Consider the following 56737-nt stretch of genomic DNA (forward strand, 5'->3'; position numbering starts at 1 on the left):
CGATGATCACCGCCGGAAACTGGATGAGGTTGTCCTTGCTCAGATCTTCCGGCTTCAAGGGCATGTCGCTGTTGGCAAAGGCCACCGTCCTGGCCTTGATCTGGGCGATCCCGCCACCCGAGCCGATGGCCTGATAATTGACGGCGGTGCCCGTTTTCTCCTTGTAAGTCTGTGCCCATTTGCTCATGACCGGGTAGATGGCGGTTCCGCCGGCAGCGGACAGGGCGTCCGCCTGGGCGAGGGCCGCCACGCCCAGGCCGGCGAGTCCTATTCCCAAGGTGATGGTTTTCAGCATCATGATGCACGCTCTCCATGTGAGGTAAATTATTGTTACTGCGGTTACTAGCATAGCGGATCAATGTGACACTTTGATGACAGCGCCGAGCCTCCTTTGTCTTCCCCCACGGCTCACCCGGCATCGGGCGTCGCCCCTGCCAGGGCCAGGGGGCGGGCCATTTGCAGTGGAAAGCGTGCCGTAAAACGCGAACCACGGCCCAATTCGCTCTCCACTTCGAGATACCCCTGGTAGCGCTCCACGGCATGCTTGACGATGGCGAGGCCGAGTCCGGTCCCGCCAAGTTGGCGGGACCGGCCCTTGTCCACCCGGTAAAAACGCTCGGTAACGCGATGAAGATGCTCCGGGGCGATGCCATCACCGGAGTCGCTGACCGCAAAGCACAGGCCGTTGTCCCGCCTTTCCCAGACAATCTCGATCCGGCGGCCGCTGGGGGTATATTTCACTGCGTTTTCCAGCAAGTTGCGAACAATGCTGCCGAGGTCGATGGTTAAAGCGAAGATACCCAGCCCATGATCCATACGTAGCGTGAGGATCAATGCCTTGGCGCTGATCCGGTCTTGCAGGGCACACAGGTAATCATCCACCAGGCCCGCCACGGAAACCGTTTCACACTCGTGCGGATTGACTCCTGCCGTTTCCATGCGCGCCAGGGTCAGCAGGTCCTCCACCAGGGATTGCATGCGCAGGGTCTGCTGCTCCATGAGCTTCAGTTGCGGGCTCACCTCTGCATCGCCCCCCAGGGGGCCGTCCAGGAGCGTTTCCACAAAACCACGGATTACCGTCAACGGACTGCGCAGTTCGTGGGACACATTGGCCACGAAGTCCTGACGCACCATTTCCAGGTGGCGGATGCGGGTAATGTCGCGGAAAATGATGAGGGCTCCGGCATCGGCCAGCGGGTAGCGCAAACCTTCCAGGAGGTGCTGAGGATTGGCCGGGGCGGGCATCTGAATGCTGCTGGTCGCCTCCCCGGCCACAAAACGCTGCATCTGCGGCGTGCGCAACCAGTAGCGGAGCGGCTTGCCCATGTCCTCCGGCCATTGCAACTGCAGGAGTTGGGTGCTGGACTGATTCACCCAGCGCAACTGGCCGCGGCCATCCAGGAGCAGCACCGCGTCCGGCATGGCCTCCAGGGCGTCCCGCAACTGTACGATCTGGGCAGTGAGCTGACGATGGACCGTTTCCTGATCCCGTCGCCAATGGTATCCGGCGGCAAAGGTTTCTTCCCAGATGCCCGCCGCCAGGGGCGGCAGTACCGCGCGGGGCTGCTGAAACCATGCCGTGAGATGGAGCAGTTGCTGGCGGTGCCAGCCCACCCACAAGGCAAGCAGGAGCCCGAGGACCGCAGGCCAGATGATGGCGCCCCAGGAGAGGGGCGAGAGGAGCAGCGACAACAGGAGCGGGAGCCACAGGAAGAGGGGGAGAGCCCAGGCACGAATGCTTTTCACGGCGCTCCCCGATCATCACCGCCCGTCACCTGACCGCGACAGCGATACCCCTCCCCGCGCACCGTTTCAATGATATGGGCATAGCCGTATTTCTCCAGGCCGCGGCGAAGACGGCGGATATGCACATCCACGGTGCGCTCTTCCACATAGATCTGCCGGCCCCAAATCTGATCCAGCAGCAGTTCCCGGGAAAAGACCCGCTCGAGGTTGGCCAGAAAGAGCCGCAACAGCCGGAACTCCGTCGGCCCGAGGTGGACCTCGGTTTCTCCGGCATAAACGCGATGGGCGCGCAGATCCAGATGGAGCTCACCCAGCCGCAGCCGACTCGTTGTCATTTCACCATAGGCACGGCGCAGCAGGGCGTTGACGCGCGCCACCAACTCCCGCGGCGAAAAAGGTTTGGCCAGATAATCATCCGCCCCGGATTCGAGCCCGTGAATCCGGTCCGCCTCCTCTCCCCGCGCGGTCAGCAGGATGATGGGCAATTTCTTGTAGGCCTCGCGGCGGCGCAGGCTTCGGCACCAGCCCAAGCCGCTCTCGCCGGGCAGCATCCAGTCCAGGATCAGGATCTGCGGTTCCCACTCGCCCAGGATCGCCTCGGCCGCCTCCACACAGTCGGCGCAACGCACCTCAAAACCCTGACGCTGCAAACTCATGCGCAGCAACTCCTGGATACCCTCCTCATCCTCGATCACCAGAATGCGCGACGGAATCTTCTCTTCGTCCATGGGGTCCTCACTGCCGGTATGCGGGCATGCCTTGGCATTCTTGCGAATGCGCCTAATAATGCCAATGAATGGCCAATAAGGGAAAGGGTTTGATGAACCGGGAGGATGCCTGGAAGGAACGCTTGGTCACGCCGGAGCAACGCTCCTCCTGGTGGCGACCGCTGCGCTGGCCAAAACCGGAGGCGAGCGCGGATATCTCCACCCTGAACGCCGTCATTGCGGCCCTTGCCGACATCAATCTGCGCGCCATGGAGCCCGGACGCCGCCTGGGCGGGGCGACGGCATATCTGGCCATGGCGCGCAGCCTGCTGGCCAAACAGGGCCAGCATCTCTGCAACCCTGACGACGATGCCTTCTGGCATGCGGTGATACGCCTGCTGAAAACATTGCGCCTATCCTTTTATGTATCCATAAAGGATGGCGCTGATAAATCAATGATGAACAATGCGATAGGATCATCATTGGAAGTGATTTATTATTTGTTCAGGCTCCATGCGGAGCGCCGCCAGGAACTTCCCTCCGGCATTATCTGGGGAGAAGGCGGAGCCCTGATGCAGGGAGCGGCCGAGCTGGGCCTGATTTCCGCCGATGGCAACGGCCAGGATGGCTTGGGCTACGCCATTCGCCGTTTTTTCACCCTGCTGACGTTGTCCTTCATTTGCGACCCCGCGCACCTGCCGCGCCAGCAGATCCGCTGGCTGGATCCCTGGCTGGGCGACTACGTCGATGCCGTCCCCTTTCGTCTGGAAGCCGGGCTGATCCCCGACGCCGAACGGGAAAGCAGGCATCCTTACCGTTTTGCGGTGGCCCTGGAAGCCGAACAGGGGCCGATGCATCTGGGTGCCCTGGGGCCGGATCACCCCTGGTGGCAGAAAGTGCGCCCTCCCCAACCCTGCGCGGTCTTTGACACCCAGGCACTGGCAGCGGCCCTGGGCGAATCCGTACGGCAATTGCGCGACCCCAACGGTCTGCACCGCACCCATCCCGCCCTCGCGGCCCTCCCCGAAAAACACCGCCTCGCTTTCTTCATGAACGTGCGCGCCGCATTACTGCCTTGGCGGCGCAGCCAGGATCGCCTTTTGGCCAATCATCTGCCCATCCGCCTCCATTCCGACTTCGCCCATAGCTATCGCCATTTTGCCAGCACCTGGACCCAGCGCGGCGACTGGCAAGTCCACGATCTCATGGAACCTGCTCCAGGGGATATTCACTGGTATATCGTCGACTGGAACGGGGACGGTCTCCTCTTGCGCGGTCCCGGATCGATGGCGTCCCTGTTGCAGCCCGGGGCTTTTCTGGGCCTTGAACAACTGCTCCGCGGAGAGATCAGCCACCCGGATATCGCTCTGACGGTGCGCAATTTGTTGGTTGAGGTCCGCTGGCTGCGGATCAGCCGGCAAAGCGAGTTGTTGATGGGGGTGAGGCGCCTGGGGGATAACCCGGTATCGGTCCAGGTGACGCCGGATGGTCGGAATGGCCCATCCTGTCCAGCCTTGCTGGCGCGCCTGGGGCATCGAGAGGTATTGATTCTGGCGGCGCGCATCGGGTCGCCGGAAGGCATCATCGAAATCCGGCTGGGAGATCGGCAATGGATCAGAAAGCTTGGGGTGGTATTGCGCGAAGCCCCCGACTTTTGTCAGTATTTCCTGCAGCGCTCCGCTGACGGATTGAGCATTCTTGCGGAATGACCACTGGTTGACGCTGCGCAAAGCCGCGTCGCTCCCAATCCCTCTGCGACGCATTTGGTCATGCCGTGCGCTGCTTTTCACCGCAACTGGCGGCCATTTCACCACCAAACAAAACGCTGGCCCAGGCGACATAAATCCACAACAGAAAAACCGGGAAAACGCCCAGCGCGCCATAAATCGCCTGAAAGGTGGAAAACTCCAGATACCAGGCAAAGCCAATCTTGCTCAGTTCGAAAAGCGCCGCAGCCGACAATCCGCCCGCCATGGCATCCCGCCAGCGCACCCGGGTTGCCGGCAACCCATGATAAACGGCGGTGAGGACCATGGTTTCCACCAGGAAGGCGAGGACGATGGTAGCCAAAGGCGGCAGCGTCGGGATGGGTACTATTTGCGCCAGCATGGGCTGCAGAGGGAGCAGCAAGGAGGCCACAAAGGCGAGACCGGTGGGGCCGAGGACCAGTATTCCGACATAGCGCAAAAAGCGGCACCACCAGCAGCGCGGATGCACCCGCCAGATGGCATTGAGGTGCCGCTCCACCGCATGCAGCAATAAAATGGCCGTTGCTGCCAGGCCCAATACGCCGAAAATCCCCAGTTGCGCCCCGCGTGCGGCCAGGGTATCGATATGGCCCAGGATGGCATTGCCGGTTTGCGGCAGGAAGTTCTCAAAGATATACCGGGCCAGTTGCGCGCGATCCAGAGGCCCAAAGCCGACCCGATTCCACAACCAGAGCACTACCGCCGCCAGCGGAATGATCGCCAGCAGGGTGGTATAGGCAAGCAGGGCGGCGCGGTCGATGCAGTCATCCTGCCAAAAGCGGCGCCAGGCGCGGAGAAAACAAGCGGGGGGGCGGACGAGCAGCCAGCGCCGCAGCGTTTTGCCCCTTGCCCTGCGATCCTGCATCTGGCGGTCCTCTCGCACCCGCCCCTCTTCTCCCCCCCCCGCCGTCCCGCATTTCGGCAAAAACCGGGCTTGCTTGCTTCGGGGCAGTAGCCTTCACCTTGATGTCCCCTCCGCCAGATGTGCGCCCTGTCCGGCGGCCGTCAGGCAGGAACGGATGAAGGGGATGCTCAGTTCCCGTTGCCGGGCCCAGGACCGATTGTCCAGTTGATCGATGATCTGCTCCAGTTGACCGAGATCGCGTGTCCAGTGGCGCAAGAGATACTGAGCGGCGTCTTCGCGCAAAAAAAGACCACGTTGCCGGACCATTTGCTGGAGGATGCGCAAGCGCTGGTCCTCATTGGGCAGATGCAGGGCGTAATGGAGGCAGGCACTGCAGCGGCTGCCCCAGTCCGCCAGTTGCCAGGGGGCGCTGCGGGGACCCAGCCGCCCGGCGATGAGCAGGGGACGCTGGCTCCGCAGCCGCTCGTTATAGAGTGCGAAGAGCAACTCCTCCCAGGGCCTCTGTCCGGCAACGGCATCGACGCCATCCAGGCACAGCAGGACGGCGGAACCGAGGCTGTGCAACCCGTCCTGGACCGAGGGCGCGGGGCCGTGCCGGGCCCATTCGGCCAGGTCCAGATAAGGCGACCACGGATCTGCCGCCAGCGCCGCGCCCTGGAGCAGATGGCTCTTGCCGCTTCCGCCCGGCCCCGAAAGGTAGAGACAGCGGGGCCCCGGATTGCCCAGCATCTGCCGCACCGCAGCGACGGCCTCCTCGTTGCCCAGGGTGGAAAAGTGCTGCAGCAAGGGTTGTGGCCGCAGACCCAGGGGCAAGACCAGTTGCCCGTCGGTGCTCATGGGCCGGTCGTGCCTTTTTCCTGGGCGATGGCCTTGCGGCTCCATACCCAGACATACTGCAAACCCGACGAGAGGGTGCTTGCGGCCGACGCGACAAAGAAAATCATCAATAAACCTGGATATTGCCAGCCGCTCGCCGCATGGAGCAGCACCAGCACGATCAAGAGGAATTGCACGACCGTATTCACTTTGGAAAGGCGGGTCGGCGCAATCTCGATGGCCCCGATGAGCAACTGATAAGCCATGCTGCCGCCGATGATGAGCAGATCCCGGGAAATGATCAGCACCGTCAGCCAGAGGGGCAGGAAACCCAGCCAGGTCAGAGTGATCACCGCCGTCACCACCAGCAATTTGTCGGCAATGGGGTCGAGGATGGCGCCCAGGCGCGTTTGCTGGTGGAAGCGCCTGGCGATCCAGCCGTCCAGGCCGTCACTGAGCGCAGCGATGAGGAAGATTGCCAAGGCCCAGCCGTAACGCCCCTCCACCAGTGCATAAAAAAGCACCGGCACCAGGAAGAGCCGCAGCATGGTCAGCATATTGGGGACGTTCATGGACGTGACGCTAGGGGAGCAGGGCGAACCTGTCAAGAATGAAACGGCATGGATGCCGCCTCACCCGGCGCCGTCCGCGCTGGAGACCGTTTGCAGCTTCCCTGGGCAGCGACTATAATTCATAAATGTTTTGCATTGTTCTAGTTTTGAACACAAGGAGAGTGAAGGATGACCGACTACAGCGTACGCGAGGAATTGAAGCCCGGCGATCTTGATGGCATATCCGTTGCCCAGATCAACGATCATTGGGGTCTTTATGTTGGTTATGTAAATCAAAGCAATGCGTTGCGCAAAGAACTCGCGGAATTGCGCGCACAGGGCAAAACCGCCTCCCTGGCCTATGCCGATCGTCGCCGCCGCTTTGGCTTCGAGTATAACGGGATGGTTCTGCATGAGTATTACTTTGCGCAACTCAAAGCGGGCGTGACCGTCGAGCAGGCGCCGGGATTCAAGGCGGCCATTGTGGAGCAGTTCGGCACTTTCGAGGCCTGGCACGAGGACCTCATGTCGGCGGCCAAGAGCCGCGGCATCGGCTGGGCCATCTGTTATTATGATGGCACGACGGGGCAGATCAACAACCACTTCATCCAGTTGCACGAAGACGGCAATGTCGGCGGCTTTGTGCCCCTGGTCATCGTCGATGTCTTCGAGCATGCCTATATGGTGGACTGGAAGGCCCTGGGGCGCGCCGACTATCTGGCGGCCATCCACAAGAACATGAACTGGAGCATCGTGGAGGCGCGCTATCAGGCCGCCAAAAGCGGGCAGATCTTCAAGCGCTTCTGAATACGGATGGATGACCTGCGCTGGCAGGTACATCCCGGCATCGGTACCGGGGCGGCCTTGCCGCTCCTTTTTTGTGGCTGATGGACACTCCGCGCACACTGCCCCAAGGCCCGCGCCCAAAGCACCCCGCGTTCACCCTTTTGACAGGGGCTGGGCCTGTCCATAACATGCAGGCATTGGATCCCCGTTGGAGCACGCATGAGTTCTCGACCTCCCCTTAGCTACCACGCCGCCGGCGTGGATATTGATGCCGGCAATGCCCTCATCGAGCGCATCAAACCGCTGGCGCAAAGCACCCGGCGCCCTGGAGTCCTGGGCGGATTGGGCGGATTTGGCGGCCTTTTTGAAGTGCCCAAGGGCTTTCGGGAGCCAGTCATGGTATCCGGCACGGACGGCGTCGGCACCAAGCTGCTCCTGGCCCTGGAGGCCGGCCGGCACGACGGGATCGGCATCGATCTGGTGGGGATGTGTGTCAACGACATCCTGGTGGCCGGGGCCGAGCCCCTCTGGTTCCTGGATTACTATGCCTGCGGCCGCCTGGAGGTGGATGTGGCCGAACAGGTCATCGCCGGCATCGCCGAGGGCTGCCGCCAGGCCCATTGCGCCCTGCTGGGCGGCGAAACGGCGGAAATGCCGGGCATGTACAGCGGGGATCACTATGATCTGGCAGGCTTTGCCGTGGGTATCGTGGAGAAATCCGAGATCCTTACGGGGGCGCGCTGCCAGGAAGGGGATGCGGTGATCGGCATTGCGTCTTCGGGGCCCCACAGCAATGGCTATTCCCTGATCCGCAAGATCCTCGCGCGCAGCAATGCCGATCTGCAAGACCGCGTCAACGGGCAACCCCTCGTGGAGACCCTGCTGGCCCCCACGCGGATTTACGTGCGGGCCATCAACGCCCTGCGCGCCGCCCTTCCCGTTCACGCCCTGGCGCATATCACCGGCGGTGGCCTGGTGGAGAACCTGCCCCGCTCCCTGCCCGCCCATCTGGCCGCCGAGATCGATGCCGGGAGTTGGGAACGGCCGGCCATCTTTCATTGGCTGCAGGAGCAGGGAGCGGTGAGCGACGCGGAAATGTGGCGGGTCTTCAATGGCGGAGTGGGCATGGTTGCCATGGTCCCCTGGGAATCCCGCGAAGATGCCCGAAAGATCCTCGAGGACGCGGGAGAAAGGGCGTACCGCATCGGCCGCCTCCTGCCCCGTGGTAAAGGCCCGGGAGTACGTTTTCTTGCCTAAGCGCCTGGTAGTGCTCGTTTCCGGGCGGGGCAGCAATCTGCAGGCGATCCTGGGCGCCTGCGCCAGCGGGCAAATCCCCGCCACCGAGGTCGTGGCCGTGATCAGCAACCGTCCGCAGGCGCCGGCCTTGGCGCTGGCCGCGGCGGCAGGGATTCCCGGCCGTTGCGTAGACCATCGCCGCTTCGCCGATCGCAGCGGCTTCGACGCCGCGCTGCGTGCCCAGATTGACGAGTTTGCGCCTGACCATGTTGCCCTGGCCGGCTTCATGCGTCGGCTCACACCGGAGTTCGCCCAGCATTACGGGGGCCGCATGGTGAATATTCATCCCTCCCTCCTCCCCGCCTTCCCCGGTCTGCATACCCATGCCCAGGCCCTGGCCGAAGGGGTAAAGCTCCATGGCGCCACGGTACACTTCGTGACGGCCGATCTGGATGCGGGCCCCATCATCGTCCAAGGCGCCGTTCCGGTCCTGGCGCAAGACGACGTGGATAGCCTGGCGGCGCGGGTCCTGGCGATGGAACATCGCATCTACCCCCGGGCCATCGCCTGGCTGGTGAGCGACCGCCTGCGCCTGGAGCAGGGAAAGGTCACCATCGACGGCGAACAGGCTGGTGAACTCCCATCTTGCATCTGGCCCGGCACGGAGGATCAGTGATGACGGCGGCCCTCGGCATCGTCGTGATCGGCACCGAGATCCTGCGCGGTAAACGCCAGGATGCCCACTTCGCCCGCACGCGCCGCCAGCTCGCCGCCCGCGGTTACGAAGTGGCTTGGTGCCTGGTCGTGCCCGATACGGCGGATATTCTGGTGGATCAGCTTCGTTGGGCCATGGCGCGGGCGGAGCCCGTCTTCTCTTTCGGCGGCCTCGGCGCCACGCCCGATGACCTCACCCGCGCCTGTGCCGCTACCGCCGCCGGCCTTCCCCTGCGGCGGCACCCGGAAGCGGAACAACTCATCCGCGCCCAGTTTGGTGCCGCCGCCGAACCCGTGCGGGTCAGGATGGCCGACCTGCCCGATGGCGGCACGCTGATCCCCAACCCCATCAACAAGGTACCGGGATTTTCTCTGGGGAAACAGCACTTCTTCCCCGGTTTTCCGCAAATGGCGGAACCCATGAGCGAATGGGTGTTGGCGCAATACTATCCGCCCCGCGCAGGGAACGTGGAGCAGCGGATTCTCTTGCCGGGTGCCAGGGAAGGAGAACTCGTTCCGCTCATGGAATCCTTCTGCGCCACCCATCCCCGCATCGCCTTTTCGAGTCTGCCCAGCCTGCGCCAACATGGCATGCAGCTTGAGCTCGGCGTGGCGGGCCTCCCGGCGGATGTCGCAAGGGCCATGGCGGATCTCCAGCAACGCCTGCGGGCGGAAGGGCTGACCATTGTCCCCCTCGACGATGCAAGCTCCCATGAGGAAGCGCCGGAAAGCGCAAGTTAACCATCCTGGTCATAAGGGCTCCACTCCCCTTCCCGCCCCCGCACCTTGGTCCAGATCGTCTCTCCGCCCAGCCAGCGGAAGCCGACATAACCGTAAACCTGGAGCCGATCGGGGCTCAGCAAGGTCAGAATGCCCTGAAAATGCGTTTTGTTGTCCGGATCGTAGATGGTGCCATTGGCCCAGACACCGGGACGTTGCGGCAGGAAGTGCGCCAGTATTTGCGGCTGACCCGCGGCTTCGGCCTGCTGCACGGAATCCGCCGGCTGGGCGACGCTCTGCCCGAAGTATGCGCCACCCTTGCCATAAATCCGGATATAGGCATGCCCATGGGCCGTTTGCCAGACACCCAGGAGTTCCCGATCCAGACCGCTCGCCTGGGCCCCTCCCATTCCCGGAAGAAGGCAGGCCAGAACGACGCCCAAAAGACTGCGCAAGATACATTGCGTCACCGGTCCAACCCTCTCGGCAAACTCTCCCCCTTTTCCGACCCCATTTCCTCCCTTATTCGTTTTTTTTAACCGCAATCCATCGGTATTGCAAGTCATGGCCCCGCCCCGCCTTGCGTCGTCGTCCCTTCCTACTATACTTTCAACGAGCAAAGGGGTGGCTGTATTGCCGTATATCACAGTGGCGGTTTGCCGGCCGTTACGGAGGTAGTAACGCATGACGATGCAAAGGGAAACCGTGGATGTCCTGACCATTGGCGCAGGCGGCGGGGCCTATCCCGCCGCCTTTCGCTTGGCCAGGGCCGGATTATCCGTGGTGATGACGGACCCCAAGGGGGTAATGAGCGGCAACTGCCTCTATGAAGGCTGCGTACCGTCCAAGGCCATTCGCGAGACGGGAGAGATCCTGGAGAGCCAACGCCGTTTTGCCGATTTGGGCCTCTCCGGGCAGGTGCAGGTCGATTACCCGCGCATGGTGGCCCATAAGGACGCCATTCAGGCCCGCCGCTATGCCCAGCATGCCCAGGAACTGGCGACCTGCCCCAATCTGCAGTTGATTCCCGGCAGCGCCCGTTTTATTGACCCGCATACCGTCGCCGTGGCCACCGGGGAGGGCGAACGCCGCTTTCATTGCCGGCATGTCATTATCGCCAGCGGCGCCGACGTCTTTGTCCCTCCCATCCCCGGCGCCGAGCACTGTCTCACCAGCCACGACCTCTACAAGCCCGACCCTGTCCTCAAAATCCTGCCCAAGCGCATGGTGGTGATCGGTGGCGGCTATATCGGCCTGGAGACCGCCTCTTTTTTTGCCGCCTTCGGTACCCGGGTGGTGCTGCTGCAAAAAGGTCCGCAAATCCTGTCCGGTATGGACCCGAACATGGTCGCAACGCTGCTGCCCCTCCTCAGCCCCAACATCGAGATGATCCTGAATGCCGATGTGGAGCGGGTTGAGGCACGGGGCTCCCAACGGCGGGTCTATTATCGGCAGGGGGGGGCCGAACAGCAGGCGGAAGGCGATGTGGCGCTCATGGCTGTGGGCCGCCATCCGGTGATTCCGGCGGGGACGGCGGAGATCGGCATTGAAGTCGGAAAGCACGGCATCGTCGTCGGCCCATCCCTGCAGACGCGATTTCCCCACATTTACGCGGCCGGCGACGTCAACGGCCAGGTACCGCTTTTCCACGCCGCCGTGCGCCAATCCCTGGTTGCCGCCCACAATATTCTGGGCGGGGATCGGGCGCTGGATTACGCCGATTTCCACCATGTCCCGACGACGATCTTCACCCTCCCGGGAGCGGCCTATATCGGCCTGACCGCCACCCAGGCGGCGGCCCAAGGAATGGAGGTGATTGCCGGCGCTTACGATTTCAGCGAAGACTCCCGGGCGCAAATTCTCGAAGCCATGGGTGGCGGCATCCGGCTGTTCTTCGCCCCCGGCAGTTTACGCCTGCTGGGCGGCTGGATTGTCGGCATCGACGCCGGCCAACTCATCGGCGAAATCGGTTTGGCGGTAGCCAAGGGCTTGACCGCCCATGACCTGGCGGCCTTCGCCGATCAGCATCCCATGAGTGCGGAAGGGATTGGCAAGGCGGCACGAAGCATCTTCTGAGAAAGGAAACGCCATGACAGACGAGCAACATCCGGAGCAGGGAAAATCGCTCTACAAAAAGGAACTGCGCGCCTTGCAGATCGAGCTGGTCAAACTTCAGCGCCACCTCATCCGCCGCAATGACAAAATATTGGTTCTCTTTGAAGGCCGCGATGGCGCGGGCAAGGATGGTACCATAAAGCGCATCACCGCCCATCTCAGCCCGCGGGAAACCCGTGTGGTGGCGCTGAGCAAACCTTCGGACCGGGAAGAAAGCCAATGGTATTTTCAGCGTTATGTGCCGCATTTGCCGGCAGCTCAGGAATTCGTCCTGTTTAATCGCAGTTGGTACAACCGCGCCGGCGTTGAACGGGTCATGGGTTTTTGCAGCGATGAGCAGTATGAGGAATTCATGGCCGAAGTGGTGGATTTTGAAGGCATGCTTCTGCGTTCGGGACTGCATTTTTTCAAGGTTTACCTGGATATCTCAAAAAAAGAACAAAAAAAGCGGCTGGCGGATCGGGAGAAAGATCCTTTGAAACAATGGAAAGAGAGCCCCATCGACCAAAAAGCCATCAAACATTGGGACGATTACAGCCAGGCCCGCAACGCCATGTTCGCCCGCACCCATACCGCCCTGACCCCGTGGACCATAGTCCATGCCGATGACAAGAAAATAGCCCGCATCAATGTCATCAAGGGATTATTGAGCAGGCTCACCTACGCCGATAAAGACGAAAACCTGGTATTGCCCGACAATGATATCATCTTCGACTACGATGCCGCCTATCTGGACAATGGCATGATCGCGCCCTAAGCATAATATTATTCGGCTGGATAAGATTACCGGATTTCGTTTTCTTTATATCGAAAGGGGGATGGTTCTATTTCGCGTTACAAATAGAGTCTCGTCCCACAACAACCCGTGAATCTTGGCTAGACCTGGGGAGGCATGAATCAATGGGATCTGTGCGGGCGTATTGGCGCGATGGCATCGCCGCTTCTCTCTCTAATGATTCTGGGAACCATTCTATGTTTTCGGCGTGATGCGCAATAGGGCGATTTTTTCGTGATCATAGATCTCATATCGGGTCATGACGGTCTGAAAGCGATACGATGCCGGTATGTTGACGCTGACCCGAGAGACATCTGTTGCCGGGCAAACCAGATAAACCGTTCCATTCCTGAGGATTTGAGGCAGTTCTGCCAGGTGTTGCAAATGATGGATTGGCATGGCCTCCCGCCCGGCATAGAAAAGAAAATTGGGCTGAAACCATTGCCAGGAAGCAAGTGTGTAGGGTTGATCACCTTGCACCAGGGCGATCCTTTCCCCCATACGCCGGGACGGTTTTACCTTATTGGCCATCGGTGTAATGGCTAGGACCAGCAAGGCTGCCAAGGTAATAGCGCCAGCGCCCAAGGTGATCAGGACTCCGGTCCAGCGCCCGCGCCGAGCAAAAACCATGGCGATCACGGCCACCAGCATGAAAGGCAGGCCCACCATCGCCATGGAAGGGAGATGAGGCTCCAGGCGGGGGACGATCCACCCAGCAAATATCGTCAGTGCCAGTCCTAAGAAGAACAGCGTCCCCAATGAAATCATTGCACCTCGTTGGCCGGGTATCAACTGGGCAGAAACTATTTTTTGAAAATGGGCTGCCAGCAGTACGAAGAGCGGTGGGTAAACCTCCCAGACATAGCTTGGCAGTTTGGTCGCCGAGAGGCTGAAAAAAGCAACCCAAGTGATCGCCCAAATGAGCATGAACGTATCGGCTGGGCACTCCATGGACAACCGGCGGCGGCGTGCCCACAAGGCCGTGAAGGTTTGTGGCAAAAAGACGGACCAGGGAAGCATTCCCGCAAATATGCTGATTAGGTAATAAAACCAAGGCCCATGATGCCCCTGCATGCTCTTGTTAAAACGCCCGATGTTTTGTTGAATGAGAAAAGCACGATCCCACCGCCAATGGGTTTCTACTCCCACGGCCACATACCAAGGGAGCATGACCAAGAAAAATATGGGAAGCCCCGACGCCAGCCTGCCCTCCCGCCAGAGGAACGCCAGGTCGCGTCGCGCAAGGAGGAAGGCACAATGATCAACCCGGGCAAAAGAAAACCGATGGGCCCCTTGTCTAGAGTGGCCAATGCCATCGCTGCATAGGTGATGAGGAGATCGCGTGTGCGCTCTTCGGGCAGAAGATACCCGCGCAGGTAGGCCAGCAAGGCGATGGTCACGCTAAGGATAAGCAGCGGATCCGGGGTCGCGCCGCGAAAGATGACCGTGCTGTGCAGCGCCGTCGCTGTACAGAACCCGGCTATCAGCGCACTACTCTCACCATGGCCAATGGCGCGACGCGCGCACAAACCATCACGTCCTATGCGCAGGGTTCCTTACAGCATGAGGGAGAGGTCGCTGCCTACCAAAAGGCGCCTCCTGCCCAAGCGCCTCGACCAGCGAACGTGACCGACGTGCGCGGCGCCATGATCGGTCATCAGAGTTTTTTCCAGGGGTTGGCTGCGGGCCCGGATCACACCTTCTATGCCGCTGGGGGCGATAGCAATGACGTGGCGGCCTTCACCATGAAAGAAGGCACACCCATGTTGTTGCGGCGTTACCCACTCACTTGGCAGTCTTTTCCCAAGAATCAGTATCCATACCAATATCAGGGCCATCACGTCGGCAAACCCCGCCTCTTTTACCCCGATGCGGTCGTCGTCGGTCCGCTGGATAAGCACTTGTATGTGACCGGCATGCTGGCCAACAGCCTGGCGCGCATCGATATTCAAACGGGGCACACCGACTATCTCAACGTCGGCCCCTACCCCTTTGCCGTCACCTTTGCCGATGGCGGCAAGCGCCTTGTCGTCAGCCTCTGGGGCGGTAATGCCGTAGCCATCGTCGATCCGCACGGCAAGAAGCTCCTGGGCACGGTGCGCGTCGGGCCTCCTACAGGTCCCGATAACACTCAGGCCGGCGTGCATCCCACTGCACTGGCGGCGGTGCCGCACTCGCCTAACGTGTTTGTGGCCCTCGCTAACATTGATCGCATTGCCGAGGTGGATACTGCCGATCTACGGGTCAAAGGCTTCATCAATGACGGCCCTTATCCTGATGCGCCTCCGGGCAGTTATCCGGATGGCCTGACCATTGCCAATGGCAAACTCTTTGTCGCCAATGCCGGCAATAATGACGTTGCGGTCTATAACGATCAGACCGGTAAGGGCTTGGGGCTCATTCCCACAGGTTGGTACCCCACCGCGATCACCCATACCCAAAAAGCGTTATACATTGTTGCGGCCAAAGGACTGGGATCCGGGCCAAACGTGGAGCACCAATGGGTAGGCAACATGATGGATGGTCTGGTGCAGAAGGTGAATCTCCGAGATTTGACATTTCATCTGCCGGCCTGGACCCAGGAGAGTCTGTACAATGACGGATTTACGCCCGCGCAGCGGGCCACGCGCCACGCGGAGGATGTCAAGACCAGCGCATTTCTCCGCAAGCACATCCATTATGTGGTCTTCATTCTGCGCGAGAACAAAACTTTTGATGAGGACTTTGGCGATTATAAAGCGGCAGGAGCCTGGGCGGATCCACAGTTGGATCTCTACGGGCCCAAGGAACTGCCTAACCTGTATAATTTGGCCCATGACTATACGCTCTTTGTGAATTTCATGGCCGACGGTGAGGTGACCGCCCAGGGCCATCAGTGGACTACCGGCGCTTCGGACTCGGACTTCGTGCAGCGCACCTGGCCGGAGTACTACTCAGGGCGCGGCCTGGTGGCCAATCCGGGCTGGACGCAGTCCCTCATTCCCGGCGGAGCTGCGGGTACCGGGGGAGTCCCCCTCGGCGTGGACGACCCCTACGCCATTTACAAAAACCTTTCGGCCCTTGGCAAATGGTCCAATCCCTGGATCAGCTATCCAGCGCGCCTCTTTCTCTTCAACGACCTGCTGGGGCACAAGGTCCCCTTTGAGGACTTCGGGGAATTTGTCTCGCGTTCCGAGGCGGGCAATATCTCCAAGGCCATGAAAAGCCACCTGGCCACCGGTTTCCCCGGCTGGGACCGCATGATCCTCGACACCTATCGGGAGAAAATGGCCGAAAACTGGCTCAAGGCCCATCCCGGCGCCCGCTTCCCCCATTTCATCTACATTTGGCTGCCTGACGACCATACCGCCGGGCGCTCGGCGTGCTACTACAATCCCGACTATTACGTCGCCAACAACGACCATGCCACGGCCAAGTTCATCCACTACCTCTCCACCACCCCGGAATGGCGGCACATGGTGGTTTTCCTCACCGAGGACGATGCCCAGTCCGGCGCCGATCACATCAACGCCCATCGCACCTTCGCCCTGGCCATGGGTCCCTGGGTGAAAAAAGGCTTCCTCGAAAGCAATCTCTATTCACAGGTCAATATCCTCAAGACCACCGAAGCCATCTTCGGCCTGCCGCCCCTGTCCCAGTGGGATCAGAATGCCAGCGTGTTCTCGGGGATGTGGACCGACCATCCGGACTTCACGCCCACCAAGGTCCTTCCCATGCAGGTGCCCGTCACCTTCAATGCGGGAAAATGCACCCACTACACCCTGCTGCGCCGCGAGGCGGGAGTCACTGGGCATGCCCTGTCTCCAGACTGGTATCAGGCCCATCAAAGCAGCCATGGAGCCAGTTTGCCCGCTCCCCGCAAGACCCAGGCATACGCACCCACCACCCTGCTCAAGGTCCCCGGACCAGAGCAGATGAAACAGGAATGGATTGCGGCCAAAGGAACCAAGGCCTATGCGCGGGAGATGCGCTACCTGAAGGCCTATGCGCAGGCCCGACACGCCCCCATGGCCGCCTATCAGGCAGGGGAAGCGGAGTGATGCTGCCATGCCCTTTAACTGAAAAGCGGGGTTATATCGCAACAGGCTGCATGGAATGAACGGCAATGGCGGAAGATCATTCCCTACCAGCCTTCATTCGCTGCAAACATAGTGCGTTGTCAATGCGGCTTTCGCCGCGAATACCTGAGAGACAGACAACACTGGGCAATGGCAGGCGCCTTTCACTTGCTCTTACGGCTACGCCTCTTTTTCGGGCTCTCCGCGGTATCCGTCACCCGCTCGAAATCGATCTTGCGCTCATCCAGATTGACGTTCGCCACCCGGACGATGATGTCATCGCCCAACTGGAAAGTCTCCCGGGTGCGCTCACCAAGGAGGCGGTAGTGCTGGGCGTCGAAATGGAAATAATCCTCGCCCAGGGTGGATATATGCACCAGCCCTTCCACATAGACCTCGCGCAGCGCCACGAACAGACCAAAGCCGGTCACACCGGTAATGATGCCCGTATAGACCTCGCCAACCTTGTCCAGCATGAACTCGCATTTGAGCCAGTTCACCGCCTCCCGGCTGGCCTCGTCCGCCCGCCTTTCCGTCATGGAACAATGCTGGCCCAGGTCCTGTAGGGCCTTTTTGGGTATCCACCGGGATTGCTCCGTGCCCCCCTCCTCCAGCAAGGTCTGGATGCCGCGATGGACCAGGAGGTCCGGATAGCGGCGGATAGGCGAGGTAAAATGGGTATAAGCCGGAAAGGCCAGACCAAAATGCATCCCCGTATCCACCGTATAATAGGCTTGGGAAAGACTGCGCAGGACCACCGTCTGGATCAGGCTGGCATCGCTGCGCTCCCGGGTCTGCTCCAGGATCTGGGCGAGATCCGCGCTGCGCGGGCGCTCGGGCAGACGCACCGGCACCCCCAGCTCACTCAGGAAGCGGCGCAGGTCTTCCAATTTGTCCACGGAGGGCTCGGGATGCACCCGGTAGAGCATGGGCATCTCATGGATGCGGAAAAACTGCGCCGCGCAGACATTGGCCGCCAGCATGCACTCTTCAATGATGCGGTGCGCCACATTGCGGGTCAGGGCCGCAATTCGCTCGATGCGCCCCTCCTCGTTGTAGATGATTTTGGTTTCCTGGGTATCGAATTCAATGGTACCCCGCCGCTCCCGCGCACGGGATAGGCTTCCATACAGGGCCCGCAAGGCCTCTATGTGGGGCACCATCTCCCGATCCTGCTCGCGCAATTGGGCATCGCCATCGAGAATGGCGGCCACTTCATCATAGGTGAAGCGCCGCCGCGAGCGCATGACTCCCCGTGCAAAGCGGAAGCGGAGCACCTCGCCATCCCTGCCCACGTCCATCTCGCAGACCATGCATAGGCGGTCCACATGGGGGTTGAGGGAACACAGGCCATTGGAGAGCACCTCCGGCAGCATCGGTATCACCCGCCGGGGAAAATAGACGGAATTCCCCCGCGCCTGGGCCTCCAGATCCAGCGCGCTCCCGGGGCGCACATAGGTCGCCACATCGGCAATGGCCACCGTCAGCCGGAAACCCTCGGAACTTTCCTCGGCATAGACGGCATCGTCAAAGTCCTTGGCATCGGCACCATCGATGGTGACCAGCGGCAGATGGCGAAAATCCCGACGGCCCTCTTTCATGGCCTCGGGAACCTCCGCGGAAAATTTCGCGCTTTCCGCCAGCACGGCCTCGGGCCATTGATGGGGCAAGCCGTAGTTGCGTACCGCGATCTCCACCTCCATGCCCGGCGCCATGTGTTCGCCCAGGACCTCCACCACCCTTCCCTGGGGCACATTGCGCCCTTCGGGGTAGTGGGTAATCTCCAGGATCACGATTTGCCCGTGGACCGCCCCGCCGCAGCCGCCTTCCACCACGGCAAATTCCTGGGCAATGCGCCGATCTTCGGGGATGACATGGTGCACCCCCTCCTCGCTGTAGAGGCGTCCCACCACCTGTTTCACCGCCCGTTCCAGGACTCGCACCACGGCACCTTCGGTGCGGCCGCGGCGGTCCTCGCCAATGGCCCGCCCGAGAATGATGTCCCCATGGAGGACCTTGCGCATTTCCCGCGGCGAAAGGAAGAGATCCTTGCCGCGCTCGTCGGGAATGAGAAAGCCGAAGCCGTCGGGATGGGCGCTGACCGTCCCGCGGATGAGTTCCATGGCTGCGACGATGCCATAGGCCCCGCGCCGATTACGGACAATCTGCCCGTCCCGCTCCATGGCGCGCAAGCGGCGGCGAAGCGCCTCCAGGTCATCTTCCACAACATCGAGATCGCCGGCGATGCTCTCCAGGGTCGCCGGTTTTCCGGCCTCCGCGAGATAGCTCAGGATGTATTCGCGGCTGACGATGGGGCGTTCGTATTTTTCTTTTTCCCGGCCGTACATCGGATCGCGTTCGCTGAGCGACGCGTCCTTGGGGTTCTGTGTTTCCGGCATTGACAAATGCTCCTCAATTGATGAAAATCCGTTCCACGCCGAGGTGGCGGAATTGGTAGACGCGCTAGGTTCAGGTCCTAGTGGGCGAAAGCTTGTGCTGGTTCGAGTCCAGTCCTCGGTACCAAAAAGTAAAGGGTAGGCGTAACGCCTGCCCTTTTTTATGGGCGCTGCCGGAATGCGCGGTACAAGTCGCACACACTGCGCAACCCTCCATGATCAAAGCAATTCAGCGCGCAAAATGGTGTCTTCCCGGTCCGGACCCGTGGAAATAATGGCCAGGGGACGCCCCACCAGTGCGGCGACGCGCTCCAGATAATGGCGGGCATTGACCGGGAGATCCTCCCAACGCCGTGCGCCCGCGGTGGATTCCTTCCAGCCGGGCAGCGTTTCATAAATCGGTTCGCAGGCGGCCAGGGCCTCCGCCCCGCAGGGCAGATCTTCCCGGGCCACGCCATTGACACGATAGCCCACGGCCACCTGGATCTCGCTCAGGCCGTCCAGCACATCGAGCTTGGTGATGCACAATCCGGACACCCCGTTGACCCGGCAGGCCGCGCGCAGGGCCACCACATCGAACCAGCCGCAGCGCCGCGCCCTGCCGGTGGTGGAGCCGATTTCCGCTCCCCGTTCGGCAAGATAAATGCCGGTCTCGTCAAAAAGCTCCGTCGGGAATGGCCCGGAACCGACCCGGGTCGTATAGGCCTTGGTGATCCCCAATACATAGCCCAACGCCTCAGGCCCGACACCGCTGCCCACGGCCGCCGCCGCCGCCACGGTGTTGGAGGAAGTGACGAAGGGATAGGTACCGTGATCGACGTCCAGCAAGGTGCCCTGGGCGCCCTCGAAGAGGATGCGGGCACCGCGCTCCTGGAGATGGGCCAGACGCAGGGAGACATCGGTCACCATGGGCGCCAGGCGTTCCGCCAGACTCAGATAGCGTTCCAGGATGGCATGGAAATCTTCGGGTTCCTGGCGGAAGTAGTGCTGCAGGACGAAGTTGTGATAATCCAGCGCCTCGCCCAGTTTGGCGGCAAAGCGTTCCCGATGGAAGAGATCCGCCACGCGCAAGGCCCGGCGGGCCACCTTGTCTTCATAGGCCGGACCGATGCCGCGGCCGGTGGTGCCGATCTTGCCCGCCCCCTTGGCCAGTTCCCGGGCCAGATCGAGGCTCTTGTGATAGGGCAGGATCAGCGGACAGGCGGCGGAGATGAAGAGGCGCTGGGCCGCGTCTGGGACCACCTCCCGCAGGGTATCCAGTTCTTCAAAAAGCGCCAGGGGATCCAGCACCACGCCATTGCCGATATAGCACTCCACGCCGGCATGGAGGATGCCCGAGGGAATGAGGTGCAGGACCGTCTTGCGTGATCCGATCACCAGTGTATGCCCGGCATTATGGCCGCCCTGAAAGCGCACCACCGCCTGGCAAAGCTCCGTCAGCCAGTCGACAATCTTGCCCTTGCCTTCATCACCCCATTGGGTGCCCACGATTACGAGATTCTTTGCCATAACACGGACTACTCCGCATCCTCCTCGATGGTGATGTCTGGGCCGGTCAACGGCCTTACATGCCAGTTCCCGCCGCTTTTCTCTAACACGGATCCATATCCTTCCTCGACCAGATACGGATCGGTCGCTGCCAACTCTGCGCTAAAATCCTGAATGACCCGCTGCCCCTGCTGGCGCAAGGCCGCGATGGCCTGCCAAAGATCGACCGCCTGCCCTCCTGGTGCCCAGATCGTTCGCGTTCCACCCCCCTCCCGCACGGACGGGAGAATGGGCTTGAGATCAAGGCTGAAGCCCGTCGCCGGTCGACTCACGCCAAAGGCCAGTCCGATACCGTCATACCGCCCGCCGCTCGCCAGCGCTGCACCCTGCTGCGGCCCATAGGCGGAGAAGAGGAGCCCGGTGTGATACTGGTGGCCATGCACCTCGGCCAGGTCGCATTGCAACTGCAATTGGGGATAACGTTGTTGCAACTGGGTCCAGATGAAGAGCAACTGGTCCAGGGCAGCGCGAACGGCGCCATGGTGTCCCAGTTGCCCTTGGGTCCGTTCCAGCACTTCCAGCCCCCCATGGGCACGCAGAAGGATGCCGAAGTCATCCATCAGCTCCGTACCGCAACCCTTGCTGTCCAGCCAGAGCCGGATGTCCGGCCACGCTTTCCGCTCCAGCAGCCGCAGCAGTTCCGCCCGCAAGTCCTGGTGAAAGCCGGCGGCGTCGGCCAAGGCATGGGCGATCCCTACATGCCCCAAATCCAAGAGCAAATCGCCCACCCGACAGTGCAACAGGCTTTCCACCATCAGGGAAAGCACCTCAAGATCCGCTTCGGGCCCGGCGACCCCAAAGAGTTCAGCCCCCACCTGAAAGGGCGCCCGACTGCCGCCCAGGTGGTCAGGGCGCGCCCGCAACACGGTGCCGGCATAGCAGAGGCGCCGGGTCTCGCCATCAGCCGAGATTTGCGCATCGATGCGCGCCATCTGCGGCGTCATGTCGGAGCGCAAGCCCACCAGCCGTCCGCTGGCCTGATCCACCAGCTTCCAGGTCTGCAGATCCAGGTCGGCGGCACTGCCGGTTAGCAGGCTTTCCAGGTGTTCCACCAGGGGTGGGATGACCTGACGGTACCCCCATCCGGCATAGAGATCCAGCAGGCCGCGGCGACAGGTTTCCAACATCTCGGCACGCTCCGGCAGCGTATCCTCGAAGCCGCTGGGCAACAGCCAGGCGGGATAGGCGGAAGGGGCCTGCGCCTTCATTTCCCCGCCGCCCCCAGGGTATGCCGGAAGTATTTGAAGAACGGCGAGTCGGGGTTGAGCACCAGGACATCTTTTCCGCCCAGACTCTGCCGATAGGCCTCCAGACTACGATAGAAGGAAAAGAAGGCCGGATTTTTACCGTAGGCCTGGCCGTAGATATTGCCCGCTTCCGCGTCGCCCTGACCTTTCAACTCCTCCACCTGACGATAGGCATCGGCCAGGATCTGGGTCTTCTCCTTGTCCGCCTGGGCACGAATCTCCGCTGCCGCTTCGGCGCCGCGGGAGCGATACTCATTGGCTTCCTGGGTACGTTCCGCCTCCATCCGCTTGTACACGGCCTGGAGGACTTCCGGCGGCAGACCTACCTGCAGGATGCGCACGTCCACCAGTTGGATGCCCAAGGCCTGGAGGCGCTGATTGGCGCTGGCGAGGACGGGGTCGATCATTTGCTTGCGATTGCCGGTAATGACCGCCTCCAGCGGCATCTTGCCCACCTCCCCGCGCAGGAAGGAGCGGACAATATCACCGATGCGGGCCTGGGCAGTGGCGGCGTTACGCACGCTGGTATAAAAAACCAAAGGCTTGGTGATCCGCCATTCGGCATAAAAATCCACCAGGACCGGCTTCTTCTCCACGGTCAGATAAGACTCTGGCTGGGTGCTATAGCTGGCCAGGCGCTTATCCAGGAAGATCACGTCCTGAACCAGGGGCCACTTGAAATACAAACCGGGTTGTTCCACCACGCGCACGGGCTTGCCAAACTCCAGCACCACCGCGCTCTGGGTCATGCGGACGGTATAAAAACTGGCGGACACCAGGAGCAGTATGCCCAGGAGGACCAGCATGCCTACGCTCCAGCCGGCATTTTTCATGATGCACCCCCAGGCAATACCACGGGCGCGACGGCGCTCTGCGCCGGGGCGATGGGCAGGGGTTTTGCGGAAACGGTGGGCGCCGCGGCGCCGGCGGTACTGCTGGCTTCGTGCATCTGATTGCCGGCCATCGGCATATAAATCACAGGCTGCCCCTTGCCTTCAATAATGACCTTTTGCGTATGGCTGAGGATGTCCTGCATGGTCTGCAGGTACATGCGTTCACTCACGACCTTTGGATTCTTTTCATAAGCGCCCAGTATATCGAGGAAACGGGCGCTATCCCCTTTGGCGCGATCGACCACCTGCTGCTTGTAGGCTTCGGCGCCCGTCACCATGGCCGACGCCTCACCCCGGGCGCGGGGGACGATATTATTGGCATAGGCCTGCGCCTCGTTGCGCGCCCGCTCCAGGTCCTCCCGCGCGGCCGTCACATCCAGGAAGGCCGGCTGCACCGCCTTGGGGGGGCCCACCTCCAGCAACTGCACGGCATCCACCGTGATGCCCGCATGGTAACGGTTGAGCAGGTCCTGCATGATGGTCATGGCCTGCTGCTCCACAGGCCCGCGCCCGGCGGTGAGGAGGCCGTCGATCTTGCTCCGCCCCACCACTTCGCGCATGGCCGATTCGGCCACGTAACGCACCAGTTGTTCCGGACTGGTGGTGGCGAAGAGATACTGGCTCGGGTTGCTGATCCGGTATTGCACGGCAAAACGGACATCGACCACATTTTCGTCCGCCGTCAGCATCATGCCCGGGTTGAGGGCGTCACCACTGCCCGTATAGCCCAGGACCAGGCGCAGGCTCTGGGTGACCTTGGGCGTGTAGACCTCCTCGATGGGATAGGGAAGATGATAATGCAGCCCCGGTTCGACAATGTTGACTTCCTTGCCGAAGCGCAGCACCACGCCCTGCTCGTCGGGCCCTACGACGTAGATGCCCGAGGCAAGCCACGTCAGCGCCACGACCCCGGCCACGATCATCGGCAATTTGTTCATCCATTCCCGCGACGCCCCGGGACCGCCCTTCCCCCCCAGAGCGCCGCCGAGACGGCGCAGTTCCGCGGTGATTTTTTTGATGTCGAAGGGTGGCTTTTGTTGATTGGGGCGCCGTCCCCAGGGATTATCATTCTTGTTCCCGCCCGGATCACTCCACGGCATGCCGCTCTCCTTCCTCAGTCCTGAACACGCATTGTAGGGGGCGTCTCTATGGCATGACAACCACTCAGGCGCCCGGCATGGCGGGCGCACAGCCGATGCCACGCCAGTTCATCCATATCCACCAAAAGATGGGAAGCACCCGCATCCGTGAAGGTTTCCTCCAGGACGGTCCCGAGCCGTTGCAAGCGCGCCCGCAGGGCACCCTCTTCGGGACCCAGGATAACTTCGGCGCGAACGCGCTTGCCCGCCAGTTGCTGGGCGATGACCGCCAGCAAAGCCGGCAAGCCCTCTCCCGTTAGCGCGCTGACACGAACCGCCGCCACTTCTCCCGAGGCCTGATATTCGATACCCGCCGCAGCGCCGGCGATATCCATCTTGTTGCGGACCAAAAGCCGCGGAATGGCCGCCGCCCCGATCTCTTCCAGCACCCCTTCCACTGCCGCAGCCTGTTGCTCCCAGCACGGATCGCTGGCATCCACGACATGGAGCAGCAATTGCGCCTGGTTGACCTCTTCCAAAGTGGCCCGGAAGGCGGCAATGAGCTCATGGGGGAGTTCGCGCAGGAAACCGACGGTATCCGCCAGGAGCACGGTGCCACGGCCAGGCAGGGCCAAGCGGCGAATGGCCGGATCCAGGGTGGCGAAAAGCTGATCGGCCGTATAGCTTGAGCCATGGCTGAGGGCATTGAACAAGGAGGACTTGCCGGCATTGGTGTAACCCACCAGGGCCACGGTGGGCAGCGGCGCGCGCAGGCGGGCGCGCCGCTGGGTATCGCGGTTGCCCGCCACCTTGAGCAGTCGGGAACGCAACATGCGAATCCGATCGCCGATGAGTCTTCGGTCGGTTTCCAATTGGGTTTCGCCGGGTCCGCGCAGGCCGATACCACCCCGTTGGCGTTCCAGATGGGTCCACCCCCGCACCAGCCGGGTACGCAGATGGGAGAGCTGTGCCAGCTCAACCTGCAGTTTGCCTTCGTGGGTGCGTGCCCGGCGGGCGAAGATATCCAGGATCAAACCCACCCGATCGACTACCCGGCATCCCAGAGCCCGTTCCAGGTTGCGCTCCTGAACGGGACTCAGGATCCGATCGAAAAGCACCAGTTCCGCCCCCGAACCGGCCACGGCGGCCGCAAGCTCCGCCACCTTCCCGCTACCGATGAAGGTGGCGGGGTCGCGCCGATCGCGGCGCACCGTAAACATGGCCTCCACGATGGCGCCACTGCCTTCCGCCAGATGACGGAATTCCTCGCCTTCATCCCCATCCGCCTCCCCACGCAGGAGTATGTGGACCAGAATGACCTTCTCCCGTCCCCGCTGCTCCGGGACGGCCGGTTCGGTAATCAGGATTCCGCCTCCACCTCGGTGCTTTCTTCGGGGCCGCGATCCGGCAGGGGCAGGCGTACATCCTTGCCCGGTACCACCGTGGAGATCGCATGCTTGTAGATCATCTGGCTGACATTGTTGCGCAGCAACACGACGAACTGATCGAAAGATTCAATGAACCCCTGCAGCTTGATGCCATTCACCAAATAAATGGCGACAGGGACATGCTCCTTGCGGAGAAGGTTGAGAAATGGATCCTGAAGGATCTGTCCCTTTTGTTGTCCGGCCATTTTTATCTCCTTAGCTCAATTTATGGCGCTTCTTGGCGTAGCACTTCCGGACTTAGACTAGCTCAACGGGAGGGAAAACACCATGACCCGTCAAAGCTGTCCGCCGAGCCCCGCGAGACTTGGGCGCCAGGATCTCCCGCGCCTTCCACCAGACCCTCTCCGCGGCTGCCGCACCGCCTTTCTCAATGGCCCCATGGCCGGAAATGCGGGTATCCGGCCATCGCCAGCCAGTCGCCCACGGCAACGCAGAGACTGTTTGCCGCCGTTTCCTCGCTGGGGTCGAGGGTGAGATCGCGGCTTTCCTGACGCAACCAGGTTTCCTGGCGCTTGGCCAATTGCCTGGTGGCCGCCGCCGCTGCGGCGAGGGCCTCGGGTAAGGGGCACAGCCCTTCCAGATAGGGCATTAGCTGGCGATAACCCACGGCCCGCATGGCGGGGAGTTCTGGCGCATAGCGTTGCGCCTGCAAATGGCGCAGCTCGTCCAGCAAGCCCGCTGCGAGCATGGCCTCTAAGCGTTGCTCGATGCGCCGGTGCAGCCACCCGCGCGGTCCTTGCAGAATGATCTTGCGCAGGGCTCCGGGAAACTCTCCTTGCCACTGGCGTTGACCGGCCAGGGGCTTGCCGGTGAGGTGGATCAGCTCAAGAGCCCGCTGGATCCGTTGGCGGTCGTGGCTGGCTATCTGCGCGGCGGTAACCGGATCCAGGACCGCCAGGCGTTGATGCAAGGCTGGCCAGCCGAGGGCGGCACCCTCCTCGCTCAGACATTGGCGGAGCCGGTGGTCCGCCGCCGGCAGCGCCCCGATCCCCCGCTCCAGGGCGCGAAAATAGAGGCCACTCCCCCCTACCAGCAGGGGGATCCGGCCGCGCTGCCGCGCCGCGGCGATCTCGGCCAGGGCATCCTGCCGAAAGCTGCCCGCCGAATACGGCTGATCGGGCTCCCGAATATCCACCAGGGCATGGGGATAGCGGGCGCGCAGCGCCGGATCCGGTTTGGCCGTGCCAATGTCGAAATGGCGGTACACCAGCACCGAGTCGACGCTGATGATGTCCACCGGAAAGGCATCGGCAAGGAGCAGGGCCAGGGCGGTCTTGCCACTGGCGGTAGGACCCATGAGGGCGATGGCGGGGATCATCGGCCGCGCAAAAAGAGCCGATCCAGCTCGCCAAGGCTCAGCTCGATGACCGTCGGCCGGCCGTGGTTGCACTGGCCGGCACGGGGTGTTGCTTCCAGTTGGCGCAGCAACGCATTCATCTCACCCAAGGAAAGCTTGCGGTTCACCTTGATGGCCGCACGACAGGCGAGACTGGCCAGCACTTCGTCCTCATCCCCCCTTGCCCATGCCCCCTCTTCCGTCAACAGCCGGGCAATGGTCTGCCCATAAGACTCGGCATTCATCCCCACGGGGGCGGCGTGAACCGCAAGGGTACCCGGGCCGGCCACGGAGATCTCCAGCCCAGCCTTGCGCAGCATCATTTCGGCATGCTCGAAGTGGGCCATCTGCGCAGGGCTCACATGCACATATTCAGGAATGATGAATTCTTGTATATCATTCTGTTGTCTTGATTTCTTCATCTTCTCGTAGAGGATGCGCTCATGGGCGGCGTGCTGATCGACCAGGACGATGCCCGCTGCATTTTGCGCGAGGATGAAGCGCTCGTGGATCTGCGCAAGGGCGTAACCCAGGGGCTGGTCGGCCTGCGCATCATCAGGCGGTGAAGGTGCCATTGGGCCCAGCCTTTCGGCCGGTGCCACCAATCGCTCCCAATAATCCCCCCGCCCTTCCTCCACCGCCGGCGCCCGCAATGACAGGGGGAGATTGGCGGGGCTTGGTGGTGCCGGCTGGCTGGATGGCGGCGGCGTGGTGGAGACGACCGTACCGGGACGCTGTTCGGCGATCACCCGCTGCAGGCTGTGGAACAGGAAGTCGTGGACCAGGCGGGCGTCGCGAAAACGCACTTCGGCCTTGGCCGGGTGGACATTGACGTCCACCAGTTCCGGGGCCAGATTCAGGTACAGTACAAAGAGCGGATGGCGTTCCTTGTACAGGACATCGGCATAGGCGGCCCGTACCGCGTGGGTGATGACCGGGTCCCGCACCGGCCTTTGATTGACAAAGAAATACTGCTCATCGCCGCGGGCCCGGTTATGGGTGGGCAGGCCCAGCCAGCCGCTCAGGCGCAAGCCCTGATCTTCCAGCTCGAAATAGACCGCATGGCGCAAGAATTCCTCCCCCAGCACACCGCCCACGCGCTCCGCACGCCCTTGGGCATCCGTTGCGGCCGGGAACTGCAGCAGCGCCCGCGGGCCCTGGTACAGTTGGAAGGCGACGGGGAAATGGGCCAGGGCCGCCTGCCGCAGGACCTTTTGATTGCGGGCCAGTTCTGCCGGCGCGGCACGGAGGAATTTGCGCCGTGCCGGGACATTGAAAAAGAGCTCCGTGATCCGCACCGTGGTACCCGGGGCCCGGGCCGCCGCTTCGTGGATGATGGCTGTACCGCCGGCCACTTGTAGGCGGGCGGCCTGATTGCAGCCCGTGGCCCGGGACAGGATGTCCAGGCGCGCCACCGAGGCGATGGCGGGCAGGGCCTCGCCGCGGAAGCCCAGGGTGGCGATGGCATGGAGGTCCTGGACGCTGTGCAGTTTGCTGGTGGCGTGGCGCTCCAGGGCCAGGGGCAGGTCATCGGGAAGGATGCCTATCCCGTCATCCTCCACCTGCAGCAGATCCAGGCCGCCTCCCTCCAGACGCACGGTAATCCGCCGCGCACCCGCGTCCAGGCTGTTCTCCAGGAGCTCCTTGAGAATGGACGCAGGCCTTTCCACCACCTCGCCGGCGGCGATCTGATTGGCCAGGGTGGCCGCCAGGCGGTGAATCCGGGGAGGCGCCTCAGCCGTCGTCATGATTTTCTCCTGCGGGCGGAAGCCAGCTCGCCCCCCTGGCGGTGGCCAGGAGCACCTCCAGGCGATGCTGCCCGGGGCTGGCGATGGAGAGGCGCAAACGCAGGTCGGGCTCCGGCAGGAAGCCGCTGCCGCGCTCCGGCCACTCGATGAGCCAGAGGGCCGCTTCATCCAAATAATCGCGGATACCGAGAAACTCCAACTCCTCCCCATCACGCAAGCGATACAGATCCAGATGCAATGCTGGGCCGCGGGCGGTGGCATAGCTTTCGATCAGGGTATAGCTGGGGCTCTTGACCCGACCGGGAACGCCAAAACCCTGGAGCACCCCTTGCGCCAGAGTCGTTTTCCCCACCCCCAGATCGCCTTCCAGATAAATCACGGCGGGGATCGCGAGGGTCTCTCCCAAGCCCTTGCCCCAGGCATGGCAGGCTTCGGGATTCGGGAAGGACCAGCCCATGGCCTCAGGGATTGAGGAGATTGCGCAGGACATCCGAGCGGGTGATGATGCCGACCACGCGCTTTTCGCCGTCCACCACCGGCACTGCATGGATATCCTTGCGCAGGAGCTTTTCGGCCACGGCATCCGCATCTTCATCGGGCGCCGCCGTAACGACCTGGGTGCTGGCCAGTTGCGCGGCAGTGACCGCCGTCACCTTGCGCAATTCCTCCTTGTATTCATGCATTCCGCCAAGGGGAATAAGGGCATCCAGGATGGTGACGAGGGTGGGCAGGTGCACGCGGCGATGGGCGTCGATGAGGTCGCGTTCGCCGATCATGCCCACCAGGCGGCCGTCCTTGTCCAGCACGGGCAGACTATGATGGCCCGACTCCAGCAGGACGCTGCCCACCTTCTCGACGGGGTCATCGGCCTGAACGGCCACGAATGCAGTGGTCATCAACTCTCTGGCGCTTTTCATGGATGGCTCCCTTGGGACATGGCGGTATGAAGGACCGTCAGAATAGTGTCTATTTCCTCCTCTGTCACCGACAGAGGCGGGACGATGATGATGGCGTCGCCCAGAGGGCGCGTATAGACTCCCATTTCCCGGGCCCGCCGGCATACCTGGTATTCCACCCGCTCGCCATAGGAATAAGGCTGAGCGGTAACGGGATTCCGCAGTTCGATGGCGGCCATCAGGCCGAACTGCCGCACCGCCCCCGCCCAGGGCCGATCCCGGAAGGCGGTCAGGCCGTCCCGCAGCCGTGCAACCTTGGCGGCGAGCCGGGCCAGCACCTCCCCCTCACGGAAAATGGCCAGATTTTCCAGGGCGACGGCGCAGGCCAAGGGATTACCCGTGTAGGTATGGCCATGATAAAATTGCCGCGCTTCCCCAAAGGGGGCGAGGAAGGACCGGTAGACCGCCGCGGTCGCCAGGGTGGCGGCCAAGGGCAGGTAGCCGCCGGACAAGCCCTTGCCCAAGGCCATGAGGTCCGGCTCCACGTCTTCCCACTCGCAGGCAAAGAGTTTGCCGCTACGCCCAAAGCCGGTGGCCACCTCGTCGACGATGAGCAGGCAGTCGAAGCGCCGGCAGAGGGCCTGGGCACCCGCCAGGACACCGCGGGGGAAGGGCAGCAGGCCCGCCGCGCCCTGTATGCCGGCCTCCAGGATCAAGGCCGCGATTTCATGGCCACGCGCGGCCAGCAGGGCCTCCAGCTCCGCCAGCCAGGCGGCCGCCGCAGCGCTGCTGTCGCCGCTGGGGGCGGCAAAGCGTTCCCGCGCCAGGCCGTAGGGGCTGGGCAGGCGCAGGGTGGGAAAGAGCAGATGGCCGTAGACCTCGTGAAAGAGGGGAATTCCCCCCACGGAAACGGCCCCCACCGTATCGCCATGATAGGCATTTTCCAGGGTGACGAAGGTCCGCTTTTCGGGCCGGCCCACATTGCGCCAATAATGGACCGCCATCTTGACCGCGATTTCCACGGCCTCGGCGCCATCCTCGGAGAAAAAACAGTGTTCCAGACCGCTAGGAGTGATCTCCACCAGGGCTTTGGCCAGGAGGATGGCAGGCGGATTGGAGGCGCCCAGGGTGGTGCTGTGGGCGACCTTGCCCAGTTGCGCGGCCAGGGCCGCATCGAGGCGCGGATGACGATGACCGTGGATGTTGCACCACAGGCTGGCGATGGCATCCAGACAGCGGCGGCCATCCAGGTCATAGACATAGTTGCCCTCGGCGTGGTCGATGATCCAGGGATCATCATCGCCAAAACATTGCATCTGGGTGAAGGGATGCCAGAAGTAGCGGCGATCCCATTCCTGCAACTGCTGCCGTTCATCCATGGCGGGGCAACTCCTGCAGGACGTCGGGAAGGGCACGCAGGATGTCCCCGGCCAGCATGCTTTCTTCCCCGAGCCGTGCCGCGGCGAGATCCCCGGCACGGGCATGGAGACAGACCCCGAGTTGGGCCGCTTCCCAGGGCGCCATGCCAATGGCCAGGAGTCCGGCCAGCAGGCCGGTCAGCACATCGCCGCTGCCCCCCGTGGCCATCCCCGGGTTGCCGAGATCACAACGCCGCCGCCGAGCCGCATCGCCGACCAGGGTTCCCTGCCCCTTGAGCACCCAGATGCCCCCATAGCGGGCCAGCAATTGCTCCAGGGCACTCTCCCGGTCCGCCTGCACGGCGGCGGCGGAAATGCCCAGCAAACGCCCGGCCTCGCCGGGATGGGGAGTGAAGATGCGTGGGGCATCACTGCGCAGCAGCGCCGGGCCCAGGCGGGCGAGGATGTTGAGGGCATCGGCATCCCAGACCTGAGGTTGAGCCATGCTCCCGATCTCCTGGAGGAGATTGTGGGGCGCCAAGCCCTGGCCCAGACCCGGGCCCACCGCAAGTATCGCCGTCGCGGAGAGACAATCGGCAAAGCTGGCGGGCCAGTCGCGCCAGGTGGCCTCGGGCAACTGCGTCGCCAAGTAGATGGCGGCGCCGGGATGGCCGATGGCCGTCACCAGCCCGGCACCGGCGCGGTAGGCGGCACTGCAGGCCAAGGCCAGGGCTCCCCCCATCCCCGGCCCGCCTCCTAGCACGAAGACGTGACCAAAGTCGCCCTTGTGCGCCTCCCGCACCCGGAGGGGCGGGCCGCGCAGGCTATCCCAGTGGAGGAGCATCGCGGGCATCATCATCCCGCCCGCTGGATATCTTCTTCGGGATAAGCGCTGACATGGTGCAGGCTGAGATCCGCTCCGGCGAATTCCGCTTCGGGATCGAGACGGATACCGATGAGGCGCTTCAGGGCGCCGTAGACCAGCCATCCCCCCAAGCTGGCCAGGGCAACGCCCATCACGGTCCCCAGCAGTTGCGACCAGATGCTGACGCCGCCGGCGCCGCCCAGAAAACGATGGCCGAAAATGCCCACGGCGATGCCGCCCCAGACCCCGCAGACCCCATGCAAAGGCCACACGCCCAGGACATCGTCGATGCGCAGGCGATGCTGCACGAAGGTGAAGAGATACACAAAAAGGACGCCCGCCAGGGCCCCGATGAGCAGGGCGCCCATGGGCTGCACCACGTCGGACCCGGCACAGATGGCCACCAGCCCCGCCAGGGCGCCGTTATGCACGAAGCCGGGATCCCCCCGCCCGGCGGCCAGGGCAGCGAGCATGCCGCCCACCATGGCCATGAGGGAATTCAGGGCCACCAAACCCTGCACCGCCTCCAGGCGTTGGGCGCTCATGACGTTGAAGCCGAACCAGCCAATGATCAATATCCACGAACCCAGGGCAAGGAAGGGAATGTTGGAGGGGGGCATGGGGTGGATCGTCCCATCCCGCCCGTAGCGGCCCTGCCGCGGCCCCAGTTGCCATACCGCCATGAGGGCAATCCAGCCGCCCATGGCATGGACCACGACGGAACCGGCAAAATCGTGGAAGGGTGCGCCAAAGTTCTGGGTAAACCAGTTTTGCACGCCGTAGTGGTTATCCCAGACGATACCCTCGTAAAAGGGGTACACAAAACCCACCAACAATGCAGTGGCCAGCAATTGCGGATAAAAGCGGGCGCGTTCGGCTATCCCGCCGGAGATGATGGCCGGCACCGCGGCGGCAAAGGTCAGCAGGAAGAAAAAACGGACCATGGCAAAGCCGTGATCCTGGCTGGTCAGGGTGTTCACTCCGGTAAAAAAACTGATGCCGTAGGCGATATGGTAACCCACAAAAAAATAGGCCAGGGTGGAAACGCCAAAGTCGCTGAGGATCTTGACCAGGGCGTTGACCTGGCTCTTGCGGCGCACCGTGCCCAACTCCAGAAAGGCGAATCCGCCATGCATGGACAAGACCAAAATGGCACCCATGAGGAGAAAAAACACATTTCCCCCATGCAGATGCGATGCAGGTTCGAGCATTCTCTGATTCCTTCTAATCTTCCAGGGCGCGCCGGCCACTCAAGGCCCGGCCGAGCGTGCCGCGATCCACATATTCCAGTTCACCGCCCACGGGTACCCCACGGGCGATGCGGCTCACCACCACTCCTTCCCGGTGCATCATTCCACCCAGGAAGTGGGCCGTAGCCTCCCCTTCCACGGTCGGATTGGTCGCCAGGATGACTTCGCGCAGGTCCGCCAGGGCGATGCGCTCGGCAAAGCGCTCCAGATGCAGCGCCTCGGGCCCGATGCCATCCAGGGGCGAGAGGTGTCCCATCAGGACGAAATAGTCGCCGTTATAAACCCCGGTAGCCTCAATGGCCAGGACATCCGCCGGCGACTCCACCACGCAGAGCACCCCATGATCGCGCCGCTCCGAGCGGCAAATGGCGCAAAGATCGGCATCGGCCAGATTGTTGCAGCGCTGGCAATGGCGGATCTCTCCATGCGCCCTCAGGAGAGCGGCCGCCAGCAGCGGCATCAGTTCGCGCTTGCGCACCAGCAGTTCAAAGCTGATCCGCTGCGCGGAGCGGGGCCCGATGCCGGGCAAGCGCCGCAGCAGGGATACCAAGTCGTCAACCGCCGCAATCCCGAACATTGCCTAGAACGGCAGATTCATGCCCGGTATCTGCAATCCACCGGTCACCGCAGAAAGCCGCTCGGAGCTGGTTTTCTCCGCCTGCCGCACCGCGTCGTTGAAGGCCGCAGCCACCAGGTCTTCCAGCATCTCCCGATCCCCTTCGGCCAGCAGGGAGGGATCTATGTGAACCCGGCGCACATCATGACGGCAGGTCATGGTGACCTGCACCAGATTGCCGCCGGCGTTGCCCTGGACTTCCACTTGCGCCAGCTCTTCCTGGGCCTTTTGCAAGCGCTCCTGCAACTGTTGCGCTTGCTTCATGATATTGCCTAACCCGCCTTTCATGGTCTCTCTTCTCCCCATCTCCGTAAAACTGCGCATTGTAACAGACGCCACTGGAACCGCTATGCCGTAGCGGGTCCCTGGCGCTCGCCATCCGCGTTGTCGCCGACGCTCTCGATACGGGCCGCGAAATGGTCCATGATGGCGCGCACGGTGGGATCAGCGGCCGCCTGCGCCTCCGCCTGCAACTGCCATGCGGCACGGGCGTTGGCTTCCTCCCGGACCAGGCTAACGCCCCCCGTTTCCGCCTCCAGGGTCCGAAAAGACAACGCCGGGGCATTGCCAAAGTGGCGGGTCAAGGCCCTTTGCAGGGCCTCCCGTCCCGCTTCGGCCATGGCCAGATAGGCGGGTTCCAGGGCGAGGATCACGGCCTCCCCGTCGCAGCGCTCGGCCCGACCATGGGCGAGGAAGGCGCGCAGAGATGCGGAAATGTCCAAGCCCCGCAGCACGCTTCCCCAGTCGCCCGAAGGGGGAGGGACAGGCGCTGCCGGTCGGGCCGGAACCGGGGCCGCGATAACGGGCCCCGCCGCGGGCGGGGGCCGGCGCTGGTCCGGCGGCGTCGCGGCATCGCCCCGGCGAAAGCTCAACAGCCGCAAAAAGGCCATTTCCAGGGCCATGCGGGCATTGGGGTAGAGGGGAAAATCACGGCGCGCCGAAAGCAGCAGATAATACAAGGCCTGCATCTCCAGCGGCGGGATGCTTTGCGCCAGCGCCGCCATCCTTTCCCCGTCCACATCACCTGCCGCAACCGGCAGGAATTGCGCCAGACTGGCCCGGTGCACCCATTCGATCACCCCATCGAGGAGACCGGCGGCATCCATCCCCGCCGCTTGGGTGTCTTCCAGCAGGGCGAAAAGGCGTGGCGCGTCATCCGCCGCCAGAGCGGCAAGGAGATGGAAAAGGATTTCTCCGTTCGCCTGACCGAGCATTTCCACCACCGCGTCCAGGCGAACGCTGCCACCGCCATGGACGATGGCCTGATCGAGCAGGCTCAAGGCGTCGCGCAGGCTGCCGTCGGCAGCCCGAGCCAGATGCCGGAGGGCGGGGCCTTCGGCGGCGATGCCTTCGGCGCCCAGGATCTGCTCCAGCCGCCCCTGGATCTGCTCTAGGGAGAGACGCCGCAAGGTAAACTGGAGGCAGCGGGACAGGATGGTGATGGGTAATTTTTGCGGGTCCGTGGTGGCCAACAGGAACTTGACATGCTCCGGCGGCTCTTCCAGGGTTTTCAATAGGGCGTTGAAACTATGGGTGGAAAGCATGTGTACCTCGTCGATGAGGTACACCTTGTAGCGGCCGATGCTGGGCGCATACTGCACATTGTCCAGCAACTCCCGGGTTTCATCGACACGGGTGCGGCTGGCGGCATCCACCTCGATGAGATCCACGAAGTTCCCGGCGGCGATGCTGCGGCAGGCGCTGCATTCCCCGCAGGGGGTACTGCTCACGCCCTTCTCGCAATTGAGGCATTTGGCCAGCAATCGCGCCACGGTGGTTTTCCCCACGCCGCGCGTGCCGGTGAATAAAAAGGCGTGATGGATGCGCCCGGAATCGAGGGCATGGCGCAGGGCCGAAACCACCGGCTCCTGGCCGACAAAGTCGGCGAACTGCTGGGGGCGCCAGCGACGCGCCAAAGCCAGATAGGCGTTCATCGCTGGCGCAAAAGGGTGGCGACGCCAATCAGCCACACCCCGGCACCTGGATCGGTGGCTGCCGCTGCTCCCTTCCGGGCCTGACGGGGTTCACCACTTACCACTGCGAGGGGACCGATTATTGTCGCCATAGAGTTTTTCAAAGCGTGGAGCCCCATAATTTTTGCGGGCCATTTCCGACGGAGCGGGAAGGAATCACCAACCGAGAACAAAAGTTATGGATAATCAACCTGGTATCTTTATGATTCGCCCCAACCCCAGTCACTTGGGGCATGGCCTGTCCATGCATTGGAGCCGCTACGATAACACAACAGAAAATTCGCGCAATCATGCATGATCTGGCGCTTCGGCCTCGGACCGAATGACCGAATACCCACCACAATCCCAAGCGCGGGATTGCATGGAGAATGGCGGAGAGGGTGGGATTCGAACCCACGTGGCGTTGCCGCCCATCCGATTTCGAGTCGGCGCCGTTATGGCCACTTCGGTACCTCTCCGGGAGTGCATAAGGTAATCTTTCACCGGCCTGCCGGCAAGTGCCGGATAGGTCTTGCGTATCCGACGGGCTGCGGTCGTATGGGTAACCGGCAAATTTCACCCCGCCACTACATACCCCTGCAGCGTTTCCCGAACCTGCACCAAGGACCTAAAGCCGCGCCCCGTCATTACGGTCGCGCGCACCCAGGAATTGCCTTTTGAGGACATGCTCGCGCTTCAGACCCAGCCATAGGGCCACGGGGCTGGCGACGAAGATGGACGAGTAGGTGCCGACGACCACGCCGATCACCAGGGCCGTCGCAAAACCGTGGATGACCGGCCCGCCGAAGAGGAACAGGGCCAGGGCCACCATGAAGGTGATAAAGCTGGTGATCACCGTTCGCGACAAGGTCTCGTTGATAGCGATGTTGAAGACCTGCATCACGTTGGCGTTGCGCTCCGCGCGCAGGTCTTCGCGCATACGGTCGAAGACCACCACGGTGTCGTTGAGGGAATAACCCATGATCACCAGGAGGGCGGCGATGACGGTCAGGGAGAATTCCATGTGCGTGACGGCGAAAAAGCCCACCACGAGGATGGGATCATGGAGCATGGCCACGACGCCGCCCACGGCGAAGCGCCACTCGAAGCGCAACCCCACATAAATGAGGATGCCCACCGTCACCAGCAGGAGAGCCATCATCCCCTTGTTGCGCAACTCCTTGCCCACCTCGGGCCCGACATACTCGGTGCGCCGCAACTGCACGCCGGGATAATCGGCACTGGCCTGCTGAAAGACATTGAGGATCTTCTGGCCCACGGCGCTGGTCTCCCCCGGCACCGTCCGCAGGCGGATGAGGAGGTCCCGGTCACCGCCGAAGGTCTGTACGACGCCGTCGGAGAATCCGGCCTGCGCCAGAGTATTGCGCACGTCGCCCAGGGCCGGCGTTTTGCTGAAGGCCAGTTCCACCAGGGTGCCGCCGGTAAAGTCGATGCTGTAATTGAGGCCGCGCACGAGAAAAACGGCGATGGAGGCAAGGATCAGGAGACCCGAAACGCCCATGAAGATCCAGCGGCGTGACATGAAATCCACATGGGTACGACGTTTAAAGAGTTCCATGGCTTCCTCAGAGATACAGTTTCTGGACGCGCCGCTTGCCCAGCATGAGTTCGATGATGCCGTGGCTCATCATCGTGGCGGTAAACATGGAGGTGAGCACGCCAATGGTCAGGACCAGGGCAAAGCCCTTGATGGCGCCGGTGCCGAACTGAAAGAGCACCAGGGAGGCGATGAGCACGGTGACGTTGGAATCGACGATGGTGGCGAAGGCCTTTTTGAAGCCGGCATCAATGGCCGCCCGGGGGCTCATGCCCAGACGCAGCTCCTCCCGGATCCGTTCAAAGACCAGTACGTTGGCATCCACCGCCAGGCCGATCTTGAGCACGATACCGGCGATGCCCGGCAGGGTCAGGGTACCGCCCATGATGGACAGAACCGCCAGGATCGCCAGGATGTTGACGAAAATGGCGAGGTCGGCGATGAGGCCGAAGGCCCGGTAATAGAAGGTCATGAACAGGACCACAAAGGCCATGCCGAAGATCACCGCCATCACCCCGTCATGGATGGAGTCCTGGCCCAGGGTGGGCCCCACCGTGCGTTCCTCGGAGACATTGACCGGCGCGGGCAAGGCCCCGGCGCGCAGCTCGATGGCGACATTGCTGGCCTCTTTGAGGTTGGCAAAGCCGTCGATCTGGGCGCGCCCGCCGGTGATGGCCTCACGGATCACCGGCGCCGTGACCACCTTGTTGTCCAGGAGGATGGCCATGCGCTGGCCCACATGCTGGCTGGTGAGTTCACCGAAGATCCGTGTCCCCTCGCTGTCGAAGCTCACATCGACCACCGACTGACCAGTGTTGTTGTCGATGCCGCCGCTGGCGTTGCTCAGGTAACGGCCCGTCAGCACCGTCTGCTTTTCCAGGAGATAGGGCGTGCCGTTGCTCCCGTAGTAAATGGCGTCTCCCGGCGGCACATCCCCTTTCAGGGCCGCTGCCAGGTTATGTTGCTCGTCCACCATCTTGAACTCCAGTTGGGCGGTGGAGCCGATGATGGATTTGGCACGCTGGGTATCCTGCACGCCGGGCAGTTGGACGGCGATGTGATCCTGTCCCTGGCGCTGGATGACGGGTTCGGACACGCCCAACTGGTCGATCCGATTGCGGATGACCACAATGGCCTGCTGCAGGGCTTCGTCGGTCATGCGTGTGATGGCCTCGGGTTGCAGTCCCACATCCAGGACGGCGCCATGGTCCACCTTGACCGCCAGATCGGGAAAGTGCTGGGTAATGGCCGCCTGGGCCTGGGTAGCTACGCCGGCATTCTCCATTTCCACCGTCAAGGCCTGGGGCCCGGTCTGATTGATGGCCAGGTATTGAAGGTTCTCATGGCGCAGGAAGGTGCGCAGGTCATTGCTGTCGCGTTCCACGGCGTGCTTGATCACCGCCCCGGTATCGACGCGCAAGAGCAGATAAACGCCACCGCGCAAGTCCAGGCCCAAATTGACGGGTTTGCCGCCGATGGCCGCCAGCCAGTCGGGCTGCGCCGAGACCTGCGACAGGATCACCTGCGCATTGGCGGGCAGTTTGCCCTGCAGCAGGGTTTCCGCCTGGCCCTGGGCGTTTTCATTGGGAAAGAAAAAAGTGCTGCCTTGGGCATCGCTCTTGACCCGCGTCACGCCGATTCCGGCGCCCTGCAGCCATTGCTCCATGGTCGCAACGGGCGGCAGGATGGTGCCCACCGGCGCCCGCACCTGCACTGCAGCGTGCCAGCCATAGAGATTGGGCAGCGCATAAAGCAGGGATGGCAGGACGACAGCCAGGATGATGAGATACTTCCAGAACGGATAGCGGGTCATGACAAGCCTTTAGAGTTTCTTGATGGTCCCCTTGGGGAGCAGCAGGGTGACGGCCGCCTTCTGGATCTTGACCACCACCCCTTCCGCCACTTCCAGGTGCAGATATTCATCCCCTACCTGCATGACCCGCCCCAACAGCCCACCCTGGGTCACCACTTCATCGCCCTTGGCGACGGAGGCGATGAGCTGCCGCTGCTCCTTGGCCTTTTTCATCTGGGGGCGGATCAGCAGAAAGTAAAAAATGGCAAAGATGACCAGCAGCGGGACAAACTGCAGCCAGACGGATTCCGGGCCGGCGGCCCCAGCAGGGGCGCCGGCAGCGAAGGCGCTGGTGATGGGCGAGAGATTCATGGACGCTCCTGGATTCGGCAGAGGGCCGCCATTGTAGCCGCTAGGCGTCGGCGAGGGAACCGCTGGCGGAAATGCCGGCGGCGGCACCATAGCGGCGATGGAAATCGGCAACAAAGGCATCCAGACGGCCGGCGCTGATGGCCTGGCGCAAACCCGCCATCAATTCCTGATAATAGTGGAGGTTGTGCAGGGTATTGAGGCGGGCACCGAGGATCTCGTGACTGCGCTGCAGATGGCGCAGATAGGCGCGGCTATAGTTGCGGCAGGTGTAACAGGCGCAGTCCGGATCCGCCGGCAGAGGGTCTTTTTCGTAGCGGGCATTGCGCAGCTTGAGGATGCCGTTGCGGGTATACAGCCAGCCGTTGCGGGCATTGCGCGTCGGCAGGACGCAATCGAACATATCCACCCCCCGTTGCACCGCCGCGACGATGTCCTCCGGCGTGCCTACCCCCATCAGATAGCGCGGCCGATCCCGGGGCATCCGGGGCAGGAGGTCATCCAGCACCTGCAACATTTCCGCCTTGCCCTCCCCCACCGACAGACCGCCAATGGCGTAGCCGGAAAAATCGAGCCTGACCAGGCCGTCCAGGGAGCGCTGGCGCAAATCCGCGTACATACCCCCCTGCACGATACCGAAAAGTTGCCCGGGCCCCGCATAAGCGGCCTGGGAACGGGCGGCCCAGCGCAGGGACAATTCCATGCTGGCCCGCGCCTCCTCCCGGGTGGCCGGATGGGGCGTGCACTCGTCAAAGACCATGGCGATGTCCGATCCCAGGGCACCCTGAATGGCCATGGACTCTTCCGGACCGAGGAAAACCGCGCGCCCGTCACTGGGCGCACGGAAGCGGACCCCCGCCTCGCTCAGGCGCCGCAGGGGTCCGAGACTGAAGACCTGGAAACCGCCTGAATCGGTGAGGATGGGTGCATCCCAGTGCATCATCCGGTGCAAACCGCCCAGGGCGCCGATGACTTCCAGTCCGGGGCGGAGGAAAAGGTGGAAGGTATTGCCCAGGATGATCTCCGCCCCCAGCGTTTGCAACTCTTCGGGGGTCATGGCCTTGACGGTGCCATAGGTGCCCACGGGCATGAAGGCGGGGGTCTGGATGGTGCCTCTGGGAAGTTGCAGGAGGCCGCGGCGGGCCGCCCCTTGCTCCGCAAGGATCTGCAAGATACTCATCGTGCCGCTGTACTCGGGTAGATCAACATGGCGTCCCCATAGCTGAAAAAACGATATCCCGCCGCCACCGCGTGACCATAGCTGGCCAGGATCAGCTCCCGCCCGGCAAAGGCGCTCACCAGCATCAACAGGGTGGATTCGGGCAGATGGAAATTGGTGAGAAGGAGATCGACCACATGAAAGCGCTTGCCGGGATAGAGGAAGAGTCGCGTTTCCCCGGCAAAAGGCCGCAGGAACCCGGAAGCGGCGGCACTCTCCAGTGCCCGACAGGCCGTGGTTCCCACCGCCACCACCCGTCCGCCCCGGGCCCTGGTGGCCGCAATGGCCGCCACCGTGGCCGCAGGCACCTCCATGTTTTCGGCATGCATCTCGTGATCCTCCACCCGCTCGCTGCGCACCGGCAAAAAGGTGCCAGCCCCCACGTGCAAGGTCACGAAGGCCGTATCCACCCCCCGTTCGGCCAGCAGGGCCAGCAACGGAGCGTCGAAGTGCAAGCCCGCCGTAGGGGCCGCCACCGCCCCCGGCTTTGCCGAGTACACGGTCTGATAGCGCTCCGCATCCTCCGCTGAGGGCGTTCTATGAATATAAGGCGGAAGGGGCGTAGTGCCCTGAGCCTGGAGAAGGGCCAACCAGGACCCCCCTGCGGGAATGCCGAGGCGCACGCGCATATCCGCTTTTTCGTGAATGTGGACCTCCACGCCGCCGCCCAGCAGCAGGATGCCGCCGGGACGCAGCGGTTTGGAGGCGCGGGCCAGAAACCACGCCTCGGTATCGCCGACGATCCGGTCCAGCAGGAGTTCCACGGAACCACCGCTCGGCTTGCGGGCCTGCAGCCGTGCCGGGAGGACCCGGGTGTCATTGAGCACCAGGAGATCGCCGGGGCGCAGGATCTGCGGTAAGTCGCGGACCTGGCCATCCGCCCAGGTGCCATTGCCGCCATCCACCTGCAGCAGTCGGCCGCCGCTGCGCTCTGCCAAGGGCGCCTGGGCAATCCGCTCGGGAGGCAATTCGTAATAAAAGTCTTTACGTTGCACAAAAACCTGCTAGCTGAACCATTCTTCGCCCGTCTGCTGCGGATGCGGCAGTACCTGCACCAACTGGATACGCGGGCCCTCGCGTTTGAGCACCAGCACATCAAAATCCGGAAAGACCACCCGCTCGCCCTCGTCGGGCAGGCGCTCCAGGCGGCGCATCAAGAGACCACCCACCGTATCCGCTTCGCTTTCCTCGATGGGAAAATCCAGCGCCCGTTCCAGCGAGTAGACGGACAAGCTGCCGGAACCGATCAGACTGCCATCGGCGCGGCGCTTCCAGTCGAACTTGTGATGCCGGAATTCATCCTGAATTTCGCCCAGCAATGCCTCCAGGACATGATCCAGGGTAACAAATCCGGTGATGGTACCCAAATCATCCACGACCAGCGCAAAATGCGGATGGCCACTGCGAAAATGCGCCAGGAGGTCCATGGCCGGAAGGTGCTTGGGCACCGCCGGCAAGGGCCGCAACAGGCGGCGCAAGTCCGGCTCGGCGTTGCGGCCGGCAAAGGCCGCAAAGGCGTCTTTGACGTGCAACAGGCCCACCACATGCTGGCGATCGCCGGCACAGACCGGGTAGCGGGTGAAACGATGGCGCTCCATGACCTGGCGATTGGCCGCCGCCGAATCGTCCAGCAGCAGGCACACCATCTCGGCCGCCGGACGCATGAGATCCCCCGCCGTCAGTTCGGTAAATTCCAGCACCCGTTCCAGGATATCGCCGGTGCGTCGCCCCAGCGCCCCCTGGGCCTGACTCAAGGCCAGGATCATGCTGAGTTCGTCCCGGGTATGGGGCGCATCCTCTGCGGCACGCTGGCCGTTCAGGCGGAATAGCCGCAGAACCAGGCTGGACGCCCCGTTGAGCACCCGAATGGCCGGATAAAAAAGCCAATAAAAGGCATAAAGGGGCACCCCCGTCCACAGGGAAACCGCTTCCACCTTACGGATGGCCAGGGATTTCGGCACCAGCTCGCCCAGGACGATGTGGGTAAAAGAGATGAGCGCAAAGGCGATGGTGAAGGACAGCGCCGCCCGCACTTCGCCATGCCCGATACCCCATGCCGCAAAGACCGGCTGGAACAGCCGCGCCACCACCGGCTCCCCCACCCAGCCCAGGGCCAGTGAGGCCAGGGTGATGCCGAGTTGGGTAGCGGAGAGGTAAACATCCAGATGACGGCTCATGGCCAGGAGGATGCGGCCCCGCAGTCCAAAGTCCTGAGCCATGGTCCGCGCCCGCGTCCCGCGCAGGCGAACCAGGGCAAACTCCGCGGCCACAAAAAAACCGTTGAGCAAAATGAGCAGGAGGGCTAGCAGCAGACCCAGGAGGTCATGCACCATCATCACCCGCAAAAAGAGAGGAAAGCCTCAGATCAACTGGAACTAGCAAGGAGATGTTCCAGCTCCGCAAAACTCTGCACCACACCCGTCGATTGGATCTTGACCCCCAACTGTCGGCCGATCTGGCTGATGGAAAAGATCCCCCGGATCTGCGGCGGGTCACCGGCCTCCATGACCAGAGCGTGCTGTCGTCCCGCCTCGCGCAGGGTGAGCACCACATCCCCGACGGTGGAGCGCTCCACCTCGGCGAGATCCAGGACCTCGATCTGGCCCTCCGGCACCATGATTTCTCCCACTTTCACGGCATCACGCGGGATCCGGTTTTCGGCGGCGAGCCGCACGGGTTTTTCGCCCATGATGTCACGGGCCGTAACCAGACCGACCACGGCGGCGTACTCCCCCAGCACCAGGAGCAAACGCACCCCGGCATGCATCATGCGCTGCATGGCCACATCAATGGCGCTATCGGCCGGAATCGTCACGGCAGGCACCCGGCGCAGATCGGTCATCACCGCAAGGGCCGGATCGGTAATCTCCACCCGCGCCGGCAAGCCGCTATCGAAAGAGCAAATCAGCGTGCCGGGCAGGAGCCGGCTGCGATGTAAGGGGCGGAATCTGGTCATGTCATTGTCTCCATAAGTCGGTTTTTCGATAAACGGCCGCAGCATTCATCGCGAATCGATTGCATCAGGGAAAAACAGGCCGAGCAGGGGATCCCATGCCTTCAGCATAGCGCAAATCACGGCACGGCCATGGCGGCAAAGCCGCGCAGGAGATCATCACGCAGGTCGTCGACATGTTCCAGACCCACGCTGATGCGCAGCAGGCCGTCCCCGATCCCCGCCGCCGCCCGCGCCTCGGGGCTGATCCGGCTATGGGTGGTGCTGGCGGGATGGGTAACCGTGCTTTTCGTATCGCCCAGATTGGCGGTCAGGGACAGGAGACGCAGACCGTTGACGAAGCGCCAGGCCGCCGGCTGCCCCCCGCGCACGTCAAAAGAGAGTATTCCACCCGGCAGGCTTTGCTGTGCCGCCGCCAGGCTGCGCTGGGGGTGACTCGCCAGCCCCGGATAATAGACCCGCGCCACCTCCGGCCGCGCCTCCAGCCACTCCGCCAGCGCCTGGGCATTCTGGCAGTGCCGTTCCATGCGCAGGGCAAGGGTCTCCAGCCCCTTGAGCTGAACCCAGGCATTGAAGGGGCTCAAACTCGGGCCCGCCGTGCGCACGAAATTGCGCGGCCCGGTGAGCATCTCGGCGCTGCCGCAGATGGCCCCGCCCAGGGTTCGCCCCTGACCATCCAGGTATTTGGTCGCCGAATGCACCACCAGATCCGCCCCCAGGGAGAGGGGCCTTTGCAGGGCCGGGGTGCAAAAACAGTTATCCACCACCAGCCAAGCGCCATGCCCATGGGCGAGATCCGCCAGGGCGCGGATATCGCCGATCTCCGTCAGGGGATTGCTGGGCGTTTCCAGAAAGAGCATGCGGGTATTGGGGCGCAGCGCCGCCGCCCAGGCCGCCGGATCGGCAAGGGCCACAAAACTGGTCTCCACGCCAAAACGCCCCAGGATATTGCTCAGCAGTTGCACCGTGGTGCCAAAAATGGAACGGGAGGCAATGACATGGTCGCCCGCCTGCAGAAGGCCCATGAAGGTGGTCAGGCACGCCGCCATCCCCGATGCCGTGGCCAAACCTGCCTCGGCGCCTTCCAGAGCCGCCAGCCGCTCCTCAAAGGTGCGCACGGTGGGATTGGTGAAACGCGCATAGATATTGCCCGGGCTGCGGCCCGCAAAGCGCGCCGCAGCCTCCTCCGCCGACTGGAAGACAAAACTGGAGGTAGGAAAAATCGGCTCGCTATGTTCCTGCTCTGCCGTGCGATGGATCCCGGCACGGATGCCCAGGGTTTCGGGCCGCAGGCCCTCTTGCCAGTCTTGGGCGCTCATCGCACCTCCTGCATGAGATATAGTTGGCGAGGACCCTTCCCCTCGGGGGTCGGCAACGGGTAATCATCACTAAAACACGCGTCGCAGTACCCTTTCTCGCGCCCGCCTACGGCTTCATACAAGGCATCCAGGGTAATATAGCCCAGGGTATCGGCGCCGATCATCTTGCGCACTTCCTCGATACTGTGCTGCGCGGCAATGAGCTGAGAGCGGTCCGGCGTATCGATGCCGTAGTAACAAGGCCCAATGGTGGGCGGTGCGCTCACCACGAAATGCACCTCCCTGGCACCGGCCGCGCGGACCAGATTCACGATCTTGGCGCTGGTGGTACCGCGCACGATGGAGTCATCCACCAGGATCACCCGTTTACCGCGCAGGATATGGGGCTGTGCGTTGAGTTTGACCTTTACGCCGAAATCGCGGCCCCGTTGCGCCGGCTGAATGAAGGTACGTCCCACATAGTGGTTACGGATGAGCCCCAGTTCGAAAGGCAGCCCCGACTGCTCCGCATAACCCAGGGCGGCGGCGACCCCGGAATCGGGGACCGGCACCACCACGTCGGCATCGCGGGGATGCAGCTTGGCCAGGGCACGGCCGATCTGCTTGCGCGCCGAATAGACATGGATGCCATCCAGCACGCTATCGGGACGAGCGAAGTAAATATACTCGAAAACGCACATGCGCCGCGCTTCCGCAGTAAAGGGGCGGCGGCTTTCGATACCCTCGCGGGAGATGATGATCAGCTCCCCCGGCTCGATATCACGCACGAATTCGGCGCCCATCAGATCCAGGGCACAGGTCTCCGAGGCCAGAACAAAACCACCGGACTCAATCAGTCGCCCCAGCACCAAGGGACGGAAGCCCAGGGGATCGCGCACGCCAATGAGCCGCGTCTCCGTCAGACAGACCAGTGAATAAGCCCCGGAGACCTGCCGCAGCGCCGCCGCCAGACGTGATCCCGCATCATTGCCCGGCATCCGCGCCAGGAGATGCACGATCACTTCCGTATCCATGTCGGTATGGAAAATGGCGCCCTCCCGCTCCAATTGGGTGCGCAAGGCATCGGCATTCACCAGATTGCCGTTATGGCCGATGGCAAAGGCGCCATGCCGATAATTGATGAACACCGGCTGGGTATTGCGCAGGACCGAATCTCCAGCCGTCGAGTAGCGCACATGGCCGATGGCCTGCTGACCCGGCAACTTGGCAATCTCTCCCGGCCCAAAGACCTCCGCTACACGCCCCATCCCGCGCTGGGCGTAGAGCTTGCCCTCTTGCGCCGAGACGATGCCGGCGGACTCCTGGCCCCGATGCTGCAAGGCATAGAGGCCCAGATAGGCGAGGTTTGCGGCCTCGGGGTGGCCAAAAACGCCGATGACCCCACACTCGTCGTGAAAGTGATCATCATCCTGCGTGGAATGGTAAAGGGCTTCATTTTGCAAGGGAACTTGACTCCAGCAGGGCAACGGCGGGCCCTGTCACCGCGTGGGAGACCAAGACGACCCCGGCCTGGGCCAGCCAGGACTGTCGCCACCAGGAGGCCTGTGCCAGCGCCGAAGACTGCACGCCGAAGGCCAACACCGCAATCAACAGCACACCGCGCAAGACGCCAAAAAATGCCCCCAACAGTCGGTCAGGGCCGCCCAAGCCCACCCCGTAAAAGATCTTGCGAACGAGCAGGGCCAGCAGCGTACCAGCGATCACAAAGCCAAGGAAGATGAGCAGGTCGGCCAGGGGTATTCGCAGCCATTGGGGGACCACCGGCGGCAGGGCGGGCGCGAGTCCGTGGGGGCCGAAGCGCCAGGCCGCATAAAGACCCAGGACCCAGGCCAGCAGCGACAGCACTTCGCGAATCATCCCCCGCAATAGTCCGAACAGCGCCGAAACGACGACCACCCCCAACGCCATGCCATCGACCCAGAGCATAGGCACCTCCTAAGGCCAGTGCCGCGGGAAACCCGAGAGCCGGAGATCCTGCCGCAGCCGGGCCGTGACCGCCATGGCTGCGGCCCGATCCGGAAGCGGCCCGATCCATACGTGTTGTAAAGCGCTATCCGGCAATACTGCCAGACGCCCACTAAACCCTCTGCTGCGCACTCGCTCCAAGAGTTGCCGAGCCGGTCGCAGCGTGCCAAAGGCGCCCACTTGCACATACCAGCCCGGGGCAGGACGCGCTGGTTCCGTTGCGGCCAGCGGCGGATGTCCGAGCGATGACGGAGACAGCGCCGCTGGATTCGTGATCGGGCTCGGCTGGCTTGCCGCGCGGCCTGGCCGCTCCACCATCGCCGTCTTTGACCCGGATGGCCATGCCTTGCGGGAAATGACGGGCGCCGCCGCTGCGGCCCGCGGGGAAAGCGGCTCTGCACGTATGGGGCTTGGGGGCGGCGGCGCGGAGGGAGCGGGCGCCATGGCGGCGGATTCCCCGTGCAAGGGCAAAAGCACGGTCGGCCCCGCGACGCGGGGCATCTCGGGAACCTGCCGATGCCCGAGATAAAAGGCCATCCCGACACCCAGGAGCAACACCGGGAGCGCGAGCATCACCGCCCGCCAACCCCGCTGGCCGGTTGCGCCGCCATCCCCCGCCATTATCCCTCCTCCACCAGCCACGCCGCCGGCAATTGGCTCACCGTATGAAAGGATCCAAAGACCAGCAAGCAATCCCCCTGACCCAAGCCCCGCCGCGCCGCGTCCACGGCCTCAGGCACTCCCGGATGCGCGGTGCCGGATCCCACGCCGAGAACCTGGAGCACCTGTATCAGCTCCCCGGCTGTGGCCGCACGCGTCGTATCGTTAATATTGACACAATGCCAGGCATCTACCAAGGGCAGCAAAGGGGTCAGGTTGCCGGCCAAGTCCTTGTCTTTCAACATGCCCACCACGGCATGGCAGCGGCCCCCTCCCTTCCGGGCGGCCAGAAAGGCGGCGAGCTGACGGATCGCCTGGGGGTTGTGCGCCACATCGGCAAGCAGTATCGGTCCCGCCGGACCCCACGGCCGCAATTCCTGACAACGGCCCGGCAAGCGCAGCCGCTCCGTCCCCTGCGCCAAGGCTTGTACCGGCACCGGCAGACGCTTCTGCAGCAGTTGGACGCTCGCCCAGGCCACGGCGATGTTCGTCCACTGTCCTTCTCCGCAAAGGCGGGGAGGAGGCAAGGGAAGGCGCACGCCCCCCCATCCCTCCCAGACCCTTTTCCCGCCATGGCCGTCCACCCGGAAATCCCGCCCCAAGCGGTATAAGGGCGCATTTAGGACGCGGGCCTGGGCCTCCACACTGGGACAGGGATCCAGATCGCCATATACGGCCGGCACCTGCGGGCGCAGAATCCCGGCCTTTTCCCGGCCGATGGCCGCGCGGCTGGCTCCCAGCCAGGCCTGATGGTCGAGATCCACGGTTGTGACCACGCTGCAGTCGGGAGTAAAGGCATTGACCGCATCCAGGCGCCCGCCGAGGCCGACTTCGAGGATGGCGACATCCACCGCCGCCGCCGCGATCATGAGTACCGCCGCCAGGGTGGATATTTCAAAAAAAGTCAGCGGCGTAGCGGCGCTGGCGTCTTTCACTCGCCACAGATGGGTCTGCCACAACTCTGCCTTGGCGACACGCCCATCAAGGCGCAAGCGTTCCTCGAATCGCCACAGATGCGGGCTGGTATAAGCGGCGGTATGGTAGCCCGCAGCGGCGTAGATGGCCTCCAGGGTCGCCACGGTGGAACCCTTGCCATTGGTACCCGCAACCAGAATGGTGGGCATGGGCAAGCGCGCCTGCAGGTCCAGGCGCGCCATCACCGCCTGCATACGCTCCAGGCCCATGACCATCCCTTCGGGCGGGCCGGCAAGGGCGCTGACCCAGGCGCTAAGGGGATCCATGCCCATACACCCTTCAGCCAGCAGTCTCGACCCCCCGCAGAATGCCCAGCATCTCCGCAATCACCGAGCGCAGTCGACGACGATCGACAATCTGGTCAATGGCCCCATGTTCCAGCAGGTATTCCGCGCGTTGGAAACCCTCGGGCAATTTTTCCCGGATGGTTTGCTCGATGACGCGCGGGCCGGCAAAACCGATGAGGGACTGGGGTTCGGCAATGAGGATATCGCCGAGGGTCGCAAGGCTTGCGGAAACGCCGCCCATGGTGGGATCCGTAAGCACCGATATATAGGGAATGCCGGCCTTGGCGAGCCGCTCCACGGCCGCTGCCGTCTTGGCCATCTGCATCAGGGAGAACAGACCCTCCTGCATCCGTGCCCCACCGCTGGCGCTGAAGCATACCAGGGGACAACGTTCCCCCAGGGCCGTCTCGGCGGCCTTGGCGAAGCGGGCGCCCACCACCGACCCCATGCTGCCGCCCATGAACTCGAAGGCAAAGGCCGCCGCCACCAACGGCCGCCCCTGCAGCAGTCCACGCATCACCACCAGCGCATCCTTCTCGCCGGTCTTGGCCTGGGCCTCGGCCAGCCTTTCCTTGTAGCGCTTTTGATCCTTGAAGCGCAGGGGGTCGACGGGGAGATATTGCGCCGCGATCTCCAGGCGCGGCTCGGCGTCCAGGAAAAAATGCAGACGCTGCCGGGCGCTAATGCGCTGATGGTGGCCGCAATGGGGGCAGACATAGAGATTCTCTTCCAGTTCCGTACGATACAAGACGGCCTGACAGGTCGGGCACTTGGACCACAGGCCTTCGGGAACCGAGCGCTTCCCCTCGGCGGCTTTTGCCGCCGGCATGGTGTTTTTTTTGATTTTCGGCGGCAGGATACGATCAAACCAGCTCACGCGGATGCCCCCCCAGGCGCAGCAATCGCCTTGGCGAGGGGCGCCATGAAGGCCTGCGCCGCGGCGAGCACCTCGGCATCGGACGTACAGGCACTCAACCGCTCGACCAGCGCACTGCCCACCACCACGGCATCCGCGCCGGGGGCCACCAAAGCCACCGTCTGCGCATCGCGAATGCCAAAACCAATGGCCACCGGCATGGACAGGGTCTGGCGCAGGCTGGCCACCCGGTCCAGCACTTCCTGCCAGTCAGCCTGTGCTGCCCCGGTAATGCCCCGCAAGGAAACATAATAGACAAAACCGCTACCAATGGCCTTTACCGCCGCCACCCGTTCCGCACCGCTGGTGGGGGCCAGCAGAAAAATGGGATCGATTTGATGGTTTTTGAGCAGTTCCGCATAATCGCTGCCCTCTTCCGGCGGCAGATCCACGAGGATCACCCCATCCACCCCGGCGTCCTTGGCGGCCAGGGCAAAGGGCTCCGCCCCCATGGCCTCCACCGGATTCAGATAACCCATGAGAATGATGGGGGTGTGCTGATTATGCAGGCGAAACTCGCGCACCCACTCCAGGACCATGCGCATCTTGACGCCGCGCGCCAGGGCGCGCTCACTGGCGCGCTGGATCGTTGGGCCATCGGCCATGGGGTCGGAAAAAGGCACCCCCAGTTCGATGGCATCGGCCCCCGCCGCCACCAGGGCGTGCAATAGGGGCACCATCACCGCCAAGGAGGGATCCCCCGCCGTTACAAAGGGAATGAGCGCCGCCCGCTCCTGCTTTCCCAAACCGGCAAAAAGACCGCTCAGACGGCTCATAAACGGATCCCTTCCCGTGCCGCTACGGTATGAATATCCTTGTCGCCCCGGCCGGACAGGTTGACCACGATGGTCTGCTCGGGGCGCATGCCCGGGGCCAGTTGAAAGGCATAGGCCAGGGCATGGGCCGATTCCAGCGCCGGAATGATCCCCTCGGTACGGCTTAGGCGATGGAAGGCCGCCAAGGCCTCCACATCCGTGGCAGCCACATATTCGGCCCGCCCGATATCCTTGAGATAGGCATGCTCCGGCCCGACCCCGGGGTAGTCCAGCCCGGCGGAAATGGAGTGGGTAGCCAGGATCTGGCCGTCTTCGTCTTCCATGAGATAGGTACGGTTGCCGTGAAGCACCCCTGGCCGCCCTGCCGACAGGGGCGCCGCGTGCTGGCCGCTGGCCAAGCCCAGACCGCCCGCCTCCACACCAATCAGGCGCACCCCTTCATCCTCGATAAAGGGATAAAAGAGACCCATGGCATTGCTGCCGCCGCCCACACAGGCAATGCAGCAGTCGGGCAAGCGGCCGGTCAGCTCCAGACATTGGGCCCGCGCCTCCTCGCCGATGACCCGATGAAAATCACGGACCATGACCGGGTAGGGATGGGGACCGGCCGCCGTGCCGATCACATAAAAGGTATCTTCCACATTGGTCACCCAGTCACGCATCGCCTCATTGAGGGCGTCCTTCAGGGTGCGCGTCCCGCTGCTCACCGCCTCCACCCGCGCGCCCAGGAGTTTCATGCGGAATACGTTGATGGACTGGCGCTGAATGTCCTCTTCGCCCATGTAGATCACGCATTCCATGCCATTGCGCGTGGCCACCGTGGCCGTGGCCACCCCGTGCTGGCCGGCCCCCGTCTCGGCAATGATTCGCCGCTTGCCCATGCGGCGGGCCAGGAGCACCTGGCCGACGGCATTGTTGATCTTGTGGGCGCCGGTATGGTTGAGGTCTTCCCGCTTGAGATAGATCTGCGCTCCGCCCAGTTCTCGGGAGATGCGCTCGGCATGAAAGAGCGGATTGGGTCGGCCGACGAATTGCTTCAGTTCGCTGTGCAGCTCCGCAAGGAATTCCGGATCCTTCTGGGCCAGTGCATAAGCCCGATCCAGCTCCTCCAGGGCCGTGACCAGCGTTTCTGCCACGAAACGCCCGCCGTAGGGCCCAAAGTGTCCCAACTTGTCTGGTAAGGTATACGCTGCCATCACCCCTCCGCTCGCCGATCCGCTGCGCGAACACGCGCCACAAAGTCCCGCATTTTGCCATGATCCTTGCGTCCCGGCGATGCCTCGACGCCACTGCTCACGTCCACTGCGTAGGGCCGGGTGACTGCGATGGCCTCCGCCACATTATCCGGCGACAGGCCCCCGGCCAGGATCAGCGGCTTGTCCAGCGTCGGCAAGGGCCACCAGGAAAAGGGCTCACCGGAGCCCCCCCACAAGCGGGGCGCCGCCCGATCCAGCAAAAAACCCCGGGCGTCGGGATGGGTTCGCAGCTTCGGCCGCAAATCCTCCTCGCCCAATACCCGCAGCGCCTTGATATAGGGCCGACCAAAGCCCGAGCAGTCCGCAGCAGTCTCATCGCCATGGAATTGCAGGAAATCGAGGGGGCAGGACTGCAGGACCTCCTCCACCCACGATCTCTGGGCATTCACAAAAAGGCCAACCGTGCTCACAAAGGGCGGCAATGCCGCCAGGATGCCAGCAGCGGCCGCCACCCCGATGGCTCGGGGACTGGGCGGGTAAAAGACCAGACCAATGGCATCCGCTCCCGCCTCGGCGGCCGCCAGGGCGTCGTCCATTGTAGTGATACCGCAAATCTTGATTCGCACCATCAGGGGATTCTAACATCTGCGCCCTTGCGGGAACATGGCCCGGCCCAGGGCTCCGCTCCGGGTCATCCGGCAAAGGGCAGCACCGGATCAATGGGCAAAGCAAAGGCGTCAGGATAACGCGGCGCCACGAAATAAAGGCCGCCCGGGGGGGCAGTGGTGGCCGCCAGGCGCCGGTCCCGACTGCCGAGGACTTCCGCGGCCCAGGCGACGGGCCGCTCCCCGGCGCCGATGGCGATGAGCACACCGGCCAGATTGCGCACCATGTGATGCAAAAAGCCATCGGCTTCGGCATCGATGATCACCTGTTCACCCCGGCGACACACCTGTAACAGGCGCAGATCGCGAACCGGCTGCCGGGCCTGGCAGGCAGCGGCCCGAAAGGCGGAGAAATCATGGGTACCCAGCAACGATTGGGCCGCCGCCTGCATCCGCTCCACCTGCAGAGGCCGATACACCCAGGCATAATGCTGGCGAAACAGCGCCGGGCGCTGGCGGCGGTTGAGAATGACGTAACGGTAGCGGCGTGCCGTGGCCGAAAAGCGAGCGTGAAAATCCGTCCCCACCGACCGGGCCCAGCGGATGCTCACGGCCTCGGGCAAATATGCGCTCCCTCCCCGCACCCAGGCGCTTTCGGGCCGATCAACCGTCGTATCAAAATGCGCCACCTGACAGAGGGCGTGAACGCCCGTGTCGGTCCTGCCGGCCACCACCACTTCCACAGCTTGTCGGGCTATTCGCGCCAAAGCCGTTTCGACGGCCCCCTGCACACTGGCCTGCCCCACCTGCCGCTGCCATCCGCAAAAGCCGCTGCCATCATACTCGATGCCCAAAGCCCAGCGAACGATGGACGTCTCCGCACGCGTGCTGCCAGCCGCCATCGGAGTAACTAAAGGGCTGCCAGCAACTGCCGGGCTTCCCCCTGCTGCTCGCTGCCGCCTTCCTTGACGACCTCCTCAAGCAATTCCCGCGCCGACTCCCCATCGCCCATTTCCAGATAGGCCTTGGCGAGATCCAGTTTGGTTCCCACCGCGTCCCAGTCCAAGGCACTGGCTGCGCCAACGATCTCCTCCCCTTCGGCACCGGCCGGGGCGGAAACGGCTGCCGGCTCTGCGGCAAGGGCAAGCCCTGCGCTGCGCGCCGGCGCTTCATCCAAGGCGCGGAACTGCTCGTCGATGGAACGCAACAGGCGTTCCTTTTCCACCTCTGAAAAACGCAGGGCTTCTTCTTCGGCAGCCGCCTCCTCCACGGGAGGGGAAGTCGTTTCGGCAGGTTTTTCGCCAAAGGCCGCACCGAGGTCGAATTCGAGCACATCCGCAGCCAATGGAACGGATTCCGGCGCCGCGGCGGGATGTTCTGCCGCCTCCCCCTGGAAGGGTGCCGGGACCACTTCCGGAACAGTGGCGGCAATGGTGGCCTCTGCGGGAACGGCCGCGCCCCCGGAGGCCGCCGCCGCCTCTTCCGGTGCGGCGAAGAGGGCATTGCCCGGGAAGAGTTGCGCACCCTGCGCCGCGACCTCTTGCCAGGCGCTATTGTGCGGCCCGAAACGCCCGCGCATCCGCTCGGCCAGTTCCAGGTAATCGTCACGGCGATCCATGCCGGCATAGACGTCGAGCAGCTTTACATAGAGGTCCTTGCGCCGGGGTGCGTCCTCCAGGGCCTCGGAGAGAACGGCCGCCGCCTGCTCCGCTTTGCCATAGGTAAGATACATATCGGCCTGTTCCACCGGGTCCACATCCACGATCTCTTCCACCGGCTTTTCCACCGGGGTGGGCATGGGTGCCGGCGGCGCTACGGCCGGCGCCGCGGCGATGGACGCGGCAGGCGCTACGGCCACCGGTATTGGCGTAGGTTTCGGCGCCGGCGCTGCGGCCGGGCTCGGAGCGGACGCCATGGTCATTATTTTCTGGGAAATTTCACGTTGCCGTTTTTCGTTCTGTTTCTGCCGCCCATACAGCCATAGGAAGAGCAGGAGCAGCAATACGTTGCCGCCCAAGGAGGCCCACAACAGCGGGTTATGCAAGGGATTCGCCGTCGCCCCCTGTTCTTTGGCCAGGGCGCCGAGTTGCGCTCCCTGACTGGCGATGAGCCGCTCTTCCGCAGCGAGCCGATTGCCCAGGGACTGCACCTGCGCCGCAAGGGCGCCATTTTCCTTCACCAGGGCGGCGGTCCGCTGCTGCAATTGGCCAAGGAGGTCCGCAGCGGCGCTGCCGGCCGAGGCCGTAGGGGCAAGAACGGCCGTTGCCGGTGCGCTGGACAGCACCAGATGCGTGGCCGGCCCTGCCTTGCCAGCGGGCGCCGCAGCAGTGGGCTGGACAGCAGGCGTAGCGCGCTGTCCGGCGAGGAAGGCCGTTGCCTGAGCCGGCGCCATGCCCTGCACCTGACCCAGGGTGGGCACACGCAAGATGCTGCCAGCGTACAGATAGGATGGATTGCCGTTTTTGAAGGCCGCGGGGTTGGCCTTGATCAGCGCCGCCATGACCTGATCGAGGGTTACGGCATTGCTGCGGGTGATGGACTGGGCGATTTGAAAGAGGCTTTGGTTATTCCGCACCGGCCCGTATCGCCTTACCCCGGCCCAGCCGTAAACCAGGGGCGCAGCGGCTGCCGGGCGCGATGCGGGGGCCGCATACGCGGGAGCCCCTTGCGCGCTGGGGGTTTCGGCGCCAGACGGCGCGGCGGCGAGATAGCTGCCCAGGCTGCTCCGTGCCGTGTATTCGCGCACGATGCGCCCGCCGGACCAGTCGAGCTGAACGAGGAAGGACAGGCTGGGCGTGGGCAGGGGCACGGGGCTGGTAATCAGGACCGCCGGATGCTGGTCGGTACGGATCTGGAAATGCCAGTGCTCCAGCCCCTGGGCCACGGGCAGATGGATCATGGCAAAGGCGCTGCTGGACGCCAGGGATACCCGTACATCGCCGGCTTCCTGGGGCGTCAAGGAGCGGATGGGGATCTCGGCGCGGAAGGGTTCCCCTGGCGCAGACAGGACCTGCAGTTCTCCCAGCCCCACGGCCTGGGCCACTCCCGGCAGCAGGATCCCCACCCCGAGCAGGGTACGCAACCATTTTTTATCCATATTTCCTTCCTCTTTCGATGACGACCGCCCGATCAAGCCCTGGTTTCAGGTAACTCCGCAGCGCTATAAATAGTCGCGGATCAATATTTCCGCAATCTGCACACTGTTGAGGGCCGCACCCTTGCGAATATTGTCCGCCACCACCCAGAAATTGATCCCCCGCTCATGGGAACAATCCTCACGGATACGCCCGACGAAGGTGGCGTCGTGGGTGGCAGCGTCCAGGGCGGTGGGCCACAGGCCCGCCGCAGGATCATCCATCACCGTCACCCCGGGGGCATCGGCAAGGAGGGCGCGCACGCTCGCAGCCGATATTTTTCCCTTGGTGACCACATTGACGGCCTCGGAGTGCCCATAGAAAACCGGCACGCGCACACAGGTAGCGGTCAGGGCAAGATCCGGTAATTCCATGATCTTGCGGGTTTCCCACAACATCTTCATTTCTTCCTTGGTATAACCGTTGTCCTGGAAGACATCGATTTGCGGCAGGCAGTTGAAGGCGATGCGTTGGGGAAAGACCTCGCAGACCGGTTCCTGATGCGTATAAATCGCCATGGTCTGCGCACCCAGCTCGTTGATGGCGCGGTGCCCGGCGCCGCTCACCGCCTGATAAGTGGCCACCACCACCCGTTCGATGCCTACGGCATCGGCGATGGGCTTGAGGACCAGCAGCATCTGGATGGTAGAACAGTTGGGGTTGGCAATGATGCCGTGGCGGCGATAATCGGCAATGCGCTGCGGGTTCACCTCCGGCACCACCAGGGGGATCTCGTCGTCGTAGCGAAACTGCGAGGTATTGTCAATGACCACGCAGCCGGCCGCCGCGGCTTTGGGGGCATATTCGGCGCTAATCTTGGCCCCCGCCGAAAAAAGGCCGATGTCGACCTGCGACCAGTCGAAATCCGCCGCGTCCTGCACCGTATGATAGTGGCCGCGAAACAGCAGCTTGCTGCCGGCGGAGTGGCTGCTGGCCAAAAGGAAGAGTTGATCCACCGGGAATTGGCGTTCCTGGAGGATCTCCAGCATCGTTTCCCCGACGGCGCCGGTGGCGCCGAGAATGGCAATGTTGTAATTTTGTTTTTTCATCATATTCCTTCATCAATCTGCGCCAGTGCGGCGACGACTGCCTGGCCCATGGCCCGGGTCCCGAGCAGATGCGTTCCCGGGCTCGCAATATCTGCCGTCCGATAGCCGCTGTCGAGCACGCGCAGCACCGCCCGCTCCACCCGCTCGGCCCAGGCCTCGGCCCCCAGGGAATAACGCAACATCATGGCCACCGAAAGGATGGTGGCCAGGGGATTGGCCTTGTCCTGGCCGGCGATGTCCGGCGCCGATCCATGGATGGGCTCGTACATGGCCCGTCCCTCCCCCAGGGAGGCCGACGGCAGCATGCCGATGGATCCCGTAAGTTGACTCGCCTCGTCGGAGAGAATATCGCCGAAGATATTGCCCGTAAGCAGCACGTCGAATTGCGCCGGGGCGCGGACCAGTTGCATGGCGGCGTTGTCCACATACATATGGCTCAGGGCCACATCGGGGTACTCCCGGGCCACCTCCGTAACGACCTCCCGCCAAAGACGG

At 63.2% G+C, this 56737-nt stretch carries 54 protein-coding genes, 2 tRNA genes and 1 other RNA gene (1 of these 57 cut by a window edge); 9 read left to right on the plus strand and 48 right to left on the minus strand.

Annotated elements, in window-relative coordinates; all coding sequences use genetic code 11:
* From ACP5MM_RS01425 to phoB, 3 genes are all read right to left on the minus strand, one after another.
* Positions 1-298, minus strand: a 298-nt coding sequence (locus ACP5MM_RS01425; protein WP_427933991.1) for a substrate-binding domain-containing protein, incomplete at its 3' end; no start/stop codon positions are given.
* Positions 299-408: 110 nt separating this feature from the next.
* Complete coding sequence (gene phoR, locus ACP5MM_RS01430; RefSeq protein WP_427932238.1) at positions 409-1746, minus strand: phosphate regulon sensor histidine kinase PhoR; 1338 nt, start codon at positions 1744-1746, stop codon at positions 409-411.
* Positions 1743-2474 carry a phosphate regulon transcriptional regulator PhoB gene (gene phoB, locus ACP5MM_RS01435; protein ID WP_427932240.1) on the minus strand — a complete coding sequence of 244 codons (732 nt, stop codon included), beginning with the start codon at positions 2472-2474 and terminating at the stop codon, positions 1743-1745. The genes phoR and phoB overlap by 4 nt, the downstream gene beginning before the upstream one ends.
* 92 nt (positions 2475-2566) lie before the next feature.
* On the opposite strand from phoB, the gene ACP5MM_RS01440 reads away from it, so the two are divergent.
* Positions 2567-4162, plus strand: coding sequence for a hypothetical protein (locus ACP5MM_RS01440; RefSeq protein WP_427933992.1), 1596 nt, complete (start codon positions 2567-2569; stop codon positions 4160-4162).
* A gap of 58 nt (positions 4163-4220) precedes the next feature.
* Here ACP5MM_RS01440 and ACP5MM_RS01445 read toward each other — a convergent pair whose 3' ends face one another.
* From ACP5MM_RS01445 to ACP5MM_RS01455, 3 genes are all read right to left on the minus strand, one after another.
* Positions 4221-5066 carry a YhjD/YihY/BrkB family envelope integrity protein gene (locus tag ACP5MM_RS01445; RefSeq protein ID WP_427932244.1) on the minus strand — a complete coding sequence of 282 codons (846 nt, stop codon included), beginning with the start codon at positions 5064-5066 and terminating at the stop codon, positions 4221-4223.
* A 93-nt stretch (positions 5067-5159) separates the two neighbouring features.
* On the minus strand, positions 5160-5903 hold the full coding sequence (hda, locus tag ACP5MM_RS01450; RefSeq protein ID WP_427932246.1) for a DnaA regulatory inactivator Hda: 744 nt from the start codon (positions 5901-5903) through the stop codon (positions 5160-5162).
* Positions 5900-6454, minus strand: coding sequence for a CDP-alcohol phosphatidyltransferase family protein (locus ACP5MM_RS01455; protein ID WP_427932248.1), 555 nt, complete (start codon positions 6452-6454; stop codon positions 5900-5902). The genes hda and ACP5MM_RS01455 overlap by 4 nt, the downstream gene beginning before the upstream one ends.
* Positions 6455-6622: 168 nt before the next feature.
* Here ACP5MM_RS01455 and ACP5MM_RS01460 point away from each other — a divergent pair, with 168 nt between their 5' ends.
* The 4 genes from ACP5MM_RS01460 (at position 6623) to ACP5MM_RS01475 (ending at position 9910) form a co-directional block, all read left to right on the plus strand.
* On the plus strand, positions 6623-7240 hold the full coding sequence (locus ACP5MM_RS01460; protein WP_427932250.1) for a superoxide dismutase: 618 nt from the start codon (positions 6623-6625) through the stop codon (positions 7238-7240).
* Between the two features lie 198 nt (positions 7241-7438).
* Positions 7439-8476 (plus strand): phosphoribosylformylglycinamidine cyclo-ligase, encoded by a 1038-nt coding sequence (gene purM / locus ACP5MM_RS01465; protein WP_427933993.1) that lies wholly within the window; start codon positions 7439-7441, stop codon positions 8474-8476.
* Positions 8469-9131 (plus strand): phosphoribosylglycinamide formyltransferase, encoded by a 663-nt coding sequence (gene purN / locus ACP5MM_RS01470; RefSeq protein ID WP_427933115.1) that lies wholly within the window; start codon positions 8469-8471, stop codon positions 9129-9131. Before purM ends, purN begins: the two co-directional genes overlap by 8 nt.
* Positions 9131-9910 (plus strand): competence/damage-inducible protein A, encoded by a 780-nt coding sequence (locus tag ACP5MM_RS01475; protein ID WP_427933994.1) that lies wholly within the window; start codon positions 9131-9133, stop codon positions 9908-9910. Before purN ends, ACP5MM_RS01475 begins: the two co-directional genes overlap by 1 nt.
* Here the strand turns inward: ACP5MM_RS01475 and ACP5MM_RS01480 are convergent.
* Entirely contained in the window at positions 9907-10359 is a 453-nt protein-coding gene (locus tag ACP5MM_RS01480; RefSeq protein WP_427933112.1) for a DUF2147 domain-containing protein, read from the minus strand. The two genes, ACP5MM_RS01475 and ACP5MM_RS01480, sit on opposite strands and share 4 nt — an antisense overlap.
* A gap of 214 nt (positions 10360-10573) precedes the next feature.
* Here ACP5MM_RS01480 and ACP5MM_RS01485 point away from each other — a divergent pair, with 214 nt between their 5' ends.
* Together ACP5MM_RS01485 and ppk2 are read left to right on the plus strand one after the other, a co-directional pair.
* A complete protein-coding gene (locus ACP5MM_RS01485) occupies positions 10574-11965 on the plus strand; it encodes a dihydrolipoyl dehydrogenase (protein ID WP_427933110.1) in 1392 nt (463 codons plus the stop codon).
* Complete coding sequence (ppk2, locus tag ACP5MM_RS01490; RefSeq protein ID WP_427933108.1) at positions 11937-12761, plus strand: polyphosphate kinase 2; 825 nt, start codon at positions 11937-11939, stop codon at positions 12759-12761. Before ACP5MM_RS01485 ends, ppk2 begins: the two co-directional genes overlap by 29 nt.
* 213 nt (positions 12762-12974) lie before the next feature.
* Here the strand turns inward: ppk2 and ACP5MM_RS01495 are convergent, their stop codons facing one another.
* Together ACP5MM_RS01495 and ACP5MM_RS01500 are read right to left on the minus strand one after the other, a co-directional pair.
* Positions 12975-13928 carry a hypothetical protein gene (locus ACP5MM_RS01495; protein ID WP_427933995.1) on the minus strand — a complete coding sequence of 318 codons (954 nt, stop codon included), beginning with the start codon at positions 13926-13928 and terminating at the stop codon, positions 12975-12977.
* A complete protein-coding gene (locus ACP5MM_RS01500) occupies positions 13919-14308 on the minus strand; it encodes an ArnT family glycosyltransferase (RefSeq protein ID WP_427933996.1) in 390 nt (129 codons plus the stop codon). The genes ACP5MM_RS01495 and ACP5MM_RS01500 overlap by 10 nt, the downstream gene beginning before the upstream one ends.
* Between ACP5MM_RS01500 and ACP5MM_RS01505 the strand changes: the two genes are divergently transcribed.
* Positions 14282-16819 carry a bifunctional YncE family protein/alkaline phosphatase family protein gene (locus tag ACP5MM_RS01505; RefSeq protein ID WP_427933997.1) on the plus strand — a complete coding sequence of 846 codons (2538 nt, stop codon included), beginning with the start codon at positions 14282-14284 and terminating at the stop codon, positions 16817-16819. The two genes, ACP5MM_RS01500 and ACP5MM_RS01505, sit on opposite strands and share 27 nt — an antisense overlap.
* Positions 16820-17001: 182 nt before the next feature.
* Here the strand turns inward: ACP5MM_RS01505 and rnr are convergent, their stop codons facing one another.
* Positions 17002-19236, minus strand: a complete 2235-nt coding sequence (rnr, locus tag ACP5MM_RS01510; RefSeq protein ID WP_427932369.1) for a ribonuclease R — start codon at positions 19234-19236, stop codon at positions 17002-17004.
* Between the two features lie 37 nt (positions 19237-19273).
* Here rnr and ACP5MM_RS01515 point away from each other — a divergent pair.
* Positions 19274-19360, plus strand: a tRNA-Leu gene (locus ACP5MM_RS01515).
* 92 nt (positions 19361-19452) lie between these two features.
* Here ACP5MM_RS01515 and ACP5MM_RS01520 read toward each other — a convergent pair.
* The 38 genes from ACP5MM_RS01520 to leuB all read right to left on the minus strand — a co-directional run.
* Positions 19453-20742, minus strand: coding sequence for an adenylosuccinate synthase (locus tag ACP5MM_RS01520; RefSeq protein WP_427932371.1), 1290 nt, complete (start codon positions 20740-20742; stop codon positions 19453-19455).
* An 8-nt stretch (positions 20743-20750) separates the two neighbouring features.
* Positions 20751-21989: an ATP phosphoribosyltransferase regulatory subunit gene (locus ACP5MM_RS01525; protein WP_427932372.1), complete on the minus strand. Its 1239-nt coding sequence runs from the start codon at positions 21987-21989 to the stop codon at positions 20751-20753.
* Entirely contained in the window at positions 21986-22861 is an 876-nt protein-coding gene (hflC, locus tag ACP5MM_RS01530) for a protease modulator HflC (protein WP_427932374.1), read from the minus strand. Before hflC ends, ACP5MM_RS01525 begins: the two co-directional genes overlap by 4 nt.
* On the minus strand, positions 22858-24021 hold the full coding sequence (gene hflK / locus ACP5MM_RS01535) for an FtsH protease activity modulator HflK (RefSeq protein WP_427932377.1): 1164 nt from the start codon (positions 24019-24021) through the stop codon (positions 22858-22860). The genes hflC and hflK overlap by 4 nt, the downstream gene beginning before the upstream one ends.
* Positions 24022-24035: 14 nt before the next feature.
* Entirely contained in the window at positions 24036-25367 is a 1332-nt protein-coding gene (hflX, locus tag ACP5MM_RS01540; protein ID WP_427932394.1) for a ribosome rescue GTPase HflX, read from the minus strand.
* Entirely contained in the window at positions 25361-25633 is a 273-nt protein-coding gene (gene hfq, locus ACP5MM_RS01545) for an RNA chaperone Hfq (RefSeq protein WP_123104429.1), read from the minus strand. The genes hflX and hfq overlap by 7 nt, the downstream gene beginning before the upstream one ends.
* A 182-nt stretch (positions 25634-25815) precedes the next feature.
* Positions 25816-26766 carry a tRNA (adenosine(37)-N6)-dimethylallyltransferase MiaA gene (gene miaA, locus ACP5MM_RS01550; protein WP_427933998.1) on the minus strand — a complete coding sequence of 317 codons (951 nt, stop codon included), beginning with the start codon at positions 26764-26766 and terminating at the stop codon, positions 25816-25818.
* Positions 26763-28532, minus strand: a complete 1770-nt coding sequence (gene mutL / locus ACP5MM_RS01555; protein ID WP_427932381.1) for a DNA mismatch repair endonuclease MutL — start codon at positions 28530-28532, stop codon at positions 26763-26765. The genes miaA and mutL overlap by 4 nt, the downstream gene beginning before the upstream one ends.
* Positions 28519-28989: a tRNA (adenosine(37)-N6)-threonylcarbamoyltransferase complex ATPase subunit type 1 TsaE gene (gene tsaE / locus ACP5MM_RS01560; protein WP_427932383.1), complete on the minus strand. Its 471-nt coding sequence runs from the start codon at positions 28987-28989 to the stop codon at positions 28519-28521. Before tsaE ends, mutL begins: the two co-directional genes overlap by 14 nt.
* Positions 28990-28993: 4 nt before the next feature.
* Entirely contained in the window at positions 28994-29449 is a 456-nt protein-coding gene (locus ACP5MM_RS01565) for a CBS domain-containing protein (protein WP_427932385.1), read from the minus strand.
* Positions 29446-30807, minus strand: a complete 1362-nt coding sequence (gene bioA / locus ACP5MM_RS01570; protein ID WP_427932386.1) for an adenosylmethionine--8-amino-7-oxononanoate transaminase — start codon at positions 30805-30807, stop codon at positions 29446-29448. The genes ACP5MM_RS01565 and bioA overlap by 4 nt, the downstream gene beginning before the upstream one ends.
* Entirely contained in the window at positions 30800-31645 is an 846-nt protein-coding gene (locus ACP5MM_RS01575) for an NAD(P)H-hydrate dehydratase (protein WP_427933999.1), read from the minus strand. Before ACP5MM_RS01575 ends, bioA begins: the two co-directional genes overlap by 8 nt.
* Entirely contained in the window at positions 31642-32862 is a 1221-nt protein-coding gene (locus tag ACP5MM_RS01580; RefSeq protein ID WP_427932390.1) for an ammonium transporter, read from the minus strand. Before ACP5MM_RS01580 ends, ACP5MM_RS01575 begins: the two co-directional genes overlap by 4 nt.
* Before the next feature lie 13 nt (positions 32863-32875).
* On the minus strand, positions 32876-33478 hold the full coding sequence (gene recR / locus ACP5MM_RS01585; RefSeq protein WP_427932391.1) for a recombination mediator RecR: 603 nt from the start codon (positions 33476-33478) through the stop codon (positions 32876-32878).
* A gap of 3 nt (positions 33479-33481) precedes the next feature.
* Entirely contained in the window at positions 33482-33841 is a 360-nt protein-coding gene (locus ACP5MM_RS01590) for a YbaB/EbfC family nucleoid-associated protein (RefSeq protein WP_427934000.1), read from the minus strand.
* 23 nt (positions 33842-33864) lie between these two features.
* Positions 33865-35487, minus strand: a complete 1623-nt coding sequence (dnaX, locus tag ACP5MM_RS01595; RefSeq protein WP_427934001.1) for a DNA polymerase III subunit gamma/tau — start codon at positions 35485-35487, stop codon at positions 33865-33867.
* Positions 35475-35571: signal recognition particle sRNA small type (ffs, locus tag ACP5MM_RS01600), an RNA gene on the minus strand. Before ffs ends, dnaX begins: the two co-directional genes overlap by 13 nt.
* 288 nt (positions 35572-35859) lie before the next feature.
* Positions 35860-35948 (minus strand) — tRNA-Ser (locus ACP5MM_RS01605).
* A 149-nt stretch (positions 35949-36097) separates the two neighbouring features.
* On the minus strand, positions 36098-37048 hold the full coding sequence (gene secF / locus ACP5MM_RS01610; RefSeq protein ID WP_427934002.1) for a protein translocase subunit SecF: 951 nt from the start codon (positions 37046-37048) through the stop codon (positions 36098-36100).
* A 7-nt stretch (positions 37049-37055) separates the two neighbouring features.
* Entirely contained in the window at positions 37056-38840 is a 1785-nt protein-coding gene (secD, locus tag ACP5MM_RS01615; RefSeq protein ID WP_427934003.1) for a protein translocase subunit SecD, read from the minus strand.
* 9 nt (positions 38841-38849) lie between these two features.
* On the minus strand, positions 38850-39191 hold the full coding sequence (yajC, locus tag ACP5MM_RS01620; protein WP_427930993.1) for a preprotein translocase subunit YajC: 342 nt from the start codon (positions 39189-39191) through the stop codon (positions 38850-38852).
* Between the two features lie 40 nt (positions 39192-39231).
* The gene (gene tgt / locus ACP5MM_RS01625) at positions 39232-40368 is read right to left on the minus strand and encodes a tRNA guanosine(34) transglycosylase Tgt (RefSeq protein WP_427930992.1); all 1137 of its coding nucleotides are present in this window, start codon (positions 40366-40368) and stop codon (positions 39232-39234) included.
* Complete coding sequence (gene queA / locus ACP5MM_RS01630; RefSeq protein WP_427930991.1) at positions 40365-41402, minus strand: tRNA preQ1(34) S-adenosylmethionine ribosyltransferase-isomerase QueA; 1038 nt, start codon at positions 41400-41402, stop codon at positions 40365-40367. The genes tgt and queA overlap by 4 nt, the downstream gene beginning before the upstream one ends.
* Positions 41403-41411: 9 nt before the next feature.
* The gene (locus tag ACP5MM_RS01635; protein WP_427930990.1) at positions 41412-42743 is read right to left on the minus strand and encodes a hemolysin family protein; all 1332 of its coding nucleotides are present in this window, start codon (positions 42741-42743) and stop codon (positions 41412-41414) included.
* Between the two features lie 29 nt (positions 42744-42772).
* Positions 42773-43363: a CBS domain-containing protein gene (locus tag ACP5MM_RS01640; RefSeq protein WP_427930989.1), complete on the minus strand. Its 591-nt coding sequence runs from the start codon at positions 43361-43363 to the stop codon at positions 42773-42775.
* A 116-nt stretch (positions 43364-43479) separates the two neighbouring features.
* Complete coding sequence (locus ACP5MM_RS01645; protein WP_427934004.1) at positions 43480-44679, minus strand: O-succinylhomoserine sulfhydrylase; 1200 nt, start codon at positions 44677-44679, stop codon at positions 43480-43482.
* Positions 44676-46121, minus strand: coding sequence for an amidophosphoribosyltransferase (gene purF, locus ACP5MM_RS01650; RefSeq protein ID WP_427930987.1), 1446 nt, complete (start codon positions 46119-46121; stop codon positions 44676-44678). Before purF ends, ACP5MM_RS01645 begins: the two co-directional genes overlap by 4 nt.
* Positions 46111-46605: a CvpA family protein gene (locus ACP5MM_RS01655; RefSeq protein ID WP_427930986.1), complete on the minus strand. Its 495-nt coding sequence runs from the start codon at positions 46603-46605 to the stop codon at positions 46111-46113. Before ACP5MM_RS01655 ends, purF begins: the two co-directional genes overlap by 11 nt.
* Before the next feature lie 9 nt (positions 46606-46614).
* Entirely contained in the window at positions 46615-47265 is a 651-nt protein-coding gene (locus ACP5MM_RS01660; RefSeq protein ID WP_427934005.1) for an SPOR domain-containing protein, read from the minus strand.
* Positions 47265-48545, minus strand: a complete 1281-nt coding sequence (locus ACP5MM_RS01665; protein ID WP_427934006.1) for a bifunctional folylpolyglutamate synthase/dihydrofolate synthase — start codon at positions 48543-48545, stop codon at positions 47265-47267. Before ACP5MM_RS01665 ends, ACP5MM_RS01660 begins: the two co-directional genes overlap by 1 nt.
* A 13-nt stretch (positions 48546-48558) precedes the next feature.
* Positions 48559-49443: an acetyl-CoA carboxylase, carboxyltransferase subunit beta gene (gene accD / locus ACP5MM_RS01670; protein ID WP_427930984.1), complete on the minus strand. Its 885-nt coding sequence runs from the start codon at positions 49441-49443 to the stop codon at positions 48559-48561.
* On the minus strand, positions 49440-50258 hold the full coding sequence (trpA, locus tag ACP5MM_RS01675) for a tryptophan synthase subunit alpha (RefSeq protein WP_427930983.1): 819 nt from the start codon (positions 50256-50258) through the stop codon (positions 49440-49442). The genes accD and trpA overlap by 4 nt, the downstream gene beginning before the upstream one ends.
* A complete protein-coding gene (gene trpB, locus ACP5MM_RS01680) occupies positions 50255-51454 on the minus strand; it encodes a tryptophan synthase subunit beta (protein ID WP_427934007.1) in 1200 nt (399 codons plus the stop codon). The genes trpA and trpB overlap by 4 nt, the downstream gene beginning before the upstream one ends.
* Positions 51454-52083, minus strand: a complete 630-nt coding sequence (locus ACP5MM_RS01685) for a phosphoribosylanthranilate isomerase (RefSeq protein ID WP_427930981.1) — start codon at positions 52081-52083, stop codon at positions 51454-51456. Before ACP5MM_RS01685 ends, trpB begins: the two co-directional genes overlap by 1 nt.
* Before the next feature lie 62 nt (positions 52084-52145).
* Positions 52146-52961: a tRNA pseudouridine(38-40) synthase TruA gene (gene truA / locus ACP5MM_RS01690; protein ID WP_427930980.1), complete on the minus strand. Its 816-nt coding sequence runs from the start codon at positions 52959-52961 to the stop codon at positions 52146-52148.
* Positions 52962-52969: 8 nt separating this feature from the next.
* Positions 52970-55156 carry a FimV/HubP family polar landmark protein gene (locus tag ACP5MM_RS01695; protein WP_427934008.1) on the minus strand — a complete coding sequence of 729 codons (2187 nt, stop codon included), beginning with the start codon at positions 55154-55156 and terminating at the stop codon, positions 52970-52972.
* A gap of 63 nt (positions 55157-55219) precedes the next feature.
* Positions 55220-56245, minus strand: coding sequence for an aspartate-semialdehyde dehydrogenase (locus ACP5MM_RS01700; RefSeq protein ID WP_427934009.1), 1026 nt, complete (start codon positions 56243-56245; stop codon positions 55220-55222).
* Positions 56242-56737 carry the 3' end of a 3-isopropylmalate dehydrogenase gene (leuB, locus tag ACP5MM_RS01705; protein ID WP_427930977.1) on the minus strand. Its footprint extends 593 nt past the window's final position, so only the last 496 of its 1089 coding nucleotides appear in the window; its start codon lies off the right edge, out of view; it ends in the stop codon at positions 56242-56244. The genes ACP5MM_RS01700 and leuB overlap by 4 nt, the downstream gene beginning before the upstream one ends.

The sequence above is a fragment of the Acidithiobacillus sp. genome (assembly GCF_049965315.1).
Lineage (GTDB): Bacteria > Pseudomonadota > Gammaproteobacteria > Acidithiobacillales > Acidithiobacillaceae > Acidithiobacillus_B.

Bases quoted from the DNA above. Each gene is read 5' to 3' on its own strand.
- ACP5MM_RS01455 (WP_427932248.1), bottom strand. From the start codon at position 6,454: ATGAACGTCCCCAATATGCTGACCATGCTGCGGCTCTTCCTGGTGCCG.
- trpA (WP_427930983.1), bottom strand. From the start codon at position 50,258: ATGAGCCGTCTGAGCGGTCTTTTTGCCGGTTTGGGAAAGCAGGAGCGG.
- ACP5MM_RS01565 (WP_427932385.1), bottom strand. From the start codon at position 29,449: ATGAAAAGCGCCAGAGAGTTGATGACCACTGCATTCGTGGCCGTTCAG.
- tgt (WP_427930992.1), bottom strand. From the start codon at position 40,368: ATGAGTATCTTGCAGATCCTTGCGGAGCAAGGGGCGGCCCGCCGCGGC.
- hda (WP_427932246.1), bottom strand. From the start codon at position 5,903: ATGAGCACCGACGGGCAACTGGTCTTGCCCCTGGGTCTGCGGCCACAA.
- yajC (WP_427930993.1), bottom strand. From the start codon at position 39,191: ATGAATCTCTCGCCCATCACCAGCGCCTTCGCTGCCGGCGCCCCTGCT.
- ACP5MM_RS01665 (WP_427934006.1), bottom strand. From the start codon at position 48,545: ATGGATCCCCTTAGCGCCTGGGTCAGCGCCCTTGCCGGCCCGCCCGAA.
- secD (WP_427934003.1), bottom strand. From the start codon at position 38,840: ATGACCCGCTATCCGTTCTGGAAGTATCTCATCATCCTGGCTGTCGTC.
- ACP5MM_RS01460 (WP_427932250.1), top strand. From the start codon at position 6,623: ATGACCGACTACAGCGTACGCGAGGAATTGAAGCCCGGCGATCTTGAT.
- ACP5MM_RS01485 (WP_427933110.1), top strand. From the start codon at position 10,574: ATGACGATGCAAAGGGAAACCGTGGATGTCCTGACCATTGGCGCAGGC.
- ACP5MM_RS01660 (WP_427934005.1), bottom strand. From the start codon at position 47,265: ATGGCGGGGGATGGCGGCGCAACCGGCCAGCGGGGTTGGCGGGCGGTG.
- ACP5MM_RS01655 (WP_427930986.1), bottom strand. From the start codon at position 46,605: ATGCTCTGGGTCGATGGCATGGCGTTGGGGGTGGTCGTCGTTTCGGCG.
- tsaE (WP_427932383.1), bottom strand. From the start codon at position 28,989: ATGGGCTGGTCCTTCCCGAATCCCGAAGCCTGCCATGCCTGGGGCAAG.
- ACP5MM_RS01635 (WP_427930990.1), bottom strand. From the start codon at position 42,743: ATGATGGTGCATGACCTCCTGGGTCTGCTGCTAGCCCTCCTGCTCATT.
- secF (WP_427934002.1), bottom strand. From the start codon at position 37,048: ATGGAACTCTTTAAACGTCGTACCCATGTGGATTTCATGTCACGCCGC.
- ACP5MM_RS01640 (WP_427930989.1), bottom strand. From the start codon at position 43,363: ATGACCAGATTCCGCCCCTTACATCGCAGCCGGCTCCTGCCCGGCACG.
- phoB (WP_427932240.1), bottom strand. From the start codon at position 2,474: ATGGACGAAGAGAAGATTCCGTCGCGCATTCTGGTGATCGAGGATGAG.
- recR (WP_427932391.1), bottom strand. From the start codon at position 33,478: ATGTTCGGGATTGCGGCGGTTGACGACTTGGTATCCCTGCTGCGGCGC.
- ACP5MM_RS01525 (WP_427932372.1), bottom strand. From the start codon at position 21,989: ATGAAGGCGCAGGCCCCTTCCGCCTATCCCGCCTGGCTGTTGCCCAGC.
- rnr (WP_427932369.1), bottom strand. From the start codon at position 19,236: ATGCCGGAAACACAGAACCCCAAGGACGCGTCGCTCAGCGAACGCGAT.
- trpB (WP_427934007.1), bottom strand. From the start codon at position 51,454: ATGGCAGCGTATACCTTACCAGACAAGTTGGGACACTTTGGGCCCTAC.
- hflK (WP_427932377.1), bottom strand. From the start codon at position 24,021: ATGCCGTGGAGTGATCCGGGCGGGAACAAGAATGATAATCCCTGGGGA.
- ACP5MM_RS01520 (WP_427932371.1), bottom strand. From the start codon at position 20,742: ATGGCAAAGAATCTCGTAATCGTGGGCACCCAATGGGGTGATGAAGGC.
- ACP5MM_RS01685 (WP_427930981.1), bottom strand. From the start codon at position 52,083: ATGGTGCGAATCAAGATTTGCGGTATCACTACAATGGACGACGCCCTG.
- ACP5MM_RS01645 (WP_427934004.1), bottom strand. From the start codon at position 44,679: ATGAGCGCCCAAGACTGGCAAGAGGGCCTGCGGCCCGAAACCCTGGGC.
- hflC (WP_427932374.1), bottom strand. From the start codon at position 22,861: ATGAAAAATGCCGGCTGGAGCGTAGGCATGCTGGTCCTCCTGGGCATA.
- ACP5MM_RS01575 (WP_427933999.1), bottom strand. From the start codon at position 31,645: ATGATGATGCCCGCGATGCTCCTCCACTGGGATAGCCTGCGCGGCCCG.
- mutL (WP_427932381.1), bottom strand. From the start codon at position 28,532: ATGACGACGGCTGAGGCGCCTCCCCGGATTCACCGCCTGGCGGCCACC.
- bioA (WP_427932386.1), bottom strand. From the start codon at position 30,807: ATGGATGAACGGCAGCAGTTGCAGGAATGGGATCGCCGCTACTTCTGG.
- ACP5MM_RS01475 (WP_427933994.1), top strand. From the start codon at position 9,131: ATGACGGCGGCCCTCGGCATCGTCGTGATCGGCACCGAGATCCTGCGC.
- ACP5MM_RS01580 (WP_427932390.1), bottom strand. From the start codon at position 32,862: ATGCTCGAACCTGCATCGCATCTGCATGGGGGAAATGTGTTTTTTCTC.
- ACP5MM_RS01505 (WP_427933997.1), top strand. From the start codon at position 14,282: ATGGCCAATGGCGCGACGCGCGCACAAACCATCACGTCCTATGCGCAG.
- ACP5MM_RS01440 (WP_427933992.1), top strand. From the start codon at position 2,567: ATGAACCGGGAGGATGCCTGGAAGGAACGCTTGGTCACGCCGGAGCAA.
- ACP5MM_RS01695 (WP_427934008.1), bottom strand. From the start codon at position 55,156: ATGGATAAAAAATGGTTGCGTACCCTGCTCGGGGTGGGGATCCTGCTG.
- miaA (WP_427933998.1), bottom strand. From the start codon at position 26,766: ATGATCCCCGCCATCGCCCTCATGGGTCCTACCGCCAGTGGCAAGACC.
- ACP5MM_RS01590 (WP_427934000.1), bottom strand. From the start codon at position 33,841: ATGCGCAGTTTTACGGAGATGGGGAGAAGAGAGACCATGAAAGGCGGG.
- purM (WP_427933993.1), top strand. From the start codon at position 7,439: ATGAGTTCTCGACCTCCCCTTAGCTACCACGCCGCCGGCGTGGATATT.
- truA (WP_427930980.1), bottom strand. From the start codon at position 52,961: ATGGCGGCTGGCAGCACGCGTGCGGAGACGTCCATCGTTCGCTGGGCT.
- hfq (WP_123104429.1), bottom strand. From the start codon at position 25,633: ATGGCCGGACAACAAAAGGGACAGATCCTTCAGGATCCATTTCTCAAC.
- ACP5MM_RS01445 (WP_427932244.1), bottom strand. From the start codon at position 5,066: ATGCAGGATCGCAGGGCAAGGGGCAAAACGCTGCGGCGCTGGCTGCTC.
- ACP5MM_RS01700 (WP_427934009.1), bottom strand. From the start codon at position 56,245: ATGATGAAAAAACAAAATTACAACATTGCCATTCTCGGCGCCACCGGC.